This window comes from Streptomyces sp. NPDC085937 (assembly GCF_044540535.1).
GTDB lineage: Bacteria > Actinomycetota > Actinomycetes > Streptomycetales > Streptomycetaceae > Streptomyces.
On record NZ_JBITSH010000016.1, the window covers coordinates 56,390 to 112,297 of the forward strand.

Consider the following 55,908-nt stretch of genomic DNA (forward strand, 5'->3'; position numbering starts at 1 on the left):
CCTCCCTCTTCGCCCTGTCCCTGTCGTCCGTCGCTCCCGCCCACGCGGCTCCGCCGTCCGGTCCCACTCCGGTGCCGGTGAAGGACCTGCCCGCGGGCCGTTACGTCGTCACCCTCGCCGACCAGCCGATAGCCGCCTACCGGGGAGGGGTCGACGGCATACCCGGCACCGCCCCCGCACCCGGCGGCAAGGTCGACCTGGCCGACGCCGACGCCGTGCGCTACCGCACGCACCTCACCGGCGAACACCGCGCCGTCGCCGCGTCGGTGGGCGCGCGGATCGAGCGCCACTACTCGGTGGTCACCAACGGCTTCTCCGCCGACCTGTCCGCCACGCAGGCGGCCCTGCTCGCCAAGAGCCCGAGGGTGCTGTCGGTCACGCCGGACACCCTCAACAAGGTCGCCGACGACACGAACTCCCAGGACTTCCTCGGCCTGACGGGGCGACACGGCCTGTGGGAGGCCCTCGGCGGCACCAAGGCGGCCGGCCGAGGCGTCGTGATCGGCGACATCGACACCGGGGTCTGGCCGGAGAGCCGCTCCTTCGCGGCCGCTCCGCTCGGCGCTGCGCCGCCCACCGCCAAGGACCCGTACCGCCCTTACCGCAAGGGTGACAACGTCGTCATGCGTAAGGCGGACGGCGGCACCTTCACCGGGACGTGCCAGACCGGGGAGGAGTTCACCGCCCGCGCCTGCAACAGCAAGCTGGTCGGCGCCCGCTTCTTCGGCGACGCCTGGCTGGACATGGTGCCGCCGGAACGCCGCGCCGACTACGTCTCCCCGCGGGACGGCGAGGGACACGGCACCCACACGGCGTCCACCGCGGCCGGCAACAACGGTGTCGACGTCACCGTCGAGGGACAGCACCTCGGGAAGGTCTCCGGCGTCGCACCGGGCGCCGCCGTCGCGGTCTACAAGGCGTTCTGGACGGGCGCGTCGCCTTCGGACTCCGGTGCCATGACCTCCGACATCGTCGCCGCGATCGACCAGGCGGTCGCCGACGGCGTCGACGTCATCAACTACTCGGCCGGCTCGATCATCGAGACCGGCCCCGACTCCCCCGTCCAGGGAGCCTTCCGCACCGCGGCGGCCGCGGGCATCTTCGTCGCCACCGCGGCCGGCAACGCCGGTCCGGACACCGCCTCCCTTGACAACGTTGCCCCGTGGACGACCACGGTGGCCGCCAGCACCCTGGCGCCCTACGAGGCCACCGCGCGCCTGGGCAACGGCGCCACCTACGTCGGCGGCAGCACCACCGTCCGGTCCGCGCTCGGCCCGAAGCCGCTGGTCCGGTCCGAGAAGGTGAAGACGGCCGCCGCCTCCACGAGCGACGCGGCGCTGTGCAAGGACGGCACGCTGGACCCGGCGAAGGCCGCCGGCACGATCGTCGTGTGCGACCGGGGCGTCAACCCGCGGGTGGACAAGTCCCGGGAGGTCGCACGGGCCGGCGGCGTCGGCATGATCCTGGTGAACACCAGTGACCTCGACACCAGCGGCGACCTGCACGCGGTGCCCACGGTGCACCTCAACACCCCCGACGCCACCGCCGTACGGGCCTACGCCGCAACCGACGGGGCGCAGGCCAGTCTGGTGCCGGGCGGGAACAGCGGGCAGCCGTACCCGCAGATCGCGCCGTTCTCCTCGCGGGGGCCGTCGACGCAGAATGACGGTGACCTGCTGAAGCCCGACATCGCCGCCCCCGGCGTCGGCATCCTCGCCGCGGTGGCGCCCGCCTCCCACCACGGCCACGAGTTCGACATCGAGTCCGGCACGTCCATGGCGACCCCGCACATCGCCGGCCTCGCCGCGCTGTACCTGGCGAAGCATCCCGCGTGGTCGCCGATGGCCGTGAAGTCCGCGATGATGACGACCGCCTCCGCCACCTTGACGGCGAGCGGTGCGAAGAACACCGACGCCTTCGCCCAGGGCGCCGGTCAGGTGCAGCCGGCCGACATGCTCGAACCGGGACTGGTCTACGACTCCACGGAGAAGGAGTGGCTGGCCTACCTCGCGGGGCTCGGCGTCGACACCGGCACGGACGTGAAGGCGGTCGACCCCAGCGACCTCAACTACCCGTCCATCGCGATCGGCCGGATGGTCGGCTCGCAGACCGTGACCCGTACCGTCACCGCGGTGGCCCCGGGCACCTACCGGGCCTCGGTCTCCGTGCCCGGTGTGAAGACCACCGTCAGCCCGTCCGTGCTGCACTTCAGCAAGGCCGGCCAGAAGGCCACGTTCACGGTGACCTTCCAGCTGACGACCGGGCGCTCCGGCGACACGGTCACCGGTGATCTCACCTGGCGGCACGGCCGTACCGAGGTGCGCAGCCCGATCGTGCTGACGCCGTGGAGCCTGATCGCTCCCGACAAGGTGTCCGGTCCCGCGGGGAGCGGCAGCGTCTCCTTCGAGGTGACGCCCGGCTCCACCTCGCTCACCCCGACCGCCCGCGGACCGGTGACGGGCGCTCCGGTCCGCGGCACGGTGTCCACGGACGACCCCGAGGAGTACTTCGAGCTCACCGTGCCGGAGGGCACGGAGGCCGGGCAGTTCTTCGTGACCCCCGACAACCCGGAGGCGAAGCTCAGCATGGTCGTCATCCACGACCCCGGCGACGGGCACAACCCGTCCCTCGTCGGGGACTTGGCACTGGACATGACGCGTCCCGTGGTGAGCGTGCCGACCATGAGACCCGGCACGTACCAGGTCGTGGTGATGACGCTGGGCAGTCAGCCGCAGCTGGGGGACATGACGTTCTCCCTCCAGTCGAACCTGGTCGGCCCGGCCGCCACCCCGGCGGGCGGCACCTTCACCGTGACCCCGCAGCACGCCACCACGAAGCCGGGCGTCCCGCTGACGCTGACCGCGTCGTGGCAGGGAGTCCCGTCCGACCGGCCCGCCACCGCCTACATCGCCTACCCGAACGGTGCCGGCACCCTGGTCACCATCGGCTGACCCCACCGCACATCACGGTGCCGGCCCTCCTCGTGACGAGGGGGGCCGGCCCCGTTCCTCACCGGCCGGCCAGCTGACCGGCGTGTGTCTCGCCGGCCGCAGCAGGCGTCACAGCACGTCGGGCGCGCTCTGACGGGCGGGCTCCGCGGGTTCTGGGTGATCCGGGCCGCTGACCGGGGCTGCGGCCCGCAGCGCCGCTTCGACCCGGCGGTTGCCGGTCATGGTCGCCGTGATGGCGGTCATGGTGAGGAGCAGGCCCGCGGCGGCGTAGAGCGGAGTGCGTACGTCGTAGGCGGTGGCCAGCCAGCCGCCGAGGAAGGCGCCGAGGGGGGCGGCGCACATCGCCAGCATGCGGGAGGTGGAGGCGACCCGGCCCATGAGGTGGGCGGGGACGATCGCCTGCCGCAGGGAGGGTCCGAGCACCATGGTGGCGCCCATGCCGGCTCCGCAGACGGCGAGCGCGAGCCCGGCCAGGTACGGGTTCGGGGCGGCGGCGAGCCCCAGGATGGCGAGTCCTTCGGCTGCGGCTGTGCAGGTCAGTGCGGTGCCGGTGCCGAGTCGTCGGCCGAGGAAGGAGGCGATGCCCGCGCCGAGCAGGCCGCCGGTGGCCTCCGCCGTGAGGAGCAGGCCGAAGCCGAAGGTGCTGATGCCGAGGCGTTCGCGGGCGAAGAGGGCGAGGACGGTCTCCACGGCGAGGAAGGCGATGTTCCCGACCGCCGGGCGCAGTGCGAGGCCGAGGAGCAGCCGGTCCCGGAAGACGTACGAGGCCCCGGCTCGCGCCTGCCGCAGCAGCGACTCGCGAGCCTCTGTCGCGGGCCGGGGCACGGTGGGCAGCGTCCGTACGAGCAGTGCGGAGAGCGCGTACGAGACCGCGTCGGCGAGCAGTGGAACCGATCGTCCGAGCGCGAGCAGGGCGCTGCCCGCGGGTGGCCCGGCGAATCCGGACATGGCGGTCTGGGCGCCGCGCAGGCGGGAGTTGGCGCGCTCCAGGAGTGCGGGGTCGCGGTGGAGGAGATCGGGAAGATAGGCCGTGGCCGCGGTGTCGAAGAAGAGTCCGCCGAGGCCGAGCAGGAAGGCGACGGCCGCGAGCAGCGGAATGCTCAGCATGCCGAGTACGGCCGCCGCCGCGGGTATCGCGAGGAGTGCCGCACGGGCCGCGTCCGCGACCCACATCGTGTGCCGGCGGTCCCAGCGGTCCACCAGCGCACCGCCGAGCACCCCGAACAGCAGCCACGGCAGTGTCCCCGCGGCCGTGACGACGGCGAGCGCCATCGGGTCCCGCGTCAGTGTCAGGGCGATCAGCGGCAGGGCGGCGTGGGTGACGCCGTCGCCGAGTGAGGAGACCGTCTGCGCGGTCCACAGCCGTCCGAACCCGGCCGGCAGCCTTTTGGCGTCAGTCACTCGGTGCCCCCTTCGGTGTACTTCCCTTGGTCGGGTGGAACAGGGCGAAGACGAGCGTCGCGTCCGGCAGCGACGGGTCGGACAGTTCCCGGTACTCGTCCGCCAGTGCCTGCAACCGCGCCCCCAGCTCCGTGAACTGCTCCTCGGTGAGCCGCAGATGTGCCATTCGTACGTGCCGCTCGCCGTCCGCGGGCGATGCCTCGAGGTCCGCCACCGCGTGCCGCATCAGCACGTCGGGGCCTCCCTCGCCCGGGTCCGGCAGCGCGATCGAGCGTGCGGCCATCGCGTAGTACCGCTCGGTGACCCCGCGCACCTTGCGCGTGCGCACCACCTTCACCAGGCCGGCCCGTTCGAGGAGGCGCACGTGGTAGCTGGAGCTTCCCTTGGCGAGGCCGATCCGCTCGGCGATCTGGGTGATCGTCGCGGGCTCGAAGCGGAGCACGGCCATGATCCGGTGGCGCGTGAGGTTGGAGACGGCGCGCAGCTGCTCGTCCGTGGTGACGTGAAACGTCTCGGGGAGGTCGTCGGCAGGCATGAGACCCAATGGTCAACGTTTCTTGACCATTGCGCAAGGGGGTTTCGCAGACCGCCGGAATCCTGGCGAGGGAGGGCGGGACGCGGGTCCGGAGGCTGCCGAGGAAGACCTCGGGGTGCCGGTAGGCGGCCAAGAGGCCGGCGTCCTCGGATTTCCGCGCTGTGCGATGATCCTGGCGGGCCCAGGTGCGCGTGAGCCGCGGTGCCGTCGGCGGGCTCCGGCACACGAGAGGACGGACGGACGTGACCGCGCAGGGACCGGACGGCGGCGGAACGCCGCAGGATCGGGAGGACGGCGTGCCGTCCCTGTCCGACGACGTCTGGCAGCGGTTCCTCATGGACGACGAGCACGCCATCCGGGCCTCCGCCCCGAGAGAACCCTCCGCGCGGCAGCGTGCGTCCGGGCGCACGGCTCAGTCGGCGGCCCGCACCGACGACGGCCCGGGGCGGCGGTACGACGCCCGGGACGCGGTCGGTGACCTGTGGCATCCGGACGACCCCTGGGAGGGCCCGTCCTGGCGGGAGCTGGACGGGCGCGCCCGGATGCGCCGGGTCGGCCGCGTCGTGGGCACGGCCGCCGCGATCGTCCTGGCCCTGGGTGCCTGGTCCCAGCTGTCCACCGGCGCGGGCACCCCGGCCGAGGGGCCCGGCGACAGCGTGCTGCAGCAGTCGGAGGACGCCCCCGCGACGCTGCCCGCGGTGACGTCCCGGCCGGCAGGTCTCACCACACCGTCCGCCTCCGGGATTCCGGCGGGCTGACACGCCGAAGGCCCCGCGCCGGCCACGACGGGCACGGCACGGGGCCGGGGTGCGCCGGTTCAGCCTCCCAGCGCGGTGAGGACCACCGACTTGGCCTCCTCCTGCACCTGGCGGAGGTGGTCGGCGCCCCGGAACGACTCGGCGTAGATCTTGTACACGTCCTCGGTGCCCGACGGCCGGGCGGCGAACCAGGCGTTCTCCGTGCTCACCTTGATACCGCCGATGGCCGCGCCGTTGCCCGGTGCCTCGGTGAGCACGCCGGTGACCGCCTCCCCCGCCAGGGTGTCCGCGGTCACCTGCGCCGGCGAGAGCTTCGCGAGGCGCGCCTTCTCCTCGCGGGTCGCCGGGGCGTCGATGCGCTCGTAGGCGGGCTCGCCGAAGCGTGCGGTCAGTGCGGCGTAGTGCTGGGAGGGCGTCTTCCCGGTGACCGCGGTGATCTCGGACGCGAGCAGCGCCAGGATGATGCCGTCCTTGTCGGTGGTCCACACCGATCCGTCACGGCGCAGGAAGGACGCCCCGGCCGACTCCTCGCCGCCGAAGCCGAGGCTCCCGTCGACGAGTCCGTCGACGAACCACTTGAAGCCGACCGGCACTTCGACCAGGTCGCGCTTCAGGTCGGCGGCGACCCGGTCGATCATCGCGGAGGACACCAGGGTCTTGCCGACACCGGCGCCGGACGGCCACCGCTCGCGGTGCGCGTACAGGTAGCCGATGGCGACGGCCAGGTAGTGGTTGGGGTTCATCAGGCCGGCGTCCGGGGTGACGATGCCGTGCCGGTCGGCGTCGGCGTCGTTGCCGGTGGCGATGTCGAAGCGGTCGCGCTGCCCGATGAGGGACGCCATGGCGTACGGCGAGGAGCAGTCCATGCGGATCTTGCCGTCCCAGTCCAGCGTCATGAACCGCCAGGTGGGGTCGGTGAGCGGGTTCACCACCGTGAGGTCCAGGCGGTGCTGCTCGGCGATCCGGCCCCAGTAGGCGACGGACGCCCCGCCCAGCGGGTCGGCGCCGATACGGACGCCGGCGGCGCGGATCGCGTCCAGGTCCAGCACGTTCGGCAGGTCCGCGACGTAGGTGCCGAGGAAGTCGTACCGGCCGGTCCCGGGCGCGGCGAGGGCGCGGGCGTACGGGATGCGGCGGACGTCCTTGAGGCCGCCCCGGATGATCTCGTTGGCCCGCTCCTGGATCCAGCCGGTCGCGTCCGAGCCCGCGGGGCCGCCGCTGGGCGGGTTGTACTTGAAACCCCCGTCGGCGGGCGGGTTGTGGGAGGGGGTGACGACGACGCCGTCGGCGAGCCCCGTGCCGCGTCCCCGGTTGTGGGTGAGCACGGCGTGCGAGACGGCCGGGGTGGGCGTGTAGCCGTCGGCGTCGTCGATCAGTACCGTCACCCCGTTGGCCGCGAACACCTCCAGGGCGGTGACCCGCGCCGGTTCGGACAGGGCGTGGGTGTCCGCGCCGAGGAAGAGCGGCCCGTCGGTGCCCTGTTCGGCGCGGTACTCGCAGATGGCCTGGCTGGTCGCGGCGATGTGGTCCTCGTTGAACGCGGCCGCCGGCGACGAGCCGCGGTGCCCCGAGGTCCCGAACGTGACGCGCTGCCCCGGGTCGTCGAGGTCGGGGTGGAGCGCGTAGTACGCCGTGACCAGCCGAGCGACGTCGACGAGGTCCTCGGGGCCGGCCGGACCGCCCGCTCGCTCGTGCTGCATGTGCCCACTCCTCCGCAAAGGTCGGTTCTTACGCTTGCGGAGACATCTTTCCCCGCCGGAGCGTCGCCGCGCGAGTGGGCTCGGTCCGCTCCGGCCCCCGTGGTGTCAGATACGTCCGCCGGTCATCCGGGTCAGCGGGCCGTGGGTGTGACGCTCCGCACGGCGGCCCACCGCGTAGGAGGCGGCGGTCAGCGCGGTCAGTCCGGCGGCGGCGCCGGCGGCGACGAGCCTGCGGTTGGCGACGACCGTCCAGGCGGTCTTGGCGCCCGCGGCGACCTGCCCGGTGGCGCTGACGACGGCGCGGCGGCCGGCCTCCACGCCCTTGGCCGCGGACTGTGCGGCGCCGTTCGCCACCCGTGCCGCGCGCTCGGTGCCGGACGCGGCCGCCGACGCGGCGTCACCCGCCTTGTCCGCCACGCCGTTGGCGGTGCTCTTCGCGGGCTCGGTCGCCTTGTCGGTGGCCGACTTGGCCTTGGACGCCGTGGACCGGGCGGTCGAGGTCTTCTGGTTCGCATTCTTGTTCTGTTCGGTCATGGACACCGGTTTGCCGCTGACTCCTTCGGCAAACACATCCGTGACACGGGCGGGGTCCGCGTGCGCGGTGCGTCAACGGAGGGGGCGGGAACGGGGCTTGGCGACGGCGGCGGTCGGACTTCAGGCGTGTCGGCGGGGACGCACGGCACCGAACGTACCGCCCGCCGATCCGCGCCGGGACACGCTCGGCGCCGTCTCCCGCGCCCGGACCCGGGCTTCCTCGCGCACCCGACGCCCACCCGTCGACGGGCGCGTTGCCGGGCGCGTCACCGGCTGGAGCGGCCACTGCCCCACCGGGCTGAACTCCTGTTGTCCCGAGGCGTCTTGCGGCGGGCACCGGGGCCGGTTCGCCAGGACGGGCGCCGTAGCCGACTCCCGCAGTCAGCCTGTCCCGACCCGGACCGAGGGTGCCGTCCATGAGCCGAACGCCCCCTGTTCCGAACCGCGCCGCCCAGCGCCCCCTGCCCCGGGCCCGTCGCCCCACGTGCCCAGCTCCGGCCCCGCCGCCCAAGGCCCCCAGTCCCGGCGCCGCCCAGCTCCCCCTCCCCGCTCCGCCGCGCACCACCACTTCCCCGCCCGCGCCACACACGCACCGGGCGAAACCCCCGCCGCCCAGATGCCGTCGCGTCCGGTGGCCGGCGGTGAATCACCGCCCCGGCCCAGGGCTGTACCCGCGCCCAGCGGGTAGGTGGAAGGCGGCGAGTACACCGCCGACGCCCAGCGAGAGGAGCGACCATGCCCGGCATGGTGGAACGCATCAAACAGTTCGCCCGAAGCCCCCAGGGACGCCGCACGGCCGAGCAGGTGCGGCGGGCCGCGTCCGACCCCCGCCGGCGGGCGCAGGCCCAGCGGCTGCTGGGACGGCTGCGCGGCGGCCGGCGCTGAGCCGTCCCCCTGCCCGAGCGGTCCGGTACGCACCCGTCCGGACCGCCGGCCGAAGACCCGAGAGGACTCCATGAACGAACAGTCGGTGCGCACCGTGGGCTGGGCCCGCTCCCTGCCGATGGGCCAGGGAGTGAAGGCGGCCCGTGACTGGGCGCAGGAACACCTCGCCTCCCTGGGGTGGGACGAGACCGCGCCCGAGACGGCCCACGCCGTGCTGCTCACCGTGTCGGAACTGGTCACCAACGCACATGTGCACGCCCGTACGGACGCGCAGTTGGTCATGTCGTGGGACACCCGTTGCCTGCACATCTCGGTGCACGACGGCTCCACCGCCCTGCCGACGCCCCGGGAACCGGACGACGAGCGGGTCGGCGGACGCGGCATGCTCCTCGTCGACATCCTCGCCGACACGTGGGAGGCGCGTCCCTGCCCCCACGGCAAGACGGTCACCGCCTGCTTCCGCGCTCCGGAGGGCGTCACCGCGGTGTGATCAGCCCCGCCGCGGGGCGCGGAGCCGGCCCGGCCTACGATCGGTCGGGCCGACCCCCGCAAGGAGCCCCGCCCGGTGACCGCCGTACTGCCCCCGCAGCCCACGACCCCCGCACTGCCGGCCCCGCGCCGCCTGACCCGCACCGAGGACGGTGAGCTGCTGCACGCGCTGCTGTGGACCGCGGGGCCCGGGCGGCGCACGATCAGCAGCGCGGTGCTGGGAGGCGGCATCGGCGAGCGGGACTGGATCCTCAACGCCCAGGTCGCGCACGGCTACCGGCGCACCGACCCCGAACGGCACCTGGCCTCCCTCGCCGCCGCGGCGGGGGTGCGGGGTGACGGGGTGGGGCTGATGACGGCGGCCGACGTGTCGGCGTACGCGCACGCGGACGACGGCGGTGTGGAGGCGTTCGTCACAGCGGGGGTGGACGTGCGTGGCTGGGCCGCCCGGCCCGGGGAGGGCGCCGCGGACGTGCAGGACCCGGGCACGATCAACGTCGTGGTGGCCGTACCGGCCGCGCTGACCGACGCGGCCCTGGTGAACGCGGTGGCCACCGCCACGGAGGCGAAGGTCCAGGCGCTGGTGGAGGGCGGGTACGACTGCTCCGGCACGCCCACCGACGCGGTGTGCGTGGTCGCCGACGCCCCGGGCCCGCACCGGGAGGCGTACGCCTTCGCGGGGCCCCGGTCGCTGTGGGGGGCGCGGCTGGCGCGCGCCGTGCACCGGGCCGTGCGGCAGGCCGTGGTGATGACGGACCGGGACGGCCCAGCCGTCCACGGCCAGGCATGAAACACCTGGTCGGGGGTACGCGTCGCCCCATGGACCTCCTCGCCGACCAGGCAGGTTGCTTCGCGGGCATGGATGGGGGACCGTTGCCGCCGTACCTGCTCACGCCGACGAGAGAGGGGGTGGGTGCGCGGCGCGCACCTCGTTCGTGATTTCTTCCCCGGGTTCCAGTGCCGATCCGTGCCAGGCGCGCGACGGATCCATCCCCACGTGGGACGACGCGCCCTGCCCTGTTCTGGTGCTGGACTCGCGCGGCCGGATCACCGGCCGCAACCGCGCCGCCCGCCGCCTCACCGCGGCCTCCCCCACCACGGGCCTCCCGCCGTCGTGGCTGGCGGACGCGCACCGGCGCCATGTCGCCGGAACCTCCGACCCGACGGCGGCCACGCCGGCCGGGACCTTCGGCGACCGCGCCTACGAGGCCCGGCCGTCCCCCACCGGTGACGGTGCGGTGGCCTGGTGGCTGTTCGACCGCAGCGACCTCGAACGGGCCGAGACGGCCGCGCGGGAGACCCGTAAGCGGGCCGACGCCACCTCCGACCTCTTCAGCACCCTCCTGTCCTCCCTGAACGTGCCGCGCTGCGCGGAGGTCGCCGCCCGCATGGCGACCGACCACCTCGCCGAGGCCGCCGTGCTGATCACCCCGCCGGCCGGCCACCGGTACGCCGTCACCCACGCCCTGCGCGGGCGGCGGGTGGCGCAGGAGACCCGGCAGATCGACCCGCTCTCCGTCCCCGGCCTGGACGAGGCCCTGCGCGGTTTCCCGCCGGTGCCGGCCCGCTGGATCAACCCGGCCGCCATACCGGACTGGGTGGTCCCCGAGGGTTTCTCCGGACCGCTCGGGTCCGTGCTCGTCACCCCGCTGCCCGGGCACGGGGTGCCCGCCGGCGCGCTGATCCTGCTGCGGTCGGACACCGAGAAGGGGTTCACGCCCGAGGAGGAGGGGTTCGCCCGGCTGTTCGCCTCCCGCGCGGGCACCGCCCTGTCGGCGGCCCGCCTCTACAGCGAGCAGAGCGCCATCACCGGCACCCTCATGCGGGAGCTGCTGCCGCCGCCGCTGAGCCGCGTGCACGGCGTCGACTACGCGGGCCGCTACCGGACCGCCATGGACCACGAACGGGTCGGCGGCGACTTCTACGACGTCCACCCCGGGCCCGACGCCTCCGCCGAGACCTTCGTGGCGCTCGGTGACGTGGCCGGCAAGGGACTGGACGCGGCGGTGCTCACCGGGAAGATCCGCAACACGCTGCACGCGCTGCTGCCGCTGGCCTCCGACCACCTCCGGGTGCTGCGCATGCTCAACGGCGCCCTGCTCACCTCCCACCACGCCCGGTTCGCCACACTGGTGCTGGCCTCCGTGAGACGCCGCAACGGCTCCGTACGGCTGCGGCTGACCAGCGCCGGGCACCTCCCGCCGCTCGTGGTGCGCACCGACGGCAGGGTCGAGGAGGTGCCCACTCAGGGCACCCTCGTGGGCGCGCTGCCCGAGGTGACCGCCAGGACCGTGGAGACCGTCCTCGCGCCCGGCGACATCTGCCTGCTCTACACCGACGGCATCACCGAGGCCCGCGGCGGACCGCTGGGCGGCGAGCTGTTCGGGGAGGAGCGCCTGCGGCAGGCCCTCGCGGGGTGCGGGGGCATGCCGGGCGAGGCCATGGTGGAACACGTACAGATGCTGGCGGCGCAGTGGCTGGAGCCGGGGAGCCGCCACGACGACATGGCCGTCGTCGCCATCGGCGCGCCGCGCACGGGTCGCGGCACGGACGACGAAGCGACCGGTGCGGACGCATGAACGAGGAGGAACGGATGAGCGGCCCGCGGGCCTCGGCCGCCGAGCCGGCGGAGGCGCTGTGGCGGGCGGTGATCGACGGCGACGAGTACGACGCCGTCGAGGTCGTCCGTGCGGCCCTGGCCGACGGCTGGCGGGAGGAGGACCTGCTGCTCGACGTGGTCGCGGCCGTGCAGGCGAAGATCGGCGTCGAGTGGGCCGCCGACCGGATCACCGTCGCGCAGGAGCACGCGGCCACGGCGATCAACGAGCGGGTGATCACCGCCCTGGTGCACCGGCCGACGGGCACCCGCCCCACCGCGCGGCGGGGCCGGGTGACGGTCAGCTGCGTGGACGGCGAGTGGCACGCGTTCCCGGCCCGGCTGGTCGCCGAGACACTGCGGCTGCGGGGCTGGCAGGTCGACTATCTCGGCGCGCAGACGCCGACGCCCCATCTGGTCGCCCACCAGCACCACACCAACTCCGACGCCGTGCTGCTCTCCGGGTCGATCCCGACCCACCTGCCGCGGGCGCACACCGCGATCACCGCCTGCCGGTCCGTCGGCGTGCCGGTGGTGGCCGGCGGCCGGGCGTTCGGCGTGGACGGGCGGTACGCGCGCGCCCTGGGCGCCGACGCGTGGGCCCCGGACGCGCGGGGCGCGGCGGCGGTGCTGGAGGCCGGCCTGGCCCGGCCGACGGGGGCCCGGCAGGCCATCGACGACCTGCCGCACCTGGCCGACCAGGAGTACAGCATGGTCGCCCAGTCGCGCGGCCGGCTGGTCAAGGAGACGCTGACCGAGCTGGAGCGCCGGTTCCCCCCGATGCGGGAGTACGACGAGGCCCAGCGGGAGCGGACGGCGGAGGACCTGGCGCACGTCGTCGACTTCCTGGCCACCGCCCTCTACGTGGACGACGTGGAGGTGTTCACCGACTTCCTCGGCTGGACGGCGGACGTGCTGTCGGCCCGCAGCGTCCCGCCCCACTCGCTGGTGACCGGCCTGGACATCATCGGCGACCACCTGCACGACTTCCCGCGCGCGCTGTCCGTCGTCCGCGCCGGCGCGGCGCACCTCACCGGCAGGACGGACCCGGCGGTCACCGACACGGTGGTCTGACCCACACCTCGCAGGCCCCGGCGACGGCGGGGTCACGGCGCCGGCGCCGCCGAGCACCTGGTCCGGAACGTCTCCGAAGGTGCGCCGCGCCCGTCAGTGTTCGGGCGTCGCGCTGCCCGGCGTGCCACCACCGTGGTCAGGGCGTGCCGCGACCGCGGCAGGAGCCGCACACCTCACCCGGCCAGGGACCCGCACGCCCTCGCGGCACGGGTGGGCCGGCCACGGGGTGCGCGGGGCCGGGCCGGTCGGCCGGTAGGTCGGCCGTCAGGCTCCGTGCGGCGTGCTGTGGCGTCCCAGCGTCGCCGCCAGGGCCCGCAGGGGTGCGCTGCGGCCGCGGTCGGGGACCGTCCAGAGCGTCTGGCCGCGTACGCCCCAGCGTTCCAGCAGGGCGTTCGCCGCCAGGAATCCGGTGGTCGCCGCGCGTTCCATGAGGGCGACCGGCAGCGACGTGCGGATCAGGTCGCCGGCCATCACCACCCCCGGGTCGGGGGTGCGGACCGTCGGCCGGTCCTGGTAGCCGCCCACCGGGAACAGCGGGCAGTCCGCGGCCCATTCGTGCCGGGCGTCGACGGTCCCGGCCCGGCGGGTCTCCGGGTAGACCCGGTGCAACTGGTCCAGCAGCCGCTTCTGTTCGACCTCCGGGGAGGCGTCGGCGGGCAGGGCGTAGGCGTGCAGCTCGACGACGGAGCCGCCGGTGCGGGACGCCCACCGGGCCGCCTCGTCCTCGTAGCGCTCCAGGACGGTGACGTTGTCGAGGGTGCCGTAGCCGCTGGTGCCGAGGAAGCCGGGGCGGTCGGGCGCCACCGGCCGGTCCAGCCAGAGCCGGGACACCAGGAAGGGCGGGGCGTTGCGCAGGCGGGCGACGCGCTCCCGCCACGGCGCGTCGCCGAGCCGGCCGGAGCGTTCCACCAGGCCGCGCAGTCCGGCGGCGTCCAGGGCGAGCACCACCGTGTCGTGGCGGCGCTCGTCCCGGGCGGTGGTGACCGCGTAGCCGCCGTCCGCGAGGGGTTCGACGTGTTCGACGGGGGTCGCGGTCCGCAGCTCGGCGCCGTGCCGTCCGAGGAGCGCGGCGAGCGGTTCCCACAGGGCGGCGGGGAAGGGCGCGGCGGGCACGTCGAACAGCAGGCCCTCGGAGGAGCCGAGGAAGTAGATGTGGAACATCAGCGCCATCTCGGCCGCCGACAGCAGCTTCGGGTCGGCGAAGAAGCTGCGGGAGAACACCTCGAACGCCAGGTGCCGCGCGCTCTCCGGGAAGCGCACCGCGTCGAGGAAGTCGTGCGCGCTGACCCCGTCGAGGCGTTCGTAGACGTCGGGCACGCGGACGTCGAGCAGGGGCAGCGCGGCCGCCGCGTTCATCCGGGGCAGCTCGCGCAGCGGGAAGGACGGGCTGAGCGCGGCGAACCCGAGCGCGCTCCACGGCGGGGTACGCGGCACGTGCCGGAAGCTGTCGTGCAGGCCGTCGCTGTGCCGCAGCGGGTAGTCGGGCAGCGGCGTGAGGCGTTCCAGGGCGGGGTCGGTACGGCGCAACAGACCGCGCAGGTTGTAGTACTGCCGGAAGAAGGCATGGAAGCCGCGGCTCATCGTCGCGGGCGTGCCGTCCTTCAGGTCGACCGGCCGGCCGCCGACGCGCCCGCCCAGGTAAGGGCGGCTCTCGTACAGGGTGACGGCGACGCCCCGTTCGGCGAGGGCGGTGGCGGCGGCCAGTCCGGCGATGCCGCCACCGACGACGGCGGTGCCGGGCCGGCGGTCGCCGTCGACGCGTGCCGCGCCGGGCCGGGCCACGAGCACCCGGGCGCGGCGGTCACGTCCGCGGCGGGCGGCGGCGGGGCGGGACGGCCGGGTCATCGCGCGGCCTCCGCGGTGTGGGGGCGGCGCCCGGTGAAGGTGTGGGTGATGCCCGTCTGCCAGCCGGGCAGCGGCAGGCGGCGCACGCTGTCGAACCCTGCCGACCGCATCCGGTCCGCGAAACGGTCGGCGGTGTCGAAGTCGACGACGCTGCGCCACAGATGGCGGTACAGGCCGCCGTCGCCGAGCAGGGTGGCCACGGGCTGGACGACGCCCCGGCACACCAGGGTCCACACGGCGCGGTCGCTCCGGCGTCCGCCGAGGGTGTACTCGTGCACCGCGAGCCGTCCGCCGGGCGCGAGAAGCCCGCGCACGGTGCGCAGCACGGCGTCGGGGTCGGTGACGTTGCGGAAGAGGTAGGCGGCGAGGACCGCGTCGAAGGGGCCGGTCACGCCGGCCTCCGCGAGCCGCTCGGCGGGCGCGTGGGTGAACGTGACGTTCGGCGGCCAGGTCTTGGCGGCGGCCCGTTCCAGCATGCCCGCGGAGGCGTCGACGGCGGTGATGTCCGCGCCCGGCAGCACCTCGGCGAGCGCGGCGGTGGAGGCGCCGGTGCCACAGCCGAGGTCGAGCACGCGCAGGCCGTCGCCGCCCCGGGGCAGCCCGAGCCGCCGTGCGGAGCGGCGCAGGTGGGCGTGGTAGCCGGGGTTGGCGGCGACCAGGGTGTCGTAACTGCGGGCGGCGTGGTCGAAGGCGGCGGCGAGGTGCTCGTCGCGCAACAGCGTCATGGCTTCTCCGGGATGGCGGGGCGGGCGGGTCGACGGCCGGTCAGGGCTGTCGCAGGGGTGGCGGGCGGTCAGGGGGTCGTGAAAGGCGGCGGGCGGTCAGATGCCCTCGTGGGGGGGCGGCGGGCGGTCAGAGTCGTCGTAGGGATGGCGGGCGGTCAGGGCCCTCGTAGGGAGGGGGGGCCGGCGGTCAAGGGCCTCGTAGGGGCGGCGGGCCGTCAAGGGCCCTCGTAGGGGCGGCGGGGCAGGCGGGGCAGTTCCAGCGCGGAGCGGAGCATCGGCCCGACCGGCGCGTGCAGGCCGACGGCGAGGTCCTCGTGCAGCCGGGTGCGGCCGTCGAGGAACCGCAGCAGCCGGCGCATGGGCACACGGTCGAACAGGCGGCAGAACAGGGCGGGGCCGTCGGCCCGGCCGCCGGCCAGGGCGCGCAGCAGGACGGCGTCCATGGCGCGGGAGCGGGCCGAGTGGGCGGGCGGCGGCGTCGGGCGCCGGCCCGCGCGCAGGGCGGCGGCGACGGCCCGGGTCTGGCGTTGCAGGCCGGCGAAGGTGTAGCCGGTGGACGGGCGGGTGGCGCCGCCGGCGGCGCCGATGCGGAACACGGACTGGCCGGTCTGCCGGGGCAGCACCGCGTCGGTCATCGGGATGACGCCGGTCTCGGTGGACAGCACCTCCAGGTCGCCGAGGCGGAGCACGTCCCCGGTGTAGTGCCGTACGGCCGCGTCGTAGGCGTCGGGGGTGAGGGGGCGGGGGGAGAACTCCGTGTACTCCACCAGGGCGTCGTGCCGGCCGAGGGGCAGGACGTAGCCGAACGACAGGCCGTCGGCGGGCTGCGGGGTGCGGAAGTCCATCAGTTCGGCGGTACCGGGGTCGAAGGCGGGCCGGGCGGTGCGCACGAACCAGCCGTGGAAGTGCTGCAGCAGCGTGGTGCGGGCGGCCGGCAGGCTGCCCGGCGGGCGTGAGTCGAACACCCAGCGGGCCCGTACGGCGCGGGCGTGCCCGGCGCCGTCCCGCAGCCGCACCACCGCTCCCCCGGGCACGTCCTCGACCGTGTCGACGGTCCCCTCCACGCGCCGTACGTCCTCACGGTGCGCCAGGTCGCGCGCGACGAGGTGCTCGAAGTCGTCGGAGCGGATCATCTTGTAGCGCAGCGGCGCGATGTCCCCGTCGATGACCGTGTCCGAGGGGTCGCGGACCCGCAGGTGCCGCCAGGACGCGGTGACGGCGGCGTCGAAGCGGCCGGGGCCGGCCTCCCAGAAGCACCAGGTGCGACGCGGCGGCCGCAGCGGGCCGGGCGGTGCTTCCACGAGGGCGACGGACGGCCCCGTGCCACCGCTGCCGGGACCGGCCAGCCGGTGGGCGAGGGACAGCCCCGCCGCACCCGCCCCGACGATCGCGACGTCCGCCTGCAGCACGCGGCGTCACCTCCCTCCTGCGTTCGACCAGTTGTTCCGTCCGTGTGCCCGGTCGGATCCGGGTCACTCGGGCGTGAGACGACGGGCGCGATCGGGAAGGCATGCGCCGGTCGTCCGGCGTACCGGAGCGATGTGCGTGCCGACGAGAGGAAGACACCGGATGCTCCCCACAGGGGCCAAGAGACACCGCGCGACGGACGGGTCGCGTGCGCCGCGCCCGGCCCACCCGCCGGGATACACCGTCCGGGTGCGGCCCGGTCGTGTGACGGCACGGCCGCCGTACGGGCGTACGGCGGGGTGCGGCGAGCCGTGCGGGAGCGCGGCCGGAGCGGGGGCCGGCCGGTGACCCGTACCGTTCCCGGGCGCACGGACCACGTCGTCGTCGTGGGGGCCGGTCTCGCCGGTCTGTCGGCGGCACTGCACCTGCTGGGCGCGGGCCGGCGCGTCACCGTCGTCGAGCGGGACGAGCTGCCGGGCGGACGCGCCGGGCGCCTGGACCTCGGCGGGTACCGCATCGACACCGGGCCGACCGTGCTGACCATGCCGGACCTGGCGGACGAGCCGTTCGCCGCGGTCGGCGACAGTCTGCGCAAGCGGGTGGAGCTGGTGCCGCTGCACCCGGCCTACCGGGCCCGGTTCGCCGACGGCAGCGGCCTCGACGTGCACACCCGGGCGGAGCCGATGGCCGCGGAGGTGGAGCGGTTCGCCGGGGCCCGGGAGGCGGCGGGCTACCTGCGGATGCGGGAGTGGCTCGAGCGGCTGTACCGGGCGCAGATGCGCCGGTTCATCGACGCGAACTTCGACTCGCCGCTGGGTCTGCTGCACCCGGACCTGGTCCGGCTGGCGGCGCTCGGCGGTTTCGGCCGGCTGGACGCGCGCGTCGGGAGCTTCCTGAAGGACGAGCGGCTGCGCCGGGTCTTCTCCTTCCAGGCCCTGTACGCGGGCGTCCCCCCGGCACGGGCGCTGGCCGCGTACGCGGTGATCGCGTACATGGACACGGTCGCCGGGGTGTACTTCCCGCGCGGCGGCATGCACGCGCTGCCGCGGGCGATGGCGGACGCCGCCGCCGACGCGGGCGCCGGCCTGCGGTTCGGCCGGGAGGTGACCCGGCTGGAGCGCTCCGGCGGCCGGGTCACCGCGGTGGTCACCGGCGACGAGCGGATCCCCTGCGACGCGGTGGTCCTCACCCCCGACCTGCCCGTCACCTACCGGCTGCTCGGCGGGGCGCCCCGCCGTCCGGTGCGGCTGAGGCACTCGCCGTCGGCGGTGGTGCTGCACCTCGGCACCGACCGGACGTGGCCCGAACTGGCCCACCACACCCTCTCCTTCGGGCAGGCGTGGCGCGGCACGTTCGACGAGCTGACCCGCACGGGCCGGCTGATGAGCGACCCGTCGCTGCTGATCACCCGGCCCACCGCCACCGACCCCTCGCTCGCGCCGCCGGGCCGCCATCTGCACTACGTCCTCGCGCCCTGCCCGAACACCGACATCGGGCCGGGCGCCGCCGAGTGGACGGACCTGGCGCCGCGCTACCGGGACACGGTGCTGCGGACGCTGGAGGAGCGCGGCCTGGCCGGGCTGGCCTCCGCGATCGAGGCGGAGTGCGTGGTCACGCCCGCAGACTGGACCGCGCAGGGGCACGCGGCCGGTACTCCGTTCGCCACCGCGCACACCTTCGCCCAGACGGGTCCGTTCCGCCCCCGCAACCTGGTGCGCTCCGCCGAGAACGCGGTCCTCGCCGGCTGCGGCACCACGCCCGGCGTCGGCGTGCCCACCGTGCTGCTGTCCGGGAAGCTGGCCGCGGCGCGCGTCACCGGCGCCGGCGGCTCCGCCGGACGCGTCTCCCCCTCACTTCCGCACAGGAGGCCCGTATGACCGACCGTGAACTGGACGCGGCCGGCGTCACCGATCCGGCGCTGCGCGAGGCGTACCGCCACTGCCGCCGGCTCAACGCCCGGCACGGCAGGACGTACTTCCTGGCCACCCGGCTGCTGCCGGTGGAGCGGCGGCCCGCCGTGCACGCCCTGTACGGCTTCGCCCGCTGGGCGGACGACATCGTCGACGCGCTGGGCACGGGCGCGGACACCGCCCGCCGCGACGCCGAACTGGCCGTGCTGGAGGCCGAGCTGGAGAAGGGGCTGCGGGACGGCGACAGCGCCGAACCGGTGGTGCGGGCGCTCGCCGACACGGCGCGGCGGTACCGCATCGACCACGGTCACTTCGCCGACTTCATGACCGCCATGCGCTCCGACCTGGTGGTCACCGACTACGCCGACTACGCGGCCCTGCGCCGGTACATGCACGGCTCGGCCGCGGTGATCGGGCTGCAGATGCTGCCGGTCCTCGGCACGGTCACCGACCGCGGGACGGCGGCGCCGCACGCGGCGGCCCTCGGTGTCGCCTTCCAGCTGACCAACTTCCTGCGGGACGTGGGCGAGGACCTGGACCGGGGGCGGGTGTACCTGCCGGCCGACCTGCTCGCCGCGCACGGCGCCGACCGGGAGCTGCTGCGGTGGAGCCGGGACACGGGCCGGCGCGACCCGCGCGTCACCTCCGCGCTGCGCGCGTTCGAGGCGCTGACGCGGGGCGTGTACCGGCAGGCGGCACCGGGCCTCGCGATGCTCGAACCGGTGTCCCGCCCCTGCATCCGCACCGCCTTCGTGCTGTACGGCGGGATCCTGGACGCGGTGGCCGAGGACGGCTACGCGGTGCTGCACCGGCGGTCCGTGGTGCCGCGCCGGCGGCGCGCCGTGGTGGCCGCGGACGGGCTGGCACGGGTGGCCGCCGCCCGCCTCAAGGCGCGCGGTGCCGCCGCCCGGGAACCCGGCCGTCCTCCGCTGACGGCGGCGGAGCCGTCGGCCCCGCGGATGGTCGAGGAGGTCGCGTGATGGCCGGGAACGGACGCCGACGCGGGCGGCTGCCGCTGTCGCTGCGCCGCCACGCGGTGGCCTGGGAGCGGCAGCGCCCCACCTGGCGGGACGCCAGGCCCGCCGTCATCGCCGGGGCGCTCAAGCGGGCGCAGGCGCGCCCCTCGGGCAACTGGTACGTCGTCGGCGCCTCCCGCGACGTCGGCGGCGACCGCCCGCTGGGCCGGACCGTCGCCGGGCAGGAGGTGGTGGTCTGGCGGGACGCGGGCGGCGGTGTGGTCGCCGGTCCGGGCGTCTGCCCGCACCTGGGGGCGCCACTGCGGGACAGCCCGGTACGCTGCGGCACGCTCGTCTGCCACTGGCACGGACTCTCCCTGAACGGCGGCCCGTTCGCGGGCTGGGACCCCTTCCCGGCGTACGACGACGGGGTGCTGGTGTGGGTACGGCTGGACGCGGTGGGCGGCGAGGAGCCGCTCGACGCGCCGGTGGTGCCGCGCCGGCCGGTGCCGGCCCGTGCCCTGACGGCGGTGTACGCGGGGGTGGGCGTCTGCGAGCCCGAGGACGTCGTGGCGAACCGGCTGGACCCCTGGCACGGGGCCTGGTTCCACCCGTACTCGTTCGTCGACCTCACGGTGGCCGACGCGCCGGACGGACCGGACGGGCCCGGTGACGCGGGCGAGGACGCGTTCGCCGTGGACGTGTCCTTCAAGGTGGCGGGCCGTCTGGTGGTGCCGGTGCGGGCCGTGTTCACGGCGCCGGAGCCGCGCACGGTCGTCATGCACATCACCGAGGGCGAGGGGGTCGGGTCGGTCGTCGAGACCCACGCCACTCCCCTGGGACCGGACGCGTCGGGCAGGCCGCGCACCGCGGTGATCGAGGCGGTGGTGGCGGCCTCGGACCGCCGCGGCTTCGCCCTCGCCCGCGCCGCCGCCCCGCTCCTGCGCCCCCTCGTCCGGACCGCCTCGGCCCGCCTCTGGCGGGACGACCTCGCCTACGCGGAACGCCGCTGGGCCCTCCGCTCCACGGGCCGCTTCCCGGGCACTTGAGAACCCCCGCCCGGTGGAGACACCGGGCAGGGGCGCCGCCCCGGCCGAAGCTCACGCCCGGGCGGTGCAGTCGGTGTCAGGAGGCCGGTCCGGCCGTGGCCTTCGTGTCCGCCCGGCCTCCTCCGCCCAGGAGGTCCGTGGGGGGCAGCGGCTCGCGGGACTGCAGGCGGGGCAGGTAGTAGCGGGTCGCCCTGGTGACCACGGACGGCATCGCGGCCCGGACCGGCTGGCCCAGCCTCAGCCAGCGGGGGAAGTAGACGGCCGTGCGGCGCCGTTCGACGCCGGAGGCGAGACGGGCGGCGGCCCGGTCCACCGGGTACACGTTCCGCACCGGCCACGGCATGTGCCCGCGCAGCTCCCGCATCACGGTGTGGCGGTCGGCGTCGTGGATCAGGTCGGTGCCGATCCACGTCAGGTAGCCGAGGCCCACGGCCACGCCCAGGTGGGCGACCTCCGCGCGCAGGGAGTGGGCGAAGGCCTCCGCCCCCGCCTTGGAGGCGCAGTACGCGCTCATCATCGGGGCGGCGCCGATCGCGGCCAGGGAGGCGATCTGGAGGTGGTAGCCCTTGGTCGCCGTCAGGTCCGGCAGGAAGGTGCGGGCGGTCGCCGCGCTGCCGGTGAGGTTGACGTCGATGATCCGCCGCCACCGGGCCGGGTCGGAGTCGGCGAACAGCCCGCCGTCCGCCACGGCGGCGTTGGCGACGACGACGGACGGCGTCCCGAGCCCCGCACGGACCTCCTCCGCCGCACGCGCCAGCGCCGCGTCGTCGGTGACGTCGACCTCGCAGGCGAGGGCCGGGCCGGGCAGCGCGTCCGCGAGTTCCCGCAGCCGCTCGCCCTCGTGGCCGAGCAGCGCCACGCGCATGCCGCGGCCGGAGAGGTCGCGGGCCAGGGCGGCGCCGATGCCGCGCGCGGCCCCGGTGACCACGGCGGTACGTCCGCGCAGCGGGCCGCCGCTCATCCGTCGTCCCCGCCCTTCCCGCCGGTCATCTGCGGGTCGGTGTCCGGGCGGGCGGTGTGGTGGGGGTGCCCGGCGGTCCTGCGGGCCTCCTTCATCTCCGCCTCGAAGAGGTGGTCGCGGCCGTCGGCCAGTTCCTCCACGGCGGCCTGCTCCAGCTCCCGGAACGGCTGGTAGTAGGTGCGGTCGTAGGCCTCGACGATCTGGAACGTCCAGTGGCCGGGGATCACGTTGCGTCCCAGCACCTGGGTCCGTACGGTCTCCGCCCAGTCCCCGTGCCCGGCCTTGTGCAGCAGGTCGACCGCCCGGTCCAGTTCCAGGTCGGCGGTGCCGGTGAGCTGGTGGAAGCTGTAGAGGTGGCCCCGGGCCCGCTCGGTGGTCTCCAGGGCCTTCGACAGGGATCCGAGCGCCTCCACCGTCTCGTCGCTGACGCCCTCGGGGCGCAGGTGCTCCTGGTCGGGGCCGTCGCGCCGTCCGTCGTCGTGTCCGCTCATCGTCTCGCCTCCTTCTGTGGTCGATGGTCGTACGGCGGCGTCAGGGCCGCCCGCCGCGGTTCGGTTGCCGGCTCCCGGTGCGGTCGCGGTGGGCCAGCAGCCGCTGGGCCGCGGCGAGGCCGGGGGCGAAGGACCGGCGCAGCGCGCTGCGGGCCGCGTTGGCGCCCGGGGCGCCGTGCACCCCGCCGCCCGGGTGGGCGCCGGCGGACGCCAGGTAGAGCCCCTTGACGGGGGTCTCGGGCCGCCCGGTGCCGGGGGCCGGGCGGAAGAACAGCTGCTGGTGCATGTTGGCGGTGCCGCCGTTGATGGCGCCCCCGTGGAGGTTGCGGTCCATGGACTGGAGCGTGGGCGGGGCGAGGATCCGCCGGGCCCGGATGCGGTCGCGGAAGCCGGGGGCGAAGCGTTCCACCTGTTGTTCCACCCGGTCGGCCATGCGTTCCTGCTCGTCCTTGTCCCAGGAGCCGGTGAGTCCGTCGTCGCCCGCGTCGCCGACGACGCGGTGCGGGACGTGGGTGTAGGCCCAGGCGGACTCGGTGCCGTGCGGGGAGCGGGTGGGGTCGGAGGTGGTCATCTGGCCGAACAGGGAGAACGGCCGGTCGGGGACGCGGCGGGTGGCGAGCTGCGCGGCGAAGCGGGTGAGCTCGTCGAGGCCGTCGGCGAGGTGGACGGTGCCCGCGCCCGCGGCCTGTTCGCACTGCCAGGGGACGGGGCCGTCGAGGGCCCAGTCGACCTTGAAGGTGGCGAAGTCCCACTGGAAGCGCTCCAGGTCGGACAGCAGCTGGTGCGGCAGGTCCTCGGGCGCGACGAGGCCGCCGTAGAGGGCGGGGACGGACACGTCGGCGAGGACGGCGCGCCGGGCGGCGACCGTCTCACCGTCGTCGAGGCGCACGGCGGCCGCCCGTCCGTCGCGCACGACCACGCGCTCCACGCGCCGCCCGCAGCGCAGCACGCCGCCGCGTGCCTCCAGGCGGCGCACCAGGGCGTCGGTCAGGGCTCCGGCACCGCCCACCGGCACGGGGAAGCCGTACGTCTGGCCGAGCATGGACATCAGCCAGCCGAAGCCGCCGCTGCCGGCGGCCTCCGGTGCCAGGTCGGCGTGGAGGGCGTTGCCCGCGAGCAGCAGCCCTCCGCCTTCGCCGCGGAACTCCTCCTCCGCCATACGGCGCACCGGCAGCACCAGGGTGCGGGCCATGCGCAGCCCGCCGGTGCCGCGCAGCCGTACGGCGAGCCGCAGCCCGGAGCGGACCGGCGGGAAGGGCGTGAACAGGGCGTCCAGCAGGTCGGGGCGCAGGCTCTCCCACATGGCGTGCAGCCGGCGCCAGGCGTCGCCGTCGCCGGGCGCGAAGGCGTCCAGGGAGGCGGCGGTGACGCCGACGCTCCGGTCCAGGACGGCGCAGCGGCCGTCGGTCAGCGGGTGGGCGACGACATGCGGGGCGTGGCTCCAGCGCAGCCCGTACCGCTCCAGGTGCAGTCCGGACACCACCGGGGAGGCGGCGGCGAGCGGGTAGAAGGAGCTGAACAGGTCGCTGGCGAAGTCGGGGTGGACGCCGTGGTCGTGGCGCACGGCGCCACCGGGTACGGGCTGTTCCTCCAGTACCTGCACGCTCCAGCCGGCGTCGGCCAGCAGGTTCGCCGCGACGAGGCCGTTGGGCCCGGCGCCGATGACGACGGCGTCAGCCACGGGCGCCTCCCGTCTCGGGCTCCGGCACGACCTGGCCGAGCGGCCGGTGCTCCTCCGCCTCGGCGGCCTCCGCCTCGACGAGGTGCGCCAGCCGGGCGAGCATGGCGCGGTGGCGGATCTGGATGATCGCCTCGACGGCCACGTTGTGCACGAGGCCGCCCGCCCCGCGCAGGGGGTGTTCGTCCACCTTGACGAGGCACTGGTCGCCCCAGGGCTGCACCTCGATGGCGATGCGGGCGGTGCCCATGGGCCCGGCCTTGGCCTCCAGTTCCAGCACCTCGCCGGGGACGCAGCGCCGGACGACGGTCTCGTTGTGCAGCCTCAGCGGACCGATGCGCACCTCGTAGCCGATCGCGGAGCCGAGCTGCGGCCAGTGTCCGCGCACCGGCTTCGACTCGGACGTGCCCACCACCCAGTCCGCGTAGCGGGTGCCGTCCTCCAGCACGGCCCACACGGACCGTGGGTCGGTACGGATCAGACGATGACGAACCGCCACTGTTGCCTCCCGTGTCCTGAACGCCCCCGGTCGGCACGGACGTGTCCCTGAGCGCCGCCGGTCAGCACTGAGTGCCCCGTCTGCCCGGCGTCAACCGGACGTGCCCGCCGGACGGGTCAGACGGCGGGGCGGGTGGGGGCGAGCGCCCAGCGGATGCCGGCGGTGACGGCCGTACCGAGCGGGCGGACGCACAGGCCCTCGGCGGGCATGCGGGGCACCCGCAGCGCACGGGACGCCCACGGCGGCAGCAGGGACACGGCGTTCGCGGCGAGGACGCCGTAGGGCAGCCGGGCGAGCAGCGGCACGGGCGGGTCGAGCAGCAGGAACCGGGCGGTGGACAGGGCCTCGGGGGTGGCGTGCAGTTCGTCCCGGTAGGCGGCCAGCCGTTCGGCGAGCTGGGCCCGGTCCACGGGCGGGTCGGGAACGCCGAGGGCGGTGGCGATGCGCGCCATGTCGGCGACGTAGGCGTCGCAGCCGGCGTCGTCGAGCGGGTGGGCGCCGTAGCGCTGGTGGGCGCGCAGGAACATGTCGACCTCGGCGACGTGCACCCAGCACAGCAGGTGCGGGTCGGAGGCCACGTAGGCGCGGCCGTCGGCGGCGGTGCCGCGGACCGTGTCATGGACGGCGCGCACCCGGTCGACGGCCCGCTGGGCGCTGTCGGCGGTGCCGTAGGTGGTGACGGCGAGGAAGGTGCTGGTGCGCTGCAGCCGGCCCCAGGGGTCGCCGCGGAAGCCGGAGTGTCCGGCGACGGCGGCCATGGCCAGCGGGTGCAGCGACTGGAGCAGCAGGGCGGACAGTCCGCCGATGAACATCGACGCGTCGCCGTGCACCCGGCGGACCGGGCTCTCGGGGGCGAACCAGCGGGGGCCCGGGGTGCCGTGGATGCGGGCGCGGTTGTCGGGGCCGTCCGGTCCGGCCACCCGGGAGAAGATCGCCTGGCCGATCCGGCCGCGCAGCGCCGAGCCGCTGTCGGTGAGCGGTTTCATGGCCTGCCGCACCTCCCTCTCGTCGGCGACGACGACCGGCCGGTGTCCTACCGCTACGTCTGCCCCGGTGGCCCCTTCCGTACCCGCGAGGGGACGGTCAGGGGACGTCGCCCCGCCACTCGTACACCCGGTCGCCGGCCGCGCGGGGCGCGTACACCGCGCGGCCGCCCGGGCCGTAGCGGCCTATCTCGGTGGGCAGGCCCACGCCGTGCCGCCGCTCCGCGGGGCCGTGGTCGGTGACGTCCAGCAGCAGGCCGTCGAGCGGGCCGCCGGACAGCTCCGCGTACGCCCGTCCGTCGCGCGGGCCGGGGTCGTCGTGGTCCGCTCCGTACACCCTGCCGCGCAGGAACTCCAGCTCGTCCATACCGGCAGGGTGGCATCCGCCACTGACAACGGGCCGTTACGCGGGCTCCTCCCGCGGCACCGCCGCCCACGGTGCGAGTGCCCGGCCCTGGCTCCAGGCGAGCAGGCCGTCGCCGTCCACGCAGACGATGCCGCACTGCTCGGCGTACTCCAGTGCCGGGGCGGTGTACTCACCGGTGGTGACGACGACGGCGACGTCCGCCTCGTGGACGGTGAAGCAGGTGCCGCCGAAGCGCTGGAGGTCCTGCGAGCCGACCTTGTTGTCCTCGCCGTAGCGCTTGCACTGGACGACGAGGCGGCGGCCGTCGGGGGTCAGCGCCGTCACGTCGGCGCCCAGGTCCCCGGCGCCGCCCACGACCTGGACCTGGGTGCAGCCGTCGCGGGCGCACAGCTCCGCGGTGGCGGCCTCGAACTCGTCGGGGGTGATGGCCTCGTGGTCGATGCCCTGGGAGACGGGCAGCGGCGAGGTGACCTCGTCGGGCGGCAGCTCGCCCGGGTACCGCGCGTCGTCCTCGTACGGGCCGGCCTGGGCGGGGATGGTGAGCTCGGCCGGCGCCGGGGTGTCCAGGGCGTCGAGCGCGGTGGAGGTGCCGCGGGCCAGCGCGTCCCCGGCCTGCCGGGCGAGCCGCGCCGCGGATATCCGCCGCTTCCTGCGGCCGCGGGCCAGGACGACGGCGAGGGCCACGCAGAGCAGGACGACCGCCCACACCGGGCGCCGCTGCACCACCCCGGCCAGCCCCCGCACCGCGAGCCCCCCGATGACCAGTGCCGCGGCGAGCAGGCCGAAGAACATGGCGGTGGAACGCAGATCGAAGCGCCGGCCGGGGCGCAGCGGACGGGTACGACGCTCGGGCATGGTCACCGTGGTGGTTCCTCTCTGTCGCGGGCCGGACACCGGCGCCCCGGTGGCCGGGGACGCCGAAGATCACGTACGCCGTGTGCCCGGGATCGGCGCGCTCACCGGGGGCGATGCGGCCGACGTGGTTCCCCGGAAGAGCCATCCCGGGCGGCATGCAAGGATGGCCGGGGGCGGGCAGGCCGCACGGAGGAGGCGGACGGTGGACTGGCAAGGCTTCGCGCGGCACATGGCGTCGATGGCCCGGGATCTGCTCGCGGAGCACACGCTCGACGCGACGCTGGAGCAGATCTCGCGCTCGGCAGTGGAACTCGTCGAGGGCTGCGACGCCTCCGGCATCCTCGTGCTCCGCGGGGACCGGGTGACGTCGCTGGCCCCCACGGACCAGTTCGTGACCGACAGCGACCACCTGCAGGAGGCGCTGCGGGAGGGGCCGTGTTTCGACGCGGCGCGGCCCGACCGGCCCGAGCGGGTCTTCCGCATCCCCGATCTGACGGCGCCCCCCGAGCGGTGGACGCGGTTCGTGCCCCGCTGCCGGGACCTGGGGGTGGGCAGCATGATGGGGTTCCTGCTGTACACGCGGGACGAGGAGCTGGGCGCCCTCAACATGTACTCGCGCAAGCCCGGAGTGTTCACCGAGGACAGCGAGACGGCGGGCTGGCTGCTGGCCTCCCACGCCGCGGTCGCCTTCGCCACCGCCCGCACCGACGAGCAGATGCGGGAGGCCGTCGCCACCCGGCATCTGATCGGGGAGGCGATGGGCATCCTGATGGGCCGGCACCACGTCTCCGAGGACCAGGCCTTCGACCTGCTGCGCACCCGGTCGCAGCGGACCAACACCAAGCTGCGGGACGTGGCGCGGCAGATCTGCGAGGCGGGCGGCGCGGAGAGCTGACCGCGCCGCCCGCCGTCGTGCTCAGCGGGCGGCGGTCCAGGTGTGGGCGACGTCGATCACGAGGCGGCCGTCCAGCTGCAGCACGCGGAACGGCAGCCGGCCGCGCACGCCGAGGCCGAGCTGGGTCTCGCCCTCGAAGCTGCCGGCGAACCGCGCGTCCCGGAAGCTGCGGTACCCGCTCAGGTCGACGCCGGGCAGGGCGCCCCCGGCGCGCGCGGGGTAGGTGGCCGCGCCGGTCTCGGGGTCGTACGCCGGGGCGGTGACCCGCACCTCGAGGACGGCACCGCCGGCGACGGGGATGTGCCGGCCGGATCCGTCCTGGTACAGCCGGTCGACGTAGCGGACCGAGTAGCCGAGGTCGGAGCGCGCCGCGCCGGGCACGTCGACGACCATGCGGTCGTAGCAGTCGTGCCGGCCGGTCCTGACGGCCGTCACGGACGTGGTCGTGGCGGCGGTCGCCGACTTGTCGGCGCTGCCCCAGCCGGTGGGGCAGGCGGTGGTGGCGGCCGTCGCCGTCGCCGGGACGGCCACGGCCGGGACCGCCGCCGTCACCAGCGTGGCGCCGAGGAGCACCACGGTCGCGCAGATTGTTCTTGGTTGAAGCATTTTCGGCCCCCTGGGACGCAACGTTCTGATATCGGGTGAGACGACCGGGATGCCCCGATGGTTGCGGTGCTTTCCGGCCGGTCGCCGTACCGGCCGGCATGGCACATCCTGGTGGGGACCGGACGAACGTCCCGTTCCGTGTGCACCGGGAGGGCGCTACATGGGTGGTGCAGCCGCCGCACCGCGCGGGAAGCGGCCGGCGGGCCTGCCCGTACCCGACGCGGAGAACAGCCGGACCCGTCGTCCCGAGGAACGCATCGAGGACGCGCTCGCGGACGCCGTCGTGGCGGCCGTGCGGGACACCGGGGGCTACGGCGGCGCGGTCTACCTGCGTTCCCGCGACCGCAGGTCGCTGGTGCTGTGCGTGATGTCCGGCGTGCCCCGCTCGCTGCTGAAGCCGTGGTGGCGGGTCCCGGTGAGCGGCGGGCTGCCGATGTGCGAGGCGTACCGGAGCGGGGAGACCCAGTACCTGCCCGACGACCGGGCGACGATGCTGCGCTTCCCTCAGTTCACCGCCGCCCTGCCGTACTCGTTCGCGCACGCCTACCAGCCGGTGCGCGTCGGTGGCGAGACGGTGGGCGTCCTGGCGGTCCTGCACTCCTCCGCCCGACGGCCGGCCCGCGAGGAGGCGGTGCGTACGGGGCTGCTCCGGGCCGGCCAGGACATGCAGGAGCGCCTCACCGCGTTCGCCCGCGGCGTGCCCGGCCGGACGGACGCGGACGCGGTGGCGTACGGCATCGAGTACGACGACCAGCCGGTCAGCGTGCGGCTGCCCACGCCGCCCGCCCAGGCGGTGTCGGTCGGCATGGTCGAGTGGGACCTCGACAGCGACCGCTGGTCGGGCGACGACGACGCGCTGACCCTTCTGGGCGTGTCCCGGGAGGAGTTCGGCGGCACCATGGCCGCGGTCGAGCGGCGGGTGTCCCCGGACGACCTGTACGAACTGCGGGCGGCACGGCGGGAGGCCGAGGACAGCGGGCAGATCCGGGGCCGGCACTTCCGGGTGCTGGACGAGTCGCAGGACGACGTCGAGGCGGTGCACTACCGGCCCGTGGAGCTGTGGGGGCACGTGGTGCGGGCGGAGGGGACGGCCCGGCTGCTGGTCGGCGCCCTGGTCGACGTGGCCGGCGGCGTCACCGCCGCGGAGGCCGCCGAGCGGCTGCCCGACGGCCTGTTCTCGCTGGACCAGGACGGCAGGGTCATCTACGCCAACCGCCGCTGCCAGGACCTGCTCGGGTGCGATCTGGAGGAGCTGCTCGGGCACCATCCGTGGCGGGTGCTCACCTGGCTCCGGGACCCCGCCTACGAGGACCGCTACCGGGCGGCGATGCTGACGCAGGAGCCGGTGTCGTACCTGGTGCACGACCCGGACGGGGTCTGGCTCGGGTTCGTGCTGTACCCCGGGGTGCACGGGCTGACCGGCCGGGTGTTCCGGACGTCCGCGCCGGCCGGGCCGGAGCCGGGCCGGGTTCTGCCGCCGTCCGCCGGGGCGTCGGCGGCACCGCCGACGGGGCTGGTCACGACCGCCCGCGCGGGAGCGCTGTACCACGTGGTGCAGATGGCCAGCGTGCTGACCGAGTCCGTCACCGTGCGGGACGTGTGCCGCGCCGTCTCCGAGCAGCTGCTGCCCGCGTTCGGGGCTACGGAGGTCGCCCTGTACACGGTGCGCGACGGGCGGATGTACCTGCTGTGGGAGGACGGCTACCCGCAGCACTTCCTCGACCCCTTCGAGGGGGTGCCGCTGGAGGCGGAGCTGCCCGGTGTGCACGCGCTGACCGCGCGTCTGCCGCTGTTCTTCGAGTCGCCCGAGGACCTGGTCAGCGCCTACCCGCGGCTGGCGCTGGACCCGATGTCCTCCTGGGCGTTCCTGCCGCTGATCGCCTCCGGCCATCCGATCGGTTCCTGCATCCTCGGCTGGAACGCACCGCACCGCTTCACCACGGAGGAGCGCAGCGCGCTGACCGCGCTGGCCGGTCTGACCGCCCAGGCGATGGAACGGGCGCGGCTCTACGACGCCGAGTCCGCCGTGGCGCGCGGGCTGCAGGAGGGGCTGCTGCCGCACCGCCTGCCCGCCATCGAACGGCTGCGCAGCACCGGCCGCTATCTGCCCGGCACCAAGGGCATGGACATCGGCGGCGACTGGTACGACGTGATCCGTACGGGACACGGGGTGGCGCTGGTCATCGGCGACGTGGAGGGGCACAGCGTCGGCGCGGCGGCCGTCATGGGGCAGCTGCGCAGCGCCGTTCACGCCTTCGCCTCGAGCGGGCGGCCGCCGCAGGAGGTCATCACCCACACCAACCAGTTGCTGGCCGAGCTGGAGACGGACGTCTTCGCGACCTGCTGCTACATCGAGCTGAACCCGGCGACCGGACGCGCCCAGGCCGTACGGGCGGGCCATCCCCCGCCGCTGCTGCGGCGCCCGGACGGGACCACGGAGACCGTGGAACTGGCGGGCGGGGTGCTGCTGGGGGTGCAGCCGGACGCGGAGTACCCGGTCACGACGCTCACCCTGGAGCCCGGCAGCGTCCTGGCGCTGTACACGGACGGGCTGGTCGAGGTGCCGGGCAGCGACATCGCGACGGGCATCGACACGGTCCGCCGCTGTCTGGCCGACAGCCGGACGGACTCGGTGGAGGAACTGGCCGACCGGCTGCTGGGAGCGGCCCGCCGCGCGGAGGACCGTCCCGACGACGTGGCCCTGCTCCTCACGGCCTACGACTGACGCTTCTGATCTCCGGGACCCGCAGGCTTCGGTCTGCGGGTCCCGTGCCGTGTCGTTGTCCGTCGGACGGTTCCGTGGCTGCGGGGTTCGTCGTGGCTGGTCGCGCAGTTCCCCGCGCCCCTGAGGGGGCCGTGCCGGGCCGTGGGCGTCAGGCGCAGTAGCGGATCAGCCATTCGTCGGGGTTGTAGGCGAAGCGGGACGGGTCGGGGGCGACCGCGGGGCGTTCCTCGATCAGGTCCTCCGCCCGGACGGGTTCCGGCAGGCGTCCGAAACGGGCCTGGCGGGCCTCGGCGGCCACGTCCTCCTCAGGTGCGCGAACCAGGTCCCGGCTCACGGCGACTTCCCCTCTCCGGCCGACGGCGCTCCCCCCTCGGACAGCACCGCGGGCCACCTCCGGCCAGTGTCACACACCGACGGCCGAACGGAGCAAGGGTGTTCGCCGCCCCGCAGCCGGGGAGGACGCCAGCCCGCCGAGCAGGTGAGCCCCCTCCCCCGCCCCGCCGCACGGGGATGCCGGGGTGTTCCGCCCGCTCTCTCATGGCAGCAGGCGCCGGGATCCGCCCGGCCGGGCGGAGGAGAGCGCGCCGATGCCGTCGAGACGCGGTGGGGCCCACGCCGTACCCCGGGCCGGTGTGCTGCGACGGCTGGGCGCATGGTGCGCGCGGCACTTCGTCGTCGTCATCGTCGGGACGGCGTCGAGGGGGCGGCCGTGGTCACGGCGCTGACGCCCACGCAGGACGGCGACGTGCTGGTCGGCACGGTGTACTCGACGGCGAGCCCGCAGAGCGCCACCACCACCGACCTGGTCAACCGTCTGGTGGACGACACCCTGCCGGAGGCGGTGCGCGGCACGAGCGCCTCGACGTACGTCACCGGGACGACGGCGGCGCAGGTCGACTTCCGCGACCTGGTCGCCGAGCGGCTGCCGTGGATCATCGCCGTGGTGGTGGCGCTGGCGTTCCTGATCATCCTCGCGGTGTTCCGCGGGCTGCTCGTCGCCGTGAAGGCGGCAGTGCTGAACGTCCTGTCCATCGCGGCCTCGTACGGCGTGGTCGTCGCGGTGTTCCAGTGGGGCTGGGGCGGGCCCGCGCCGGGGGTCTCGGGGACGGTGCCCGTCGAGAGCTACGTGCCCATGATGATGTTCGCGATCGTCTTCGGGCTGAGCATGGACTACGAGATCTTCCTGCTCTCCCGGGTCCACGAGGTGTGGCGGCGCACCGGGGACGCGCGGGCGTCGGTCGCGCACGCCCTGGAGATCACCGCGCGGGTCATCACCTGCGCCGCATTGTCATGGTGAGCGTCTTCGCCGCGTTCGTGGTGAGCGACAACGTGGTGGTGAAGATGCTGGGCCTGGGTCTGGCGGTGAGCGTGCTGATCGACGCCACGGTGGTGCGGCTGCTGCTGGTGCCGGCCGTGATGACCCTGCTGGGCCCGCACGCGTGGTGGACCCCGCGATGGCTGGACCGGGTCCTCCCGCACGTCGACGCCAAGGGCGAGGGGGCACGCGGCGCGGCGGACCGCTGAGTGCCGGGTCCGCCCCGGAACACGCGAGGGCGGCAGGGCCCCGAGGGGTCCTGCCGCCGTCGTGTGCCGGAGAGCCGGGGATACCGAGGGTCAGGCGCCGCGTCGCACGCTGCGCAGGACGAAGAACCCGAAGATCACCAGCACCCCGCCGATGGCGGCCGGCCAGAGCTGGGCACCGGTCTCGGCGAGGCTTCCGCTCCCGCCCTGAGCCTGAGCCTGGGCCTGGTCGTCCAGTTCGGGAAGGCTGCCGGGCACCTGGGCGGCCTGCGCCTCCTGGCCGCCGTCGTCCTGCTTCCCGTCGTCCGCGGCCCCCTGGTCGCCGCCCTGGTCACCGGCGTCGCCGCCGGCGGCCGGGGTCGAGACCTTCACGTCGGGCCGGGGCTGGGCCGTGCCCTTGCCGTCCGCGGGCTTCCCGGTCGCCGGGGGCTGCTCCTGGCCGTTGTCCTGGTCGTCCTTGCCGCCCTGGTCGCCGCCCTTGTCGCCGCCCTGGTTGCCGTCGTCCTGGCCGCCGTCGCCGCCCTGGCCCGGCTCGGTGGGCGTGGCGGTCGGCTGCTCGCCACCGCCGTTGCCGGTGTCACCGCCACCGTTGCCGTCGTCGCCACCGTTGCCGTTGTCACCGCCGGTGTCACCGCCGCCGTTGCCGTTGTCGCCACCGCCGGCGCCGCAGCTGCGGCCCTCGTTGATGCACGCGACCATCTCGTTCATCAGGTCCTCCTCGAAGACGTTGATGAAGTCGCCGTGGTCGGTGATCGGCTTGTGCAGCTGCTCGGGGAAGGAGTCCACGGCGAACAGCGGGACGGTCTTGCCGCCGTCGTTCACGCTCGGCGCGTCCACGTCGTAGACGATCCGCTGCACCAGCTGCGGGACGGGCTGGAAGCCGGCCGGGCAGTTGCCCTCGGCGTCCGCGAAGGCCATGTGCGTACGGTGGTTGGCGCTGTCGATGTTGCGGCCGTCCCAGCAGCTCTGGAACGCGAAGGTGCGGACCACGTCACTGCCCTGCGGGCACAGCGGGTACTTGTCCTTCAGCTGCCGGTCCTCGAAGCCGGTGCAGCTCCAGGACGCGTTGGCGTTCGCGGGGCCGTTGACGAAGGACTTGGCGTCGCCGGTGATGATGCGCAGCAGCCGGGGCATGGCCGTGACCTCGCCCTTCGGATTGCCGACGAAGGTCAGCGTGACGTCCTTGGGGGTGACGATCTCACCGGCGTTGCCCTCAATGCCGCCGCCCGGGGAGTTGGCGTCCCGCTCCTCGGTGCCGTTCTGCAGACGCAGCACCGGCCAGTAGTACGAGGACTTGTCGCGCTGGTCCTGGCAGCTGGTGTCCGCCCGCGCCAGGTCTTCGTCGCTGACGAAGGCGTTGGTGGCCTGGTTGCCGATGTAGTCGTGGAAGTGGTGGGCGCCGTTGCTCACGCCGGGGGCCGCGATGACGTTGTCCGAGTTGAACACGCCGTTCTCGTTGACACCGCACTCGCTGGTGAAGGTGCCGGTGGAGGCGTTTTCCGACGGCTGCGGGGCGGAGACGTTGGGCTGGACGCTCTCGATGGAGACGTAGTCGCCGGGGACCGGACCGTTGCCGGCCTGGCCGCCGTTGCCGCCACCCTGCTGGCCGTCGCCGCCCTGCTGGTCACCGCCGTCCTGGCCTCCCTGGCCGTCCTGACCCTGACCGCCCTGGTCCTGGCCGTCGCCGTCCTGCTGGTCCTGGCCGTCACCGGCCTGCCCGCCGCCGTCACCGCCGTCCTGGCCGTTGTCGGCGGGGGCGTTGCCGGAGTCGCGCACGGCGCAGCCGGCGAGTTCGTCGAGGCCCTGCGGCCGTTCGCCGCCCACCCGCTCGATGGCGGTGCCGATACGGGCCAGCACCGCGGCGCGCTTGTCCTTCAGCGGGCCTGCGACGGCGTTCTCGGCGAAGCCGGGGTCCTGGCGGATGGCGTCGGCCGACTCGCCGAGCCGCTTGTAAGCCTCGGCGATCTGCGCGTCGAGGTTGGCGAGTTCCTTGTCGACCTCGCCGCGGGCCTGGTCCGGCACCGCGGTCAGCTGGGTCGCCACGTCGGGGCAGTCGATGGTGGCGGCGCCCGACAGGACCTGCGCGTCACCCGTCCCGCCGTCCGTCGCGGAAGCGTAGACGTTGGCCGCCATCATGCCGCCGCCGCCGAGGATCAAGGCGAAAGCGGCGAGCGTCGCGCGCTGTTTGGGGCGTCTGCGTGTGTTGCGTGCCAAGGCAGTACTCCTACGCTTCTGTCGCGGGGGGTCGGGCATTCGATTCCCACGCCCCATACGCGGGCGGACCGCGGTGTGTTCAACCGGCTCACGATTTCTTCCGGAAATCTCAGCGACCGCAGGCCACTTGAGCCGCACGACCCCCACCGGACGGGATGCGCTCCACGGGAACCGGGGGCTCCCCCGCGTCCAGGTGTCAGCGCGGGAGGAGGACCGTGCGGTCGTAGGGGCCCGGGTGCGCGGCGGCGTACGCGACGGCCTCGTTGGCGTCCTCCAGGCCGAACGTCCGCACCTGGTCGCCGACAGGTCCAGCGCTCCGGAGGCGGCGAGCCAATGATGCCGACGTTGGCCGAGCGCGGATACATCCACCGCCCGCGCACCGTCACCGAGTTGCGCATCAGCCAGGGGTAGGGAAGCGCGAGTTCCGGCCCGCCGAGCATGCCGACGCTACCCATGAGGACGACGCGCCCGTACTCGCGGACGGTCAGGGCCGCCGTCCGGGCCGCCGTGCCGGGCGCGGAGGGCGGAAGCAGGTCGAGCACCATGTCGACCGGGCCCTCCGCGGCCGCGGACATCGCCGCGCGGCCGGCGGCCTCGTCGCCGGTCAGCTCCACGGGGCGGACCCGCCGGCAGCCCGCCGTAGGGGATCACGTACATGGCGAGCGCCGACCAGCGTGCCGGGCCGCGTCCTCGCGGCCCGTCTCCCCGGCCCCGTCCGTCACCGCCGTGCTCCGCGCCCTCGGCGCGGCCTGACAGGCGGGCGCACGCCGGGCCGTTGCAGCTCCCGCCGCGCCGCCGCGCGCTCCTCCGCCCGGGTCAGAGCCGGTCGAGGTCCCCTGTCGTGCGGCCCAGGCAGACGACGGAGTCGTCCATCGGCACCCCCTTGATCTCCTCGAAGCCCATGCGGTCGTAGAAGGCCCGGGCGGGCTTGTTGGCGACCGTCATCACCAGGTGCACGGCCGGCACGTCCCGCTCCGCAAGCGCCGCGAGCAGGGTCCGCATCAGCTGCCGTCCGTACCCGCGTCCCTGCCACTCGGGCAGCAGGTCGATGTGCAGATGGGCGGGCCAGGCGGCGAGTTCGGGGACGATCATCCGCTCGGGGTGGTGCAGCAGCCAGGCGATCTCCTCGTCCGGGGTGGCGGGCGGGCCGGACGGCTCGGGGTGGCGGTCGGCCACCAGCGGGAGCCACGCGGCACGGAACTCGCGGGTGAACCGTACGGTGTCGGCCGCGCCGACGACGTAGCCGACCGCCTGCCCCCGCCCGTCGTCCAGCACGAAGGCGAGCCCCGGCTCCAGATGGACGTAGGGGGCGGCGAACGTGTCGGGGAAGACGGTGGGGTCGGCGTAGTGGGGCCGGCTGTCCTGGCCGTTGTGGGCGGTGCGGACGCAGATGTCGTCGAGGGCCGCCCGGTCCTCGCGGCGGTACGGGCGGATCGCGGGTGACTCGTTCATGGGCGGCAATCCTGCACCTGGTGGGAGCGCTCCCACAAGCGCTTTACGGCCACTGTGTCCACCCGTCCGCCGGGGCGTGACATGCCGGTCGCGGGGCACCCGGTGGCCATGAAGCTGCATATCCCGGGCCGGGACGACCGGCCGGCACACCAGAACGCGCCGGACGAGTCCGCGTCCTCGCGCAAGGCCGGGCAGCCGGCTGAGGAGCCGGGCCCGAGCGACGCGGTGGAACGGGCGGCGCCGGACACCCCGACGAAGCTGCCCAAGGGCGCCTGGAAAGGCGCGCTCAAGGGCAGCGTGCGCGAGTTCAAGGACGACGAACTCACCGACCGCGCCGCCGCCCTGACGTACTACGGCGTGCTGGCGCTCTTCCCGGCACTGCTGGCTCTGGTGTCGATCCTCGGTCTCACCGGGAAGTCGACGACGGACAAGGTGCTGGAGAACGTCCAGGAGCTCACCGCCCCCGGCGCGGCACGGGACATCATCACGCAGGCGATCGAGCAGCTGCAGGGCAACGCGGGCGTCGGGTCGCTGGTGGCGATCATCAGTCTCCTGGTCGCGGTCTGGTCGGCGTCCGGCTACGTGGCGGCGTTCATGCGCTCGGCGAACGCGGTGTACGACATGCCCGAGGGCCGCCCGGTGTGGAAGGTGCTGCCGGTCCGGGTGGGCGTGACGGTCGCGCTGCTGCTGATGGCCGCGATCAGCGCGCTGATCGTGGTCTTCACCGGCGGGCTGGCCCGGCAGGCGGGCGATCTGCTGGGGCTGGGCGACACGGCCCTCACCGTGTGGTCGATCGCCAAGTGGCCCGTGCTGGTCCTGCTGGTCACCGTGATGATCGCGCTGCTGTACTGGGCCGCCCCGAACGCCAAGGTCAAGGGCTTCCGCTGGGTCACCCCGGGCAGCTTCCTCGCGCTGCTGATCTGGCTGCTCGCCTCCGCCGGCTTCGCCCTCTACGTCGCCAACTTCGGGTCGTACAACAAGACGTACGGCACGATGGCCGGTGTCATCATCTTCTTGATCTGGCTGTGGATCACCAACCTGGCGATCCTGCTGGGCCTGGAGTTCGACGCGGAGATCGCCCGGCAGCGGGCCATCGCCGGCGGGCATCCGCCGGAGGAGGAGCCGTACACGCAGCCGCGGGACACCCGCGCCTGGGACGAGCAGGACCGGGAGAAGATGGACGGCGCCTGACCCGGCGGGGCCCGGCGGGCGTCAGTCCGCCAGCCCCGCCGCGAGGGTGGCGCCCAGCTCCCAGCAGAGCTCCAGGGCCGCCTTGCCGGGTTCACCGGTGACGGTCACCGTCTCGGCGGCGCGGCGCCAGCCGAGGCCGGTGGTGACCGCCTCGATGGCGCGCACGGCGCCGGTGACGTCGTTGCCGCCGTGCACGTAGTAACCGAACGGGCGGCCCTTCGTGCTGTCCAGGCAGGGGTAGTAGACCTGGTCGAAGAAGTGCTTGAGCGCCCCCGACATGTAGCCGAGGTTGGCCGGGGTGCCGAGAAGGCAGCCGTCGGCCTCCAGGACGTCGGTCGCGGTGGCGGACAGCGCGGCACGGCGCACCACCCGGACGCCCTCGATCTCCGGGGCGGTGGCGCCGGAGACGACGGCTTCGAACATCGCCTGGCAGTTCGGCGAGGGCGTGTGGTGGACGATCAGCAGGGTCGGCACACCCCGACCCTGCCGTGCCGGACGTCCCGCCCGCAACCTGGGCCCGCGAGGTGCCGTTGTGACGGCGACCCCGGGGTGGCACCATGCCGGGCATCGGCAATCACGGAGGCGGGTGCGTAGTGGGCGGCGAAGGTCAGGAGTCACCGGCGGCGGCGGTGTTCGACGCGCTGGGCAGCGACTACGAGAAGGCGTTCGCGTCCTCGTCGGCCCACCGCGCGTCCCTGAACTGGCTGCTCGAACGGCTCTCCCCCGGCAGCTCCGTGCTGGACGTGGGCAGCGGCACGGGACGTCCCACGGCCGCCGCGCTCGCCGGTGCCGGGCACCGGGTGCTGGGCGTCGACGTGTCCCCGGTGATGGTGGAGACCGCCGCCCGGCAGGTGCCCGAGGCGGAGTTCCGCCGCGCGGACGTCCGGCGGATGCCGCTCCCGGAGGGATCGTACGACGCGGTCTGCGTGTATTTCGCGCTGCTCCAGATGAACCGGGCGGAGCAGACCGAGCTGGTGCGCCGGCTGGCGGCGGCGGTGCGGCCGGGCGGCCTGCTGGTGCTGGCGACGGTGCCGCTGGACGTGGAGGAGTTCGACGGCGTGTTCATGGGCCGGCCGGTGCGGGTGACGAGCTTCGCGGCGCAGGACGTCACCGCCCTGGTGCGGGAGGCGGGACTGACGGTGGAGTGGGAGGAGAGCACGATGTTCACCCCGAGCCATCCGGAGGCCCGCCCGGAGCCGCATCTGTTCCTGCACTGCCGGCGGGGCGAGGGCTGAGGTTCCGCGCCGTCGAGGTCCGCACGGCCGGCGGTTCCGTCACGGAACCGGCCCGGCCTCGCCCGCGGGACCGCCGCTGGGACGGCGCCGGCGCCATCGCGCTCCTCGCCCGCAGGGACGCGACGGAGACCGGGTGACGCCGCACCGTCGCTGCCGAGGTGTGTGTCGCGCGACCGGGCGGGCCTTCAGCCCTGCGACTCCTGCGGTTTCGCGTCGGCCTCGCGCAGCGTCCGGTCCTTCAGCTCGGTGCGGGCCTCGGTGCGGTGGCCGCGCGCGATGTAGTCCCGGACGATCGCCTCGACCGCGTCCTGGGGTGAGCCGATCCCCGCCAGGACCATCACCTCCACCACCAGTTCCGCGTCGAGACTGATGTTGACCTTGGCCACTCCGTGCCCCCCTTGTCGCGTCGCCCGCACTCTACTTGCTCACGGTCCACAAGGAAGCCGGTCAGCCGGTCATGCGTTTGCGCCAGGCCGGTTCGACCTGTCGCCACTCCGCCTCCCACTGGTCCAGCCGTCGCAGCCGCAGGCGGGCGCGGGCGAGCCAGCCGCCGACCAGGACCAGGCCGCCCACGACGACGGCGACCGTGATGCCGGCCATGGCGACCTGGAAGCCGGCCTCCGCGCCCTCGGGCGGCGCGGACACCAGCCGGCCGGACGTGTCGTTCCACACGGTGACCTCGGTGCCCTCCTTGCTGCCGGCGGGAACCTCGGTGCGCCCCGTGTGACGGGTGCCGTCCGGGGCGGTCCAGCGCACCTCGGCCCAGACGCCGCCGTCGCCGCTCTCGGACACGGGCGCCGTGTCGCGGGCGTTCTCGACCAGGACGGCCGGGACCTGGCTGCTGCGCTCCCGGCGGTCGTCGAGCGACCCGTCGACCGCGCCGGCGGCCGCCAGCCCGCCGAACCCGGCGAGGAGCAGGGCCAGGACGAACGTCGCGATCAGCAGCCAGGCCTCGGCCACGTCGCTGCGGCGGCACAGCGGGTTGCTCCGCCACCGCCACCAACGCACCCCGCGCCTCGCACCAGGCGTCGCCATGGGAGGTCACCTCCTCGCACGGGTGCCGACCGCGCCACCTCTCCAGGGTGGACCGTTCCGCCCCGGCCCGCACGGGCGGGGCGGGCCTTTCCGCCAACTCCCCGCCCGCACCGCGGAGTCGGTCCGGCGGCGGTCGGGTCACACCGTCGGGTGGACGGGGACCACCTCGTGCTGGGGGACGCCGAGGACGACCTTGAGCGCCCCCGTCTCGGCGGCGTTGCCGAAGACGTCGTAGGCCTCCTGCATCTGGTCCAGGCGGAAGGTGTGGGAGACGAGGCGGCGGGTGGGCAGCCGTCCGGCCGCCGCCATGCGCAGCAGGGTCGGGGTGGAGTGGGTGTCGACGAGGCCGGTGGTGATGGTGACGTTCTTGATCCAGAGGTCCTCGAGGTGCAGGGTGGCGGGCGCGCCGTGCACGCCGACGTTGGCCACGTGGCCGCCGGGGCGGACCACCCGGGTGCACAGTTCGAAGGTCTCCGGGACGCCCACCGCCTCGATGACCACGTCCGCGCCGAGTTCGCCGGTGAGGTCCCCGACGAGCTGTTCCGGCCCTTCGCCCGCGTCGGCCACGGCGTCGGCGCCGAACTCCTTCGCCGCCTGGAGCCGGGCGGCCGCCAGGTCCACGGCGACGACCCGCTCCGGCCCGAACAGCCGTGCGGTGGCGATCGCGGCCAGACCGACCGGCCCGGCGCCGACCACCACCACGGTGTCCCCGGGCCGCACCCGCCCGTTGAGGACGCCCACCTCGTAGGCGGTGGGGAAGATGTCGGCCAGCAGCACGGCGTCCTCGTTGGCGAGGGCACCGGGCAGCGGGTACACCGACAGGTCGGCGAACGGGACCCGTACGTACTCGGCCTGGGTGCCGTCGACGAGGTGCCCGAGGATCCAGCCGCCGCCGCCCCGGCACTGCCCGTACATGCCCTCGCGGCAGTAGCGGCAGCGGCCGCAGGCGGAGACGCAGGAGACCAGGACCCGGTCCCCGGGCCGTACGGTGCGGACGTCGGGCCCGGCCTCGACGATCTCGCCGACCGCCTCGTGACCGAGCACGGTCCCGGGCCGCACCTCGGGCAGGTCGCCCTTGAGGATGTGCAGGTCCGTCCCGCAGATGGTGACGGCGTCGACGCGGACGATGACGTCGCCGGGCTCCCGGATCTCCGGATCGGGAACCTCCTCCCATGCGGACTGACCGGGGCCGTGGAAGACGTAACCCTTCATGCCGATCCTCACCTTCTCGCTGTGGCGGCGGGCCCTGGCGCGGGGCAGGCGCGGCCCGCCTGCGTCGGCGGAGCCGGGGTGTGCCGGGCGCCGCCCCTGCCCTTCCAGTCTGTGCGCCCGACGCCGGTCCCGCCGCGCGCGCCCACGCCACGGGGCCGGGGGCCGCGTCACGCCCGGGGCGTGCGGTCCCACCCGAGGGGACGCCCCCGGCCGCGCGGCGTGGGACGCCCGGCCGCGGGCCGGGCGGGCGGGGGCCCGTCAGGCGACGGGGCGGGCGATGCCGGTGTGGAGCAGGTGGCGGGTCTGCCGCGCCGAGTCGCCGAGGCGCAGGGCGAGGCGGGTGGCGAGGGCGTAGAGGTGGCGTACGGCGGCGAGGTGCTCGAGCCGCGGGGCGAGCGCCGACAGGGCGATGGCCAGGGCGACGCCGGTCCAGGCGACCGGGCCGAGCGGGACGCAGCCGAAGAAGTGGCTGACGCCGGGCGTCTGCACCAGGGCGGCGAGCACCGCGGCGGAGCCCAGCGCGGTCACCCACACCAGGGTGCTGTGGCGCCGTCCGGAGAGGGTCTGGGCCAGCTGGGCGCCGACCACCCCGCACAAGGCCATGGTCGTGGAGCGGCGTTCGGTGCCGGGGGTGAACCGGCCGATCAGATAGGCGGTCACCGCGCCGAGGCAGGTGGTCACACCGCGCCGTCGGATGGAGCGCAGCAGCGGCGCGCCGAGCACGTCGAGGCTCATCGGGCCGGTCGCGGCGTGCGCCGCCGTGGACGGGTCGTCGCTCGGTGTCACGGCCACCGCCATGGCGGGGAACATGTCCGTGAGCAGGTTGACCAGCAGCAGCTGGCGGGTCGACAGCGGCGAGGAGCCGGCGAGCAGGGTGCCCAGCACGCTGAAGCCGACCTCGCCGGCGTTGCCGCCGATGAGGATGCTCACCGCGTCGGCCACGCTGCGCCACAGCGCCCGGCCCTCGGCGAAGGCGTCCACCAGGACGGACAGGTCGCCGCCGGTGAGCACGATGTCGGCCGCGTTGCGGGCGGCCGCGGAGCCGCGGGCCTCGATGCCGACGCCCACGTCGGCGGCGCGGATGGCGGCGGCGTCGTTGGCGCCGTCGCCGGCCATCGCCACGACCCGGCCGGCCTGCTGCAGGGCCTCCACGACGTGCAGCTTCTGCTCGGGCGCGACCCGTGCGACGACACCGGCGCCGTGCAGGGCGCGCACCCGGTCGGCGCGGCCCATGGCGACCAGCTCGTCCCCGGTGACCACCCGCGTCTCCTCGGGCCAGCCCAGTTGCAGGGCGATGGCGCGGGCGGTCTCCGGGTGGTCGCCGGTGAGCATGACGGGCAGGATGCCGGACGCGCGCAGCGCGGTGAGCAGCTCCTGCGAGGTCTCGCGCGGGACGTCGGCCAGGGCGACCAGTCCGACGAGCTCCAGCCCGGTCAGGCCGTCCTGGAGCTCCGCCGCCGGGTCGTCGCCCCGGTACGGGCGGCGGGCGACGGCGAGGACGCGCAGTCCCTGGCCGGCGAGGGCATGGGCGGTGCCGGTCGCCGCGTCGGGCAGGTCCGCGCAGGCGGGCAGCACGGTCTCGGGGGCGCCCTTCACGACGAGGTACGTCCCCTCGCCGTCGCGGCCGACGGCCGCCGCGTAGCCGCGGCTGGCCTCGAAGGCCAGTTCGCCGTGCGCGGTCCAGGCGTCGTCCGGCGGGGCGGCGTCCAGCACCGCCTCGTCGGTGGCGTGCGCGATCTTGCGTCCCTCGGCGGTCTCCTCCCGAGGGCAGGCGCGCGCGGCCTGCCGGACGACCGGTACGGCCCGCTCCGCGTCCGGGGCCAGGACGGTGCCGTCGGCGGCGGCCACGCGCACCAGGCGGAGCCGGTTCTCGGTGAGGGTGCCGGTCTTGTCGAAGCACACGGTGTCGACCCGGCCGAGCGCCTCCAGGGTGCGCGGGGTGCGCACCAGCACGCCTCGGCGGGAGAGGCGGCGGGCGGCCGCCATCTGGGCGACGGTCGCGACCAGCGGCAGCCCCTCGGGGACGGCGGCGACGGCCACGGCGACACCGCCGCTGACGGCGCGCCGCAGCGGGCTTCCGCGCAGCAGGGACAGCCCGGTCACCAGCGCCCCGCCGGTGAGGGTGACGGGCAGGGCCTTGCGGGTCAGCTCCTGCAGGCGGGCCTGCACGCCGGCGGGCGGCGGGGTGCGGGAGGCCAGGGCGACCGCGCGGCCGGCCTCGGTGTGGTCGCCGGTGTCGACGACCAGCGCCTCGGCCCGGCCCGCGACCACGGTGGTGCCCTCGAAGACCATGCAGGTCCGCCGGGCCACCGGCGCGCCCGGTGTGGCGTCGACGTCCTTGGTGACGGGCAGCGACTCGCCGGTCAGCGACGACTCGTCGACCTCCAGCCCTTCGGCGCGCACCAGCCGGGCGTCGGCCGGTACGACGTCTCCGGCGGCGAGGTCGATCCGGTCCCCGGGCCGCAGCCGTACGGCGTCGACGGTGACCGTGCGGCTGTCGGTGACGTGCCGGCGGGCGCGGGGCTGCTGGTGGGCGGCCAGCCGGGCGAGTGCCCGTTCGGCGCGCAGCCGTTGCAGTCCGCCCGCGACCGCGTTGAGGTCCATGGCGCCGACGACGAGCAGCGCGTCGACGACGGAGCCGAGCAGGGCCGAGGCGACCGCGCCGGTGGCCAGGACGGGGGTGAGCGGGTCGTCGAGTTCGCGGCGGACCGCACCCGCCGCCTCCCAGGTCCAGCGGGCGGGCGCCGCCGCGCCGGTGCGGGCCAGGCGGGCGACGCGCTGCCGGGCGCGGGCGGTGAGCAGGTCGAGTCCGACGGGTTCGGCGGCGGTGCGGGCGTCCCGGAGCAGGGCGTGCGCCTCGTGCGGTTCCAGGGCGTGCCAGGGCACGTGCAGCCGCGGCTCGGGCGGCACGGCCCGGGCCACGCGTACGGCCTCGGTCCAGCCGCTGACCAGGGCGCCGGCCGCCGCGACGTTCACCGGGGCGTGGCGGGTGAGCCGCTGCCACACCCGGCCGCCGGGGGTGCCGCCGCGGGCCACCATCAGCCCGGAGAGGGCGGCGCCCGCCCGGGCCAGGGTCTGCGAGCGGCGGCCGACCCGGCGGGCCGCGGGGACGGCGGTGAGCAGCCGCCAGACGTCCGCCAGTCCGCCGGGGGCGAGGGCGTCGGCGCCCCAGGGGATCGCCGAGTGGCCGTCGGTGAGGGCGATCGCCACGTCGCCCGCGGGCAGTCCGTCGGCGATGTCGCGGTCGCCGTCGGCGGGCACGCGGGCGACGGCGACGACGATGTGCCCGTCGTGCTGGAGGGCGCGCACGATGTCGCCGAACGGCAGGTCGGCGGGGGCGATCTCGTCGGCGAGGCGGGTGATGTCCTTCAGCTCGGAGCCTCCGGTGACGACGACGTGCAGCCCGGCCCGGCGGGCGGCGTCGAGCACCGCCTCCGCCCAGGGGTGTACGGGGTCGTGGTACGGGGCGGGCTCCTCGTCCTCGGCCGGGGGGAGGCTGCGCAGCGCGTCGGTGTGCAGGACCAGCGAGTCGGCGATCTCCAGCTGGCGCAGCCGGTCCCCGCCGCGCACCAGCACGCCGGACCGGGCGAGCGCGGTGCCGAGCACGGCGTTGAAGGCGGCCGGGCCGTAGCGCGCGGCCTTCGGGGAGCCGGCGAGTACGGCCTCGGCGGCTTCGCCGCTGTCGCGGGTGATGAGGAGCGTCGCGGCGGCCCCGGCCACGCTGCCGGTGCCGGCGTTGGCCGCGTAGGCCTGGGCGGGGGTCACGCGCAGCGGGGGGCGGATGTCCGGGGGGCGCGGGATGCCGGCGCGCCGTTCGCTGCAGATGTCGTCGTGGACCGCCTCGAAGGCGACCGCGCGGGCCGTCGCCTCGGTGAGCTGTCCCGTCCGCAGCAGGCCGTCGAGCAGCAGGGACACCGGGGACTGGGCGGCGCCGTGCGCGGCGGCGTTGGCCGCGGCGAGGAGCAGTTCCATGCCGCTGCCGCCGAGCCGCTCGCGCAGCCGGGCGCGGAAGCGGGGGTTCTCGCGCAGCAGGGTGACGAGGGCGGTGAGCGCCTTGGGGCTGCGCGGCAGCCGCAGCGACCGGCCCGCGAGGGCCCCGGCCACACCGGCGGCGTCGAGCAGCAGGGCGGCCGCGGCGACCCGTACCTCGCGCGGGTCGCCGGGGTGGACGGTGGCGTCGTCCGGCTCGGGTCCGGGGTCCTCGGTGAGTCCGAGGCGGGCGGCGAGCGCGACGGCCCGCTCGGTCACGCGGTCGCCCGCCGCGTCCGTCGCGGCGGTCACCACGAGACGGGCGAGCCCTTCGTCCCAGTACGCGGCCACGACGTCGGGGTGGTCGAGCAGGCCGGCGGCGACCTCGCGGGCGAGCGGGCCGACGGCGGTGTCGGGGTGGCGCAGGGCGAGGTGGACGCGGTGCCCGGCCCGCCAGCGCCGGCCGCCGCCGAGGGCGTTGCGGGCGACGTTCGTCAGGCGGCGGGTCGTGACCTGTACGGACGTCACGCCCTGGGCGGTGCCGCGGGCGGCTTCGGCGGCGGCCCCCGCCACGGCCCCGGCGAGCGGCGCGACGTCGATGAGTGCGAGCATTCCGGCTCCCGTGGTCGTGGTTCAGCCGGTGTGCCGGGACGTGCCGTCCCGGTCGCTGCCGGGGGCGTGCTGCGTGGTGGCCTCGGCGACCTGCCGCAGCGCGGAGGCGGTGGTGGTGTCGCCCACCTTGGCGGGCTGCTCACGCACCTGGCGGTGCCTGGAGGGGATGAGACGGTCTCCGGGCCCGGCGGGCCCCCGCGCGTCGGCACCGCGCCCGTGGCCCGCGGCGGCGGGCGTACCGGCCTTGCGGGACCCGGAGCCCCCGGGCCCGGCACCGGCGGCCGTGCCCGGCGTACCGCCCTCCTGTGCACCCGCCGCGGCGGGGGCGCTGTCGCCGGCTCCCGCGAGGAGCTCGCCCTCGGGATCGCCGTCGGCCGACGTGCCGTCGGTCAGGGCGGTCGCGGTGTCGGCGGCCTCCGCCCATTGCCCCTCCGTCCCGCGGGGGCGGGTCAGCCAGGCGACCGCCGCGCCGGTGAGGGCCACGGGCCACTCCACGAGTCCGGCGACGCCGAGCACGCCCGCGCCGGCGTAGACGGCGATCCGGCGCCCGCGCGGCGACACCGCGCCGAGGGCGTCGAGGGCGCCGCCCGCGGCCCTGCCCACCTGCCCGGCGCCCGGCAGCCGCCGCAGATGGGAGGTGACGGCCCGCAGCGGCTGCGGAAGATCCGACGCACGCGACGTGTCCTGCTCCATGTCGACCTCCACCAGGCGCGCACCGCCACCGGGCACACTCGTCCGTTTCGTTGCCTTTCGCCCCATCGTCGGCCGTGACCGGCCCGCGCGCCTTCCCGGTACACCCGAAGCGGTCGGGGGCCGCCCGTCCCGCTTCCGGGCCCGTGTCGGAACGGGCGCGCCGGGTACCAGGAACTGGCACACAGGCGTGCGCCCTCGACGGGCACCGGGAGACAGCGGCCGTGCGGACCGTCCGGTCGCGAAGGGAGTGGTCGGGTCATGACGGAGAACGGCGAGGACGCCGCACGGATGCGGCGCCCGGGGACACCGGACCTCCGTCTGGCCTCGGACGCGCCGGGTGAGGCGCCGCCGCTGGACGTGCGGGCGGAGCCGGTGCTCGGGCAGGCGGACGACTCCGGCCTCCCCCGGGACCGCAACCAGGCCATCCTGGAGGCCGCCAAGCAGGTCGGCGCGGTGCTGAAGCGGGGCGGGCACCTCTTCGCGCTGGCGGGCAGCGTCGCCGTGCACGCCCACGGCGGCAGCGGCAACCTCCAGCACGACGTCGACTTCTGTGTCCGCCCGCAGGACGCGGGGCCGGTCGCCGCCACGCTCCGGGACGCCGGGCTGACCGTCTACACCCCGCCCGAGGACTGGCTGATCAAGGCGACCTGCTTCGGCCAGGACGTCGACGTCATCTTCGAGCTGGCCCACCGTCCGGTGTCCACCGAGATGCTGGAGCGGGCGCGGGAACTGCCCGTGGAGTCGGTCCGGATGCCGGTCCTGGCCCCGACCGACCTGCTGACCAGCCTCGTCGCCGCCTTCTCCGAGCACCACTGCGACTTCGGCGCCGTGCTGCCCATCGCCCGCGCGCTGCGCGAGAAGGTCGACTGGGAGCAGGTGCGGCGCGACTGCGGCGACGCGCCCATGCCGGCCGCCTTCTTCTTCCTCCTGGAACGCCTGAACGTCATCTGACCCGCCCGTGGAAGGAACGCCCATGAACACCCACGACGCCGGTCCGGCGGGCGGTGCCCCGCCCGCGGGCCCCGAGTACCGCATCGCGCACCTGCAGGACCGTCTCGCCTCGGAGGAGCTGGGCGAGCTCGGGGTGCGGGCCGAGGTCCGCGGCGGGGCCGTCCTGGTCACCGGCACCGTCCCCTCGGCCCGCTGCCGGGACGACGTCCTGGAGGTGGTGCGCGAGGAGCTCGGCGGACTGGACGTGCACTGCGACATCGTCGTGAGCGAACCTTCGTCGCCCGACCACGCGGAGGAGCTGTCATGATCCGGGTCGCCGCCGTCGGGGACATCCACATGGGCCCCGACACGCGGGGGGTGCTGCGCCCCGCCTTCGACACGCTGCCGGACTGCGCGGACCTGCTGCTGCTGGCCGGGGACCTCACCCGGCACGGCACGCTCGACGAGGCGCGGGTGGTGGCCGACGAGATCTGGGGCCTCGGGGTGCCCGTGGTCGCGGTGCTCGGCAACCACGACCACCACGACGACCGGCAGGACGAGGTCTCCGGCCTGCTGCGGGACGCCGGCGCGCACGTCCTCGAGGGCGAGGCGACGGTGCTGCGGATCGGGGACGCGAAGGTCGGCGTGGCCGGCACCAAGGGGTTCGGCGGCGGGTTCGTCGGGGCGAGCGCCGGAGAGTTCGGGGAGCCGGTGATGAAGGAGTTCGTCCGGGTCTCCCGCCGCTGCGCCGACGGCCTGCGGACCGCGCTGGAGCGGCTGGCGGAGGAGGACTGCGACGTGCGGATCGCGCTCACCCACTACTCCCCCGTGCCGGAGACACTGGCCGGTGAGCCGGCGGAGATCTACCCGTTCCTGGGCAGCTATCTGCTGGCCGAGGCGATCGACACGGCCGGCGCCGACCTCGCCGTGCACGGGCACGCGCACGCGGGCAGCGAGCACGGGATGACCACCGGCGGTGTCAAGGTGCGCAACGTCGCCCAGCCCGTGATCGGTCGGGCCTTCCACGTCTACCACCTGCCACTGCGCGAACGGGTGGGCGCGGACGCCGTCCGATCTCCCGGTTCCTGAAGCGCCGTCCGATCCCCGGTTCCCGAAGCACCGTCCGATCCCCGGTTCCCGAAGCACCGTCGGTCCTGCCGGCGGCGCTTTCGTGTGCGCCCCTTCCCGTACCGCCTGTGGTGTGAACGCCCCGCACGGCACGCGTCCGACACACGTCTGACGAGCATTTTGTCTGCTTAGCATGCAGATCTTCGTGTCCGCGGCCCCGCCCGCCTGCGGCTGCCGTCCACCCCGCCCCGTACGAGAGGACACCGCATGGCGCTGCCGGGCCGCACCGGACGACCTGCCTCCGCGCTCGCCCCCTTCCCGCACGACGCCGCACTGCGCACCGCCGCCCGCCAGGTGTCACGCCGTCGCTTCCTGACCGTCGGCGCCGCGGCCGCCACCCTCGCCTTCTCCACCAACCTCCCCACGCGCGGCGCGTTCGCCGCGCCCCGGCTCGACGCGGCCCGGATCACCGAGGACCCCTTCACCCTCGGCGTCGCCTCCGGGGACCCGCTGCCGGACTCGGTGGTCCTGTGGACCCGGCTCGCCCCGGCGCCCTTCCAGCCGGACGGGGGGCTGGGGCAGCAGCAGGTCGAGGTGGCCTGGGAGGTCGCGCAGGACGACTCGTTCGCCCTCGTGGTGCGCGGCGGCACCGTCGTGGCCCACCCCGAGTACGCGCACAGCGTGCGGGCCGACGTGCGCGGGCTGGATCCCGACCGCCCCTACTACTACCGGTTCCGCACGGGTGCCTGGATCAGCCCGACGGGCCGGACCCGGACCGCTCCCGCGGCGGGCGAGGACGTCACGCGCCTGCGGCTGGCCGCGGTGGCCTGCCAGGCGTACCACGACGGCTACTACACCGTGCACCGGCAGCTGGCACGCGAGGACGTCGACGTGGTGTTCCACCTCGGCGACTACCTGTACGAGTACGCCGTCAACTCCGCGGGCGGCGCCCGCAACTACACGGACCGGGTGCTGCCGTCCGTGTTCAACCGGGAGACGACGACCCTCGCCGACTACCGGATGCGCTACGCGCTGTACAAGAGCGACCCCGACCTGCGGGCCGCGCACGCCGCGCACCCGTTCGTCGTCACCTGGGACGACCACGAGACGGAGAACAACTACGCGGCGGAGCACGACGAGAACGGCAGCGACCCGGCGCTGTTCCTGGCCCGGCGGGCCGCCGCCTACCGCGCCTACTGGGAGAACCAGCCGCTGCGCGCCGGCCAGCTCCCCGACGGCCCCGACGCCCAGCTGTTCCGCCGTCTCAACTGGGGCACCCTCGCCCAGTTCGACGTGCTGGACACCCGGCAGTACCGCTCCGACCAGGCCTACGGCGACGTCACCCACGTGCCCGGCCCGGAGTCGGACGACCCGGCGCGCAGCCTCACCGGCGACGCCCAGGAGCGCTGGCTGCTCGACGGCTGGGCCGCCTCCGGGGCGCTGTGGAACGTGATGCCCCAGCAGGTGTGCTTCTCGCAGCGCGCGCTGGACCTCAACGCGCAGGCCAAGCTGTCCATGGACGCCTGGGACGGCTACCGGGCCAACCGCGGCCGGCTCGTCGCCGGGGCCAGGGCCGCCGGCGTCGAGAACTGGCTGGTGCTCACCGGGGACGTCCATGTGGCGTACGCCTTCGACATCAAGGAGGACTTCGACGACGCCGGTTCGGCCACCCTGGGCACGGAGCTCACCTGCACCTCGGTGACCAGCGGCCGGGACGGGGCGGAGCGCCCGGCCAACTGGGACACCCTCACGAGGGCCAACCCGCACCTGCGGTTCTACGACGGGCGGCGCGGCTATCTGCGGGTCGAACTGAACCGGGAGAACGCGCGCGCCGACTTCCGCACCGTGCAGGCCGTGACCACGCCCGGCGCGGCCGTCACCACCGCGGCCTCCTTCGTCACGGAGGCGGGCGCGCCCGGCCTCACGCCCGTCTGACGTCACCCGGCCGACCCCGTCCGCGTACTGCACCTGGGGCCGGTCGTCGTATCGATCGTGTCAATCCCGGCGTGTCCTGACATTCCGTCGGGCACGCCAGGCAAGGCCTAAGTCTCCTCGACAGCTCGCCGCCCGAACGAAGGAGACGTACCGCATGGTCCTCAGACACGCCCGGACCGCGCGCCACTCGGCCCTGATGGCACTCGGCGCCCTCGTCCTCGCCGGACTCCCCTCCGCCGCGGCGGCGGACGCCTCCCCCGTGGCGGGCCCCGCGCCCGGTGCGGCGCAGACCCTCGGCGCCGACCGGCCCTCGCCGCATCTGCTCACGGCCCTCCAGCGCGACCTGGACCTGGACGCCGAGCAGGCGTCCACGCGTCTGGTCAACGAGGCGGAGGCGGGCACCCGTGCCGGCCGGCTGCGCAACTCCCTGGGCGAGCGGTACGCGGGCGCCTGGCTGCGCGGCGCGACCGCCGACGAGCTGACGGTGGCGACCACCGACGCCGGGGACGTGGCGGCCATCGAGGCCGAGGGCGCCACCGCGCAGGTGGTGGAGCGGCCCCTGGCCGCGCTGGAGGCGGCGAAGGAGAAGCTGGACGCGGCGGCCGGCCGGGTCTCCGCCCTCGACACGCCCGTCTGGTACGTCGACGTGCCGAAGAACCGGGTCGTGGTGCAGGCGGTCGACCAGGCCGCGGGCACCGCGCTCGTGAAGGCCGCCGGACTCGAGCAGGAGGACGTCGGCATCCGGCTGTCGGCCGAACGGCCCCGGCTGCTGCAGGACATCACCGGCGGTGACGCCTACTACATCAACGACTCGGCGCGCTGCTCGGTCGGCTTCTCCGTCACCAAGGGCACGCAGCCGGGCTTCGTGACGGCCGGGCACTGCGGCAGGGCGGGCGCCACGACGACCGGCTACGACCGCACCGCGCAGGGCACCTTCCAGGCGTCCGTCTTTCCCGGGAAGGACATGGCGTGGGTGGCCACCCAGAGCCAGTGGACGCCGACGCCCGACGTCAAGGCGCAGAGCGGCCAGGACGTCCAGGTCACCGGCTCGGCCCAGGCGCTCGTGGGGGCGTCGGTGTGCCGCTCCGGCTCCACGACGGGCTGGCACTGCGGCACGGTCGAGCAGCACGACGCGAGCGTCCGCTACCCGGAGGGCACGGTGGACGGGCTGACCCGGACCACGGTGTGCGCCGAGCCGGGCGACTCCGGCGGGCCGTACGTCGCGGGCGCCCAGGCGCAGGGGGTCACCTCCGGCGGCTCCGGGGACTGCACCAACGGCGGCACGACGTTCTTCCAGCCGGTCAACCCGATCCTCTCCGAGTACGGGCTGACCCTGACCACGGTGGCCGCGCAGGCCGCGACCGGGCAGCAGGAGGGCGGCTCCCGGGCGTGGACCGCCGGCTCGGTCTACGAGGCGGGCTCCACCGTCACCCGTGACGGTGTGACGTACCAGTGCCTGCAGACGCACCAGGCGCAGGGGGCGTGGGCCCCGGCCGGGACCCCGGCGCTCTGGCAGCGGCTCTGACGGACCGGCCGTACGGCGTCGGCGGCGGCCCCCGGCCGCGGCCGACGCCGTACGCCGTGCACCGTGTGCCGTGCGCCGTCGTCGCCGTCACCGGCGGTGCGGGTCAGGGCTGTTCGGCGAGCAGCGCATAGGCGGTGGCGAGGAACGGGTCGTGGGAGCGGAACCGGCGGGTGCACACCGCGGCCAGCGCGGTTCCGGTGTCGGGGCGGAATCCGAGGAACGCCTGCTGCCCGAGGGTGGCCCCGCTGTGGAAGTACAGGGGGCCGCCGTCGGCCGGGTGCCGGAACCAGGCGACGGTGTGCACGTGCCGGTGCCCGACGCCCCGCCGCAGGACGGGCGTGCGTACGGCGCGCAGCGCGCCCGCCAGTCGGGGGCAGCGGCCGGGGTCGAGATGGGCTTCGAGGAAGGTGAGCAGGTCGTGCGGGGTGGCCCGGACCGCGCCGGCCGCCCGGAAGCCGCCCGGGTCGAAGGCGGGCAGCGTGCCCGTGCCGTCCTTGCCGTGCCCGGCGGCGTCGTGTCCGTCGGTGGCGGGGTGCGGGGCGGTGTCGTGGAGGGCGAGGGGTGCGAGCACATGGCCGGCGAGCAGGTCCTGCCAGTCGGTTCCGGTGGCGGCGCCGAGGGCGTGCCCGAGGACGGCGACGCCGAAGTTGGAGTAGCGCCAGCGGGTGCCGGGGCGGTGCCGGGGGCGGTACCGCAGGAAGGCGTCGACGACGCGGGCGTCGGGGTAGCGGCCGTACGGGTTGGTGCGCCAGGCGGGCAGGGCGCGGGGGTAGAAGCCGGCAGGGAGCGCGGGCAGTCCGGCGGTGTGGGTGACGAGGTGCGCGAGGATGACCGGCGTGGTGCCGGGCGGGCGCCGGGCGCCGAGGAGGGCGGCGGCCGGTTCGCCGCCGGTGAGCCGGCCGCTGTCCACCAGGTGGGCCAGCAGCAGTCCGGTGTACGCCTTGGTGGCCGAGCCGATCTCGTAGCGCAGCCGGTCGCGGGGGCGCCCCGACGGCTCGGCGGTCCCGCCGGTGACCACGGTGCGGCGGCCGTGGCGGGAGAGCGCGAACACGACGTCCGGGGCGTCGGCCGCGGTGACCGCCTCGGCCAGCCGCTCCGTCCATCGCGTGTCCTGGGCAGGGCTGTCCGCGCTCTGAGGCGGCCCGTCCTCCCGGTCGGTGGGCGGGCCCGGCCAGGAGGTGCGGTACGCCGTCGTCATGAGGCCTGGACGAGCTCGGTCAGGGCGCGGGAGGTGGCCAGGACCGAGGCGAACGCGGCGACCAGGGTGGAGTGGTACACGACGTCGAAGACGGCTTCCTCGTCACCCTCGGGCATGTCGCGGATGGCGGGCATGGCGCCGTCGGGCTGCTGGGCGGCGGCGAACGCGCGCCAGGCCGTCTCGTCGAGGGTGGGGCGGGGCAGGCAGGCGTCGACGACGAGGAGTTCGCCGAGCAGGTCCCAGCGTTGCAGGTCCAGCCAGTCGTCGATCCACGCGGGCAGCCAGGTCGCCAGGTACGCGGCGATGTCCTCGGGCAGCCCGCCGGGGTTCTCGCCCCAGTCGGTGAGGTGGAACACGCAGTGCGTGATGTCGTAGGCGATGTGGCCCTCGACGGTCCAGGGTTCGGGGGTGCGGGCCAGCCAGGTGAAGCGCAGGGCCTCGGACTCCGCCGGTCGGGGGGTGAGGCCGAAGCGCCGCTGGAACGAGGACAGTCCGAGCCGCCGGGTGGGGGTGGTCTCGAAGGCGAACCAGCTGTCCAGGCGGTTGTTCAGCACCACGTGCTGTTCCAGCTCGGGCTGGCTGTAGCCGAGTTCGCGGAACGGCAGGTAGACCTCGAAGGGGATCGGGGAGGCCGGTTCGGTGCGCTGGCCGCGAACCAGCATGGTGCCGCCGTCCAGGGTCTCGCGCCAGATGTGGTCGAGCAGTTTGCGGGCCAGGTCCGCCTGCCGGGAGCCGGACACGCCCTCGCGGAAGAGCACCTTGCAGACGAGCGCGAGTTCACCGACCGGCTTGAAGCGTTCGAGGAAGCCCACTTCCGGGTCCACCTCGGGCTCCAGCCGGAAGCCGTCGCGGTGCGCCCAGAGCCATTCCATGGCGCCGACACCGACGCTGTGGACGAGACGGGTGTCGGTCATGCCGGCGCTCCTTGTCCGTCGGGCCGCTGCCCCGTCACGGCTCCGGCGGGCGGGGCGTCCGGGCGGGCACCGGCCAGGACCGCCGCGAAGGCGGCCATGAGGGTGGAGTGGTAGTGGTGCAGGAAGTAGCGGTCGCCGCCCCCGTCACCGGGCCTCGCGCCGAGGGCGCCGAGGTCCCGGTCGTCCAGGGGGATCTCGCCGGACGGGCCGCGGGCGGCGACCAGGCGCTGCCAGGCGTCGACGGGCGCCTCCTCGCCGGTCGTCCGGGCCACGACGGCGGACACGGCGAGGAGTTCGCCGCCGAGGTCCCACATCCCGGCCTCCAGGCAGGTGTCGAGCCAGGGCGGCAGCCAGTCCGTCAGATAGGCGACGAGGTCCGGGGGCATGGCGGCGGCGTCGCGCCCCCAGTCGCTGAGGTGGAACACGACGTGGGTGAGGGCGTATCCGGCGTCGCGGCCGAAGGTCCACGGCTCGGGCAGTCCGCCGAGCCAGGTCTGCGGCAGGTCCGGTGGTGCCTGCCCGAAGCGGTGGATGCCGCAGCACTCCTCGGCGCGCAGCACGCCGAGCCGTCGTGTCGGATCCTGTTCGGTGAGCCGCCAGCCGCGGGTGCGCGCCACCACCGCGGCCGCCTGTTCGAAGGCGGGGTGCCGCAGCCCGGCCGAGGCGAGGGCGGCGTACACCTCCAACGGGTAGGTGGCGAACGGCTCCAGGCGTTGCAGCCGGAGGAACAGTTCGCCCTCGTGCGTCTCCTGCCAGGCGAAGTCCAGCAGTCCGCGGGCGCGCGCGTGCAGCGGGTCGGAGGGGTCCGTGAGCCGGACGACGGTCGCGCAGACCTGGGCGAGTTCGCCGAGCGGTTTCCAGCTGCGGTCGACCTCGCCGTCGACGGCGAGCGCGTCGTCGCCGAGGGCGAAGCCGGGCCTGCGGGAGTCCACCCAGGCCAGCGCGTCCTCGGCGACGGTGCGGAGACCCTCCGCGGTGCCGGGCGGGGCGGTCACCCGCGTGCTCCGGTCCGCATCCGCCGGGCGGCGTGCACCTGGAGGGCGACGAGCGGGTCCTGTCCGCCCATCAGTTCCACGAAGTCCAGTCCGGAGTCGAGGCCCACGGTGTCCGGCACGCCGGGCAGCAGGGTCAGCCAGCGGCCCGCGCCGGCGGCCTGCCGCCAGTCCCGGCGGCGCACCGCGCGGACGAACCCGCGGGCGACGTCCACGGGCCGGCGCTCCGCCAGGCGGCTCACCGCGCAGTCCTCTCCGGGGACCGCGAGGGGCGCCAGGACGGCGAGTTGGTGGGTGAGGACCTGCCAGGTCGCCCCGTCGAGCCAGGTGGTGCCGGGCTCGTCCGGCGCTCCGGCGGCCGAGGGGTCGGCCCGGCGCAGAGTGCGGGCCATCGCCCAGTGGCTCCATCTGACGGTGGGTGCGGCGTCCGCGCGGGGCGGGTACGCCTCGACCGCCTTGCGGAAGACGGCCAGCTCCGCCAGGTCGGGCGGAGTGTGCGACAGGAGGCCCGGCAGCAACGCGTCCGCTCCCAGGACGCGTACGGCGGCCAGTGCGAGGTCTCCCGCTTCCCCGTCGGCCCCCGCCTGGGGGACCACGTGAGCGTGGTCCCCGCCCCTGAGGGCGGAGACCACACCGGAAGCGAGGTCCTGCACTGCGGCCTGCAAGCGGGTCGAAGTGCCTGACTGCTCCATTCGACTACTCCCGTCGATCCGTTCAGCCCTTCTTCGGGCGCGGGGTCGGCGGCGACAGCAGCAGCTTGGTCGCACCGGAGAGGAGAGCCAGGGCGGCGCACTGCCGGCTGTCGCGGTAGACGCCGTCGGCCTCGACCGGGTCGAGGGCCGCTTCGATGTCGGCGGTCTGGACTCCGGTGAGTTCCTTCTCGAGGACCTTCTCGTCGGGACGCATAACACCATCTCCCTGAGGCGTAGCGAAGTACCTTCCATTTCAGAATCACCCGAATCGGACAAATCACGCCACTTTTCTCATACTTACTTTCGTCACTTCTTCAACATGCAGGGGGGCCACGGGAGCAGGGAGCGAGGGCCCGTCAACCGGCGACCCGGCCAACGCCCGCAAGGACGACACCGCTGTGCGGGAGGGTCGGGACACGGTGCAGCGAGATGGCCAGATTCTGCTCCGGAACCGTGTACTCCATACGGGCGAGTTGCCCCGCGAGCGCCTCCAACAGGCCGACGGTGAGGCCCTCTCCGGGGCAGCGGTGGCCCGCCGCCGGGTCGCCCCCGCCCTGCGGGATCAGTTCGTCGCGCGCCGCGGGCCGTTCGAGGAAGCGCCGCGGCCGGAAGGCGTACGGGTCGCCCCACAGCGCCTCGTCGTGG

The 55,908-nt window shown here is 75.1% G+C and carries 50 protein-coding genes and 1 pseudogene (2 of these 51 only partly in view); 20 read left to right on the forward strand and 31 right to left on the reverse strand.

The window, feature by feature from the left end:
- Positions 1 to 2,951, forward strand: partial view of a S8 family peptidase gene (locus ACIF8S_RS27765; RefSeq protein WP_400002607.1) — the 3' portion only. Its footprint begins 25 nt before the window's first position; only the last 2,951 of its 2,976 coding nucleotides appear in the window; the start codon falls outside the window, past its left edge; its stop codon occupies positions 2,949 to 2,951.
- A 108-nt stretch (positions 2,952 to 3,059) separates the two neighbouring features.
- On the opposite strand, the gene ACIF8S_RS27770 is transcribed toward ACIF8S_RS27765, so the two are convergent.
- A complete protein-coding gene (locus ACIF8S_RS27770; RefSeq protein ID WP_400002732.1) occupies positions 3,060 to 4,334 on the reverse strand; it encodes an MFS transporter in 1,275 nt (424 codons plus the stop codon).
- Positions 4,335 to 4,344: 10 nt separating this feature from the next.
- Positions 4,345 to 4,887, reverse strand: a complete 543-nt coding sequence (locus tag ACIF8S_RS27775; RefSeq protein WP_400002608.1) for an ArsR/SmtB family transcription factor — start codon at positions 4,885 to 4,887, stop codon at positions 4,345 to 4,347.
- Positions 4,888 to 5,129: 242 nt separating this feature from the next.
- Here ACIF8S_RS27775 and ACIF8S_RS27780 point away from each other — a divergent pair, with 242 nt between their 5' ends.
- Positions 5,130 to 5,645, forward strand: coding sequence for a hypothetical protein (locus tag ACIF8S_RS27780; RefSeq protein ID WP_400002610.1), 516 nt, complete (start codon positions 5,130 to 5,132; stop codon positions 5,643 to 5,645).
- Positions 5,646 to 5,704: 59 nt separating this feature from the next.
- Here ACIF8S_RS27780 and pgm read toward each other — a convergent pair whose 3' ends face one another.
- Positions 5,705 to 7,345 carry a phosphoglucomutase (alpha-D-glucose-1,6-bisphosphate-dependent) gene (gene pgm / locus ACIF8S_RS27785; RefSeq protein ID WP_400002612.1) on the reverse strand — a complete coding sequence of 547 codons (1,641 nt, stop codon included), beginning with the start codon at positions 7,343 to 7,345 and terminating at the stop codon, positions 5,705 to 5,707.
- A gap of 105 nt (positions 7,346 to 7,450) precedes the next feature.
- Entirely contained in the window at positions 7,451 to 7,879 is a 429-nt protein-coding gene (locus ACIF8S_RS27790; RefSeq protein ID WP_400002614.1) for a hypothetical protein, read from the reverse strand.
- Between the two features lie 735 nt (positions 7,880 to 8,614).
- Here ACIF8S_RS27790 and ACIF8S_RS27795 point away from each other — a divergent pair.
- From ACIF8S_RS27795 to ACIF8S_RS27815, 5 genes are all read left to right on the forward strand, one after another.
- A complete protein-coding gene (locus ACIF8S_RS27795) occupies positions 8,615 to 8,764 on the forward strand; it encodes a hypothetical protein (RefSeq protein ID WP_106967106.1) in 150 nt (49 codons plus the stop codon).
- Between the two features lie 70 nt (positions 8,765 to 8,834).
- Entirely contained in the window at positions 8,835 to 9,254 is a 420-nt protein-coding gene (locus tag ACIF8S_RS27800) for an ATP-binding protein (protein WP_400002616.1), read from the forward strand.
- A 75-nt stretch (positions 9,255 to 9,329) separates the two neighbouring features.
- Positions 9,330 to 10,043, forward strand: a complete 714-nt coding sequence (locus ACIF8S_RS27805) for an adenosylcobinamide amidohydrolase (protein ID WP_400002617.1) — start codon at positions 9,330 to 9,332, stop codon at positions 10,041 to 10,043.
- 235 nt (positions 10,044 to 10,278) lie between these two features.
- On the forward strand, positions 10,279 to 11,832 hold the full coding sequence (locus ACIF8S_RS27810) for a PP2C family protein-serine/threonine phosphatase (RefSeq protein WP_400002619.1): 1,554 nt from the start codon (positions 10,279 to 10,281) through the stop codon (positions 11,830 to 11,832).
- 14 nt (positions 11,833 to 11,846) lie between these two features.
- Positions 11,847 to 12,923: a B12-binding domain-containing protein gene (locus tag ACIF8S_RS27815; protein WP_400002621.1), complete on the forward strand. Its 1,077-nt coding sequence runs from the start codon at positions 11,847 to 11,849 to the stop codon at positions 12,921 to 12,923.
- Positions 12,924 to 13,187: 264 nt separating this feature from the next.
- Here the strand turns inward: ACIF8S_RS27815 and ACIF8S_RS27820 are convergent, their stop codons facing one another.
- From ACIF8S_RS27820 to ACIF8S_RS27830, 3 genes are all read right to left on the reverse strand, one after another.
- On the reverse strand, positions 13,188 to 14,768 hold the full coding sequence (locus tag ACIF8S_RS27820; RefSeq protein WP_400002623.1) for an FAD-dependent oxidoreductase: 1,581 nt from the start codon (positions 14,766 to 14,768) through the stop codon (positions 13,188 to 13,190).
- On the reverse strand, positions 14,765 to 15,493 hold the full coding sequence (locus ACIF8S_RS27825) for a class I SAM-dependent methyltransferase (protein ID WP_400002625.1): 729 nt from the start codon (positions 15,491 to 15,493) through the stop codon (positions 14,765 to 14,767). Before ACIF8S_RS27825 ends, ACIF8S_RS27820 begins: the two co-directional genes overlap by 4 nt.
- 215 nt (positions 15,494 to 15,708) lie before the next feature.
- Entirely contained in the window at positions 15,709 to 16,902 is a 1,194-nt protein-coding gene (locus ACIF8S_RS27830; protein ID WP_400002626.1) for a lycopene cyclase family protein, read from the reverse strand.
- 342 nt (positions 16,903 to 17,244) lie between these two features.
- Between ACIF8S_RS27830 and ACIF8S_RS27835 the strand changes: the two genes are divergently transcribed.
- The 3 genes from ACIF8S_RS27835 to ACIF8S_RS27845 are packed head-to-tail and all read left to right on the forward strand — an operon-like array spanning position 17,245 to position 20,815.
- Complete coding sequence (locus ACIF8S_RS27835) at positions 17,245 to 18,777, forward strand: phytoene desaturase (RefSeq protein ID WP_400002628.1); 1,533 nt, start codon at positions 17,245 to 17,247, stop codon at positions 18,775 to 18,777.
- The gene (locus ACIF8S_RS27840; RefSeq protein ID WP_400002630.1) at positions 18,774 to 19,790 is read left to right on the forward strand and encodes a phytoene/squalene synthase family protein; all 1,017 of its coding nucleotides are present in this window, start codon (positions 18,774 to 18,776) and stop codon (positions 19,788 to 19,790) included. The genes ACIF8S_RS27835 and ACIF8S_RS27840 overlap by 4 nt, the downstream gene beginning before the upstream one ends.
- Positions 19,790 to 20,815, forward strand: a complete 1,026-nt coding sequence (locus tag ACIF8S_RS27845; protein WP_400002632.1) for a DUF5914 domain-containing protein — start codon at positions 19,790 to 19,792, stop codon at positions 20,813 to 20,815. Before ACIF8S_RS27840 ends, ACIF8S_RS27845 begins: the two co-directional genes overlap by 1 nt.
- A 76-nt stretch (positions 20,816 to 20,891) precedes the next feature.
- Here the strand turns inward: ACIF8S_RS27845 and ACIF8S_RS27850 are convergent, their stop codons facing one another.
- From ACIF8S_RS27850 to ACIF8S_RS27880, 7 genes are all read right to left on the reverse strand, one after another.
- Positions 20,892 to 21,776 (reverse strand): SDR family oxidoreductase, encoded by an 885-nt coding sequence (locus ACIF8S_RS27850; RefSeq protein ID WP_400002633.1) that lies wholly within the window; start codon positions 21,774 to 21,776, stop codon positions 20,892 to 20,894.
- The gene (locus tag ACIF8S_RS27855) at positions 21,773 to 22,267 is read right to left on the reverse strand and encodes a hypothetical protein (protein WP_349796670.1); all 495 of its coding nucleotides are present in this window, start codon (positions 22,265 to 22,267) and stop codon (positions 21,773 to 21,775) included. The genes ACIF8S_RS27850 and ACIF8S_RS27855 overlap by 4 nt, the downstream gene beginning before the upstream one ends.
- 40 nt (positions 22,268 to 22,307) lie before the next feature.
- Positions 22,308 to 23,948, reverse strand: coding sequence for a phytoene desaturase family protein (locus ACIF8S_RS27860; protein WP_400002635.1), 1,641 nt, complete (start codon positions 23,946 to 23,948; stop codon positions 22,308 to 22,310).
- Complete coding sequence (locus ACIF8S_RS27865; protein ID WP_349796673.1) at positions 23,941 to 24,444, reverse strand: SRPBCC family protein; 504 nt, start codon at positions 24,442 to 24,444, stop codon at positions 23,941 to 23,943. The genes ACIF8S_RS27860 and ACIF8S_RS27865 overlap by 8 nt, the downstream gene beginning before the upstream one ends.
- Positions 24,445 to 24,560: 116 nt before the next feature.
- Positions 24,561 to 25,430 carry an oxygenase MpaB family protein gene (locus tag ACIF8S_RS27870; protein ID WP_400002637.1) on the reverse strand — a complete coding sequence of 290 codons (870 nt, stop codon included), beginning with the start codon at positions 25,428 to 25,430 and terminating at the stop codon, positions 24,561 to 24,563.
- Positions 25,431 to 25,527: 97 nt separating this feature from the next.
- Positions 25,528 to 25,794 (reverse strand): hypothetical protein, encoded by a 267-nt coding sequence (locus tag ACIF8S_RS27875; RefSeq protein ID WP_349796677.1) that lies wholly within the window; start codon positions 25,792 to 25,794, stop codon positions 25,528 to 25,530.
- A gap of 36 nt (positions 25,795 to 25,830) precedes the next feature.
- The gene (locus ACIF8S_RS27880) at positions 25,831 to 26,649 is read right to left on the reverse strand and encodes a restriction endonuclease (protein WP_400002734.1); all 819 of its coding nucleotides are present in this window, start codon (positions 26,647 to 26,649) and stop codon (positions 25,831 to 25,833) included.
- 202 nt (positions 26,650 to 26,851) lie between these two features.
- Between ACIF8S_RS27880 and ACIF8S_RS27885 the strand changes: the two genes are divergently transcribed.
- Positions 26,852 to 27,544, forward strand: coding sequence for a GAF and ANTAR domain-containing protein (locus tag ACIF8S_RS27885; protein ID WP_400002639.1), 693 nt, complete (start codon positions 26,852 to 26,854; stop codon positions 27,542 to 27,544).
- 21 nt (positions 27,545 to 27,565) lie between these two features.
- Here the strand turns inward: ACIF8S_RS27885 and ACIF8S_RS27890 are convergent, their stop codons facing one another.
- Complete coding sequence (locus ACIF8S_RS27890; RefSeq protein ID WP_400002641.1) at positions 27,566 to 28,150, reverse strand: hypothetical protein; 585 nt, start codon at positions 28,148 to 28,150, stop codon at positions 27,566 to 27,568.
- A gap of 160 nt (positions 28,151 to 28,310) precedes the next feature.
- On the opposite strand from ACIF8S_RS27890, the gene ACIF8S_RS27895 reads away from it, so the two are divergent.
- Entirely contained in the window at positions 28,311 to 30,875 is a 2,565-nt protein-coding gene (locus tag ACIF8S_RS27895; protein ID WP_400002643.1) for a SpoIIE family protein phosphatase, read from the forward strand.
- Positions 30,876 to 31,023: 148 nt separating this feature from the next.
- Here the strand turns inward: ACIF8S_RS27895 and ACIF8S_RS27900 are convergent, their stop codons facing one another.
- Complete coding sequence (locus ACIF8S_RS27900; protein WP_400002645.1) at positions 31,024 to 31,209, reverse strand: hypothetical protein; 186 nt, start codon at positions 31,207 to 31,209, stop codon at positions 31,024 to 31,026.
- Positions 31,210 to 31,563: 354 nt separating this feature from the next.
- On the opposite strand from ACIF8S_RS27900, the pseudogene ACIF8S_RS27905 reads away from it, so the two are divergent.
- Positions 31,564 to 32,399, forward strand: a pseudogene (locus ACIF8S_RS27905) (MMPL family transporter); the annotation flags it as partial.
- Between the two features lie 90 nt (positions 32,400 to 32,489).
- On the opposite strand, the gene ACIF8S_RS27910 reads toward ACIF8S_RS27905, so the two are convergent.
- The 3 genes from ACIF8S_RS27910 to ACIF8S_RS27920 form a co-directional block, all read right to left on the reverse strand.
- Positions 32,490 to 34,532, reverse strand: a complete 2,043-nt coding sequence (locus ACIF8S_RS27910) for a DUF1996 domain-containing protein (protein WP_400002736.1) — start codon at positions 34,530 to 34,532, stop codon at positions 32,490 to 32,492.
- Between the two features lie 274 nt (positions 34,533 to 34,806).
- A complete protein-coding gene (locus ACIF8S_RS27915) occupies positions 34,807 to 34,944 on the reverse strand; it encodes a hypothetical protein (RefSeq protein WP_400002646.1) in 138 nt (45 codons plus the stop codon).
- A 482-nt stretch (positions 34,945 to 35,426) separates the two neighbouring features.
- A complete protein-coding gene (locus ACIF8S_RS27920) occupies positions 35,427 to 36,062 on the reverse strand; it encodes a GNAT family N-acetyltransferase (RefSeq protein ID WP_400002648.1) in 636 nt (211 codons plus the stop codon).
- 108 nt (positions 36,063 to 36,170) lie between these two features.
- On the opposite strand from ACIF8S_RS27920, the gene ACIF8S_RS27925 reads away from it, so the two are divergent.
- Positions 36,171 to 37,253 (forward strand): YihY/virulence factor BrkB family protein, encoded by a 1,083-nt coding sequence (locus ACIF8S_RS27925; protein WP_400002650.1) that lies wholly within the window; start codon positions 36,171 to 36,173, stop codon positions 37,251 to 37,253.
- A gap of 21 nt (positions 37,254 to 37,274) precedes the next feature.
- Here the strand turns inward: ACIF8S_RS27925 and ACIF8S_RS27930 are convergent, their stop codons facing one another.
- Positions 37,275 to 37,727 carry a flavodoxin family protein gene (locus tag ACIF8S_RS27930; RefSeq protein ID WP_400002652.1) on the reverse strand — a complete coding sequence of 151 codons (453 nt, stop codon included), beginning with the start codon at positions 37,725 to 37,727 and terminating at the stop codon, positions 37,275 to 37,277.
- 83 nt (positions 37,728 to 37,810) lie between these two features.
- Here ACIF8S_RS27930 and ACIF8S_RS27935 point away from each other — a divergent pair, with 83 nt between their 5' ends.
- Positions 37,811 to 38,488 carry a class I SAM-dependent methyltransferase gene (locus tag ACIF8S_RS27935; protein WP_400002654.1) on the forward strand — a complete coding sequence of 226 codons (678 nt, stop codon included), beginning with the start codon at positions 37,811 to 37,813 and terminating at the stop codon, positions 38,486 to 38,488.
- 185 nt (positions 38,489 to 38,673) lie between these two features.
- Here ACIF8S_RS27935 and ACIF8S_RS27940 read toward each other — a convergent pair whose 3' ends face one another.
- The 5 genes from ACIF8S_RS27940 to ACIF8S_RS27960 all read right to left on the reverse strand — a co-directional run bounded on the left by ACIF8S_RS27940 (position 38,674) and on the right by ACIF8S_RS27960 (position 46,009).
- A complete protein-coding gene (locus tag ACIF8S_RS27940; protein ID WP_400002656.1) occupies positions 38,674 to 38,874 on the reverse strand; it encodes a type II toxin-antitoxin system VapB family antitoxin in 201 nt (66 codons plus the stop codon).
- Positions 38,875 to 38,935: 61 nt separating this feature from the next.
- Positions 38,936 to 39,523, reverse strand: a complete 588-nt coding sequence (locus tag ACIF8S_RS27945; protein WP_400002658.1) for a hypothetical protein — start codon at positions 39,521 to 39,523, stop codon at positions 38,936 to 38,938.
- A 138-nt stretch (positions 39,524 to 39,661) separates the two neighbouring features.
- Positions 39,662 to 40,735 carry a zinc-dependent alcohol dehydrogenase family protein gene (locus ACIF8S_RS27950; protein ID WP_400002660.1) on the reverse strand — a complete coding sequence of 358 codons (1,074 nt, stop codon included), beginning with the start codon at positions 40,733 to 40,735 and terminating at the stop codon, positions 39,662 to 39,664.
- A 258-nt stretch (positions 40,736 to 40,993) separates the two neighbouring features.
- A complete protein-coding gene (locus ACIF8S_RS27955) occupies positions 40,994 to 45,316 on the reverse strand; it encodes an HAD-IC family P-type ATPase (protein WP_400002662.1) in 4,323 nt (1,440 codons plus the stop codon).
- Positions 45,317 to 45,337: 21 nt separating this feature from the next.
- Positions 45,338 to 46,009: a hypothetical protein gene (locus tag ACIF8S_RS27960; RefSeq protein WP_400002664.1), complete on the reverse strand. Its 672-nt coding sequence runs from the start codon at positions 46,007 to 46,009 to the stop codon at positions 45,338 to 45,340.
- Between the two features lie 258 nt (positions 46,010 to 46,267).
- Here ACIF8S_RS27960 and ACIF8S_RS27965 point away from each other — a divergent pair, with 258 nt between their 5' ends.
- The 5 genes from ACIF8S_RS27965 (at position 46,268) to ACIF8S_RS27985 (ending at position 51,467) form a co-directional block, all read left to right on the forward strand.
- Positions 46,268 to 46,960, forward strand: coding sequence for a nucleotidyltransferase family protein (locus ACIF8S_RS27965; RefSeq protein WP_400002665.1), 693 nt, complete (start codon positions 46,268 to 46,270; stop codon positions 46,958 to 46,960).
- 22 nt (positions 46,961 to 46,982) lie between these two features.
- Positions 46,983 to 47,267 (forward strand): BON domain-containing protein, encoded by a 285-nt coding sequence (locus ACIF8S_RS27970; RefSeq protein WP_024887648.1) that lies wholly within the window; start codon positions 46,983 to 46,985, stop codon positions 47,265 to 47,267.
- Complete coding sequence (locus ACIF8S_RS27975) at positions 47,264 to 48,028, forward strand: metallophosphoesterase (protein WP_400002668.1); 765 nt, start codon at positions 47,264 to 47,266, stop codon at positions 48,026 to 48,028. Before ACIF8S_RS27970 ends, ACIF8S_RS27975 begins: the two co-directional genes overlap by 4 nt.
- Before the next feature lie 246 nt (positions 48,029 to 48,274).
- Positions 48,275 to 49,942, forward strand: a complete 1,668-nt coding sequence (locus tag ACIF8S_RS27980) for an alkaline phosphatase D family protein (protein WP_400002669.1) — start codon at positions 48,275 to 48,277, stop codon at positions 49,940 to 49,942.
- 154 nt (positions 49,943 to 50,096) lie between these two features.
- Positions 50,097 to 51,467: a trypsin-like serine protease gene (locus ACIF8S_RS27985; RefSeq protein WP_400002671.1), complete on the forward strand. Its 1,371-nt coding sequence runs from the start codon at positions 50,097 to 50,099 to the stop codon at positions 51,465 to 51,467.
- A gap of 103 nt (positions 51,468 to 51,570) precedes the next feature.
- On the opposite strand, the gene ACIF8S_RS27990 is transcribed toward ACIF8S_RS27985, so the two are convergent.
- The 6 genes from ACIF8S_RS27990 to ACIF8S_RS28015 form a co-directional block, all read right to left on the reverse strand.
- Positions 51,571 to 52,665 (reverse strand): serine hydrolase domain-containing protein, encoded by a 1,095-nt coding sequence (locus ACIF8S_RS27990; protein ID WP_400002673.1) that lies wholly within the window; start codon positions 52,663 to 52,665, stop codon positions 51,571 to 51,573.
- Positions 52,662 to 53,579: a DUF6895 family protein gene (locus ACIF8S_RS27995; RefSeq protein WP_400002674.1), complete on the reverse strand. Its 918-nt coding sequence runs from the start codon at positions 53,577 to 53,579 to the stop codon at positions 52,662 to 52,664. The genes ACIF8S_RS27990 and ACIF8S_RS27995 overlap by 4 nt, the downstream gene beginning before the upstream one ends.
- Positions 53,576 to 54,574: a DUF6895 family protein gene (locus ACIF8S_RS28000; protein ID WP_400002676.1), complete on the reverse strand. Its 999-nt coding sequence runs from the start codon at positions 54,572 to 54,574 to the stop codon at positions 53,576 to 53,578. Before ACIF8S_RS28000 ends, ACIF8S_RS27995 begins: the two co-directional genes overlap by 4 nt.
- Positions 54,571 to 55,263, reverse strand: a complete 693-nt coding sequence (locus ACIF8S_RS28005) for a hypothetical protein (RefSeq protein WP_400002678.1) — start codon at positions 55,261 to 55,263, stop codon at positions 54,571 to 54,573. Before ACIF8S_RS28005 ends, ACIF8S_RS28000 begins: the two co-directional genes overlap by 4 nt.
- A gap of 22 nt (positions 55,264 to 55,285) precedes the next feature.
- Entirely contained in the window at positions 55,286 to 55,477 is a 192-nt protein-coding gene (locus ACIF8S_RS28010; protein WP_024887656.1) for a hypothetical protein, read from the reverse strand.
- Between the two features lie 142 nt (positions 55,478 to 55,619).
- Positions 55,620 to 55,908, reverse strand: partial view of a cytochrome P450 gene (locus ACIF8S_RS28015; protein WP_400002680.1) — the 3' end only. 959 nt of this gene lie beyond the right edge of the window; the window shows 289 of its 1,248 coding nt (coding positions 960–1,248); the start codon falls outside the window, past its right edge; the stop codon is at positions 55,620 to 55,622.

What these genes read in the sequence shown, in the direction of transcription:
- ACIF8S_RS27945 (WP_400002658.1), bottom strand. Translation starts at nt 39,523, where the DNA reads ATGGCGACGCCTGGTGCGAGGCGCGGGGTGCGTTGGTGGCGGTGGCGG.
- ACIF8S_RS27935 (WP_400002654.1), top strand. Translation starts at nt 37,811, where the DNA reads ATGCCGGGCATCGGCAATCACGGAGGCGGGTGCGTAGTGGGCGGCGAA.
- ACIF8S_RS27880 (WP_400002734.1), bottom strand. Translation starts at nt 26,649, where the DNA reads ATGCCCGAGCGTCGTACCCGTCCGCTGCGCCCCGGCCGGCGCTTCGAT.
- ACIF8S_RS27845 (WP_400002632.1), top strand. Translation starts at nt 19,790, where the DNA reads ATGGCCGGGAACGGACGCCGACGCGGGCGGCTGCCGCTGTCGCTGCGC.
- ACIF8S_RS27975 (WP_400002668.1), top strand. Translation starts at nt 47,264, where the DNA reads ATGATCCGGGTCGCCGCCGTCGGGGACATCCACATGGGCCCCGACACG.
- ACIF8S_RS27840 (WP_400002630.1), top strand. Translation starts at nt 18,774, where the DNA reads ATGACCGACCGTGAACTGGACGCGGCCGGCGTCACCGATCCGGCGCTG.
- ACIF8S_RS27925 (WP_400002650.1), top strand. Translation starts at nt 36,171, where the DNA reads ATGAAGCTGCATATCCCGGGCCGGGACGACCGGCCGGCACACCAGAAC.
- ACIF8S_RS27850 (WP_400002633.1), bottom strand. Translation starts at nt 21,776, where the DNA reads ATGAGCGGCGGCCCGCTGCGCGGACGTACCGCCGTGGTCACCGGGGCC.
- ACIF8S_RS27815 (WP_400002621.1), top strand. Translation starts at nt 11,847, where the DNA reads ATGAGCGGCCCGCGGGCCTCGGCCGCCGAGCCGGCGGAGGCGCTGTGG.
- ACIF8S_RS27775 (WP_400002608.1), bottom strand. Translation starts at nt 4,887, where the DNA reads ATGCCTGCCGACGACCTCCCCGAGACGTTTCACGTCACCACGGACGAG.
- ACIF8S_RS27950 (WP_400002660.1), bottom strand. Translation starts at nt 40,735, where the DNA reads ATGAAGGGTTACGTCTTCCACGGCCCCGGTCAGTCCGCATGGGAGGAG.
- ACIF8S_RS27970 (WP_024887648.1), top strand. Translation starts at nt 46,983, where the DNA reads ATGAACACCCACGACGCCGGTCCGGCGGGCGGTGCCCCGCCCGCGGGC.
- pgm (WP_400002612.1), bottom strand. Translation starts at nt 7,345, where the DNA reads ATGCAGCACGAGCGAGCGGGCGGTCCGGCCGGCCCCGAGGACCTCGTC.
- ACIF8S_RS27995 (WP_400002674.1), bottom strand. Translation starts at nt 53,579, where the DNA reads ATGACCGACACCCGTCTCGTCCACAGCGTCGGTGTCGGCGCCATGGAA.
- ACIF8S_RS27795 (WP_106967106.1), top strand. Translation starts at nt 8,615, where the DNA reads ATGCCCGGCATGGTGGAACGCATCAAACAGTTCGCCCGAAGCCCCCAG.
- ACIF8S_RS27855 (WP_349796670.1), bottom strand. Translation starts at nt 22,267, where the DNA reads ATGAGCGGACACGACGACGGACGGCGCGACGGCCCCGACCAGGAGCAC.
- ACIF8S_RS27985 (WP_400002671.1), top strand. Translation starts at nt 50,097, where the DNA reads ATGGTCCTCAGACACGCCCGGACCGCGCGCCACTCGGCCCTGATGGCA.
- ACIF8S_RS27965 (WP_400002665.1), top strand. Translation starts at nt 46,268, where the DNA reads ATGACGGAGAACGGCGAGGACGCCGCACGGATGCGGCGCCCGGGGACA.
- ACIF8S_RS27955 (WP_400002662.1), bottom strand. Translation starts at nt 45,316, where the DNA reads ATGCTCGCACTCATCGACGTCGCGCCGCTCGCCGGGGCCGTGGCGGGG.
- ACIF8S_RS27870 (WP_400002637.1), bottom strand. Translation starts at nt 25,430, where the DNA reads ATGAAACCGCTCACCGACAGCGGCTCGGCGCTGCGCGGCCGGATCGGC.
- ACIF8S_RS27875 (WP_349796677.1), bottom strand. Translation starts at nt 25,794, where the DNA reads ATGGACGAGCTGGAGTTCCTGCGCGGCAGGGTGTACGGAGCGGACCAC.
- ACIF8S_RS27910 (WP_400002736.1), bottom strand. Translation starts at nt 34,532, where the DNA reads ATGATGGCGGCCAACGTCTACGCTTCCGCGACGGACGGCGGGACGGGT.
- ACIF8S_RS27980 (WP_400002669.1), top strand. Translation starts at nt 48,275, where the DNA reads ATGGCGCTGCCGGGCCGCACCGGACGACCTGCCTCCGCGCTCGCCCCC.
- ACIF8S_RS27790 (WP_400002614.1), bottom strand. Translation starts at nt 7,879, where the DNA reads ATGACCGAACAGAACAAGAATGCGAACCAGAAGACCTCGACCGCCCGG.
- ACIF8S_RS27960 (WP_400002664.1), bottom strand. Translation starts at nt 46,009, where the DNA reads ATGGAGCAGGACACGTCGCGTGCGTCGGATCTTCCGCAGCCGCTGCGG.
- ACIF8S_RS27825 (WP_400002625.1), bottom strand. Translation starts at nt 15,493, where the DNA reads ATGACGCTGTTGCGCGACGAGCACCTCGCCGCCGCCTTCGACCACGCC.
- ACIF8S_RS27800 (WP_400002616.1), top strand. Translation starts at nt 8,835, where the DNA reads ATGAACGAACAGTCGGTGCGCACCGTGGGCTGGGCCCGCTCCCTGCCG.
- ACIF8S_RS28005 (WP_400002678.1), bottom strand. Translation starts at nt 55,263, where the DNA reads ATGGAGCAGTCAGGCACTTCGACCCGCTTGCAGGCCGCAGTGCAGGAC.
- ACIF8S_RS28010 (WP_024887656.1), bottom strand. Translation starts at nt 55,477, where the DNA reads ATGCGTCCCGACGAGAAGGTCCTCGAGAAGGAACTCACCGGAGTCCAG.
- ACIF8S_RS27990 (WP_400002673.1), bottom strand. Translation starts at nt 52,665, where the DNA reads ATGACGACGGCGTACCGCACCTCCTGGCCGGGCCCGCCCACCGACCGG.
- ACIF8S_RS27820 (WP_400002623.1), bottom strand. Translation starts at nt 14,768, where the DNA reads ATGACCCGGCCGTCCCGCCCCGCCGCCGCCCGCCGCGGACGTGACCGC.
- ACIF8S_RS27890 (WP_400002641.1), bottom strand. Translation starts at nt 28,150, where the DNA reads ATGCTTCAACCAAGAACAATCTGCGCGACCGTGGTGCTCCTCGGCGCC.
- ACIF8S_RS27920 (WP_400002648.1), bottom strand. Translation starts at nt 36,062, where the DNA reads ATGAACGAGTCACCCGCGATCCGCCCGTACCGCCGCGAGGACCGGGCG.
- ACIF8S_RS27895 (WP_400002643.1), top strand. Translation starts at nt 28,311, where the DNA reads ATGGGTGGTGCAGCCGCCGCACCGCGCGGGAAGCGGCCGGCGGGCCTG.